We start from the raw sequence: 57,671 nt of genomic DNA, 5'->3' as shown, positions 1-57,671 counted from the left end.
GTCAAGGAGGTCCACGGATCGGGCGGCTACGGCATGCTGGTCGGGCCGAAATCCACCAAGGAGGAGATCGAGCTCTTCCGCCGCAAGATCGAGGCCAACCCCTCGAACTATATCGCGCAGCCGACCCTGTCGCTGTCCACCTGCCCCACCTTCGTCGAGGAAGGCATCGCGCCGCGCCATGTGGACCTGCGCCCCTATTGCCTGTGCGGCGACCGGATCGAGCTGGTGCCGGGCGGGCTGACCCGGGTGGCCCTGCGCGAGGGGAGCCTTGTCGTGAATTCGTCGCAGGGCGGTGGCGTCAAGGATACATGGGTGCTGTCGGAATGAGGGGAAGATCGACCATGCTCAGCCGCACCGCATCGAACCTGTTCTGGATGGGCCGCCATCTCGAACGCGCCGAAACCGCCGCCCGGCTCCTGGATGTGGGACAGCGCATCACGCTGCTTCCGAACACGGATGCGGGTTACCAGAACGAATGGAACTCGCTTCTGCAGGCATCGGGCACCGCGGGTGTCTTCGCGCGCAAATACGGCGAGGCCACGCAGGAGAAGATCGAGGAGTTCATCTTCTTCGACCGCGACAACCCGTCCTCCGTGGTCAGCTGCATCGAGAAGGCCCGCGAATCGGGTCGCATCGTGCGCACCGCGCTGACCAGCCAGGTCTGGGACGCGTTGAACGTCACCTACCAGGAACTGCGCCGGATCGAACGCACGCCGCGCGAACAGCTGGACACGGCATCGCTGACCGATTTCACCACCGGCCATACCTCGACCGTGCGCGGCGCGATCAATGCGACGCAGCTGCGCAACGACGGCTGGCATTTCATGAACCTGGGCTACAGCCTGGAACGCGCGGATGCGACGGCGCGGCTGCTGGACGTGAAGTATTTCGTGCTGCTGCCCCGGATCGAGTTCGTGGGCTCGGGGCTGGACAGCTATCAGTGGCAGGTGATCCTGCGGGCGCTGTCGGCGCATCGGGCCTATCACTGGGCCTATGGCGGCGACATCACTGCCGGGCGCGTGGCCGATTTCCTGATCCTGAACGGCGAAAGCCCGCGATCGCTCATCACCTCGCTCTACGAGGCGGTGTGGCACCTGGAAGGGCTGGCCCGCCGCTATGGGCCCGACGTGCCCGCATCGGCCCGCGACAAGGCGCGCGAGGTTCTGGACGCCTTGCAGGAACGCGACATCGAAATGATCTTCGACGAGGGTCTGCACGAATTTCTCAGTTGGTTCATCGGTGAACTGGCGTCGGTTTCGGCGCTGGTGCACCAGGACTTCCTGCTTGGGGGGGCCTGAAGGCCATGAAGCTGCGCATCTCTCACGAGACGACATATCGCTATGACAGGCCAATCAGGAACCTGATCCAGAGCCTGCGCCTGACCCCCTCCATCTACGAGGGGCAGAAGGTGCTGCAATGGCAGATCGACCTGCCGGGGGGGCTGCGCGGGCCCGGTTTCCGCGACGGGGCGGGCGACTGGATCGAGGGCTGGACCCTGCGCGGTCCCGCGGCCGAGATCACCGTGCGGATCGAGGGGCGCGTCGATACCCGCGACACAGCGGGCGTCCTGCGCGGCCACCGAGAGGTGATCCACCCGCTGGCCTACATGCGCGCGACCTCGGTGACGCGCGCTGATCCGGGGCTTCGCGATCTGGCGGCCTCCGTTCAGGCGGGGCCGGACCTTCTGGACCTGTCGCACGGGCTGTCGCGGGCGGTGAACGATGCCATCGCCTTCCGCCCCGGTGTCACGGAATCCCACACCACCGCCGCCGAGGCGCTGGCCTTGGGCGAAGGCGTCTGCCAGGACCATACCCACGCGCTGATCGCCGTGGCGCGCGAACGCGGCATCCCCGCGCGCTATGTCTCGGGCTATCTTCATTCGACGATCGACGGCGAACCGCATGACGCGGCCCATGCCTGGGCCGAGCTGCATGTCCAGGGCCTGGGCTGGGTCGGCTTCGATGCGGCGAACCGCTGCTGCCCCGACGAACGCTATGTCCGGCTGGGATCGGGCCTGAACGCATCCGATGCGGCCCCGATCCGGGGCGTGGCCACCGGCAGCGGCGGCGAGGAGCTGGACGTGCGCGTTCAGGTCGAGGAAATGTCCCAATAGGCGGATGACGGGCGGGGGCATTCCCCGCCCGCATGCCGTCACAGGACCAGGCGATACCGGGCGAAGCCGTCCGCGCCATCGCCCGCGGGCTCGATCGTGGCACCCACGATGTCGTCCACATATTCCGCGCCTGCTGGGCCGCTGTCGAACAGCGCGGTCGCACCATCCAGCGGGACGAAGCTCCAGTTGCCATCCGCCTCGGGGTCGATGGTCCCCTGATCCACGATATAGCGCACGATGATGTCGCGGTTCGTGTCCGGCCCCTCGAAGACCACGGTGCTGCCGTCGTTGCCGGGGAAATTCCCGCCGCCGCTGGCACGATAGTTGTTGGTGGCCACGATGAATTCGGCCTCCATGTCCAGCGGCCGGCCCTCGAAGGTCAGGTCGACGATGCGGTTCGCATCGGGATCGGCCAGGTTGCCCTCGCTGTCGAAGCGCGAGGGCCGGGACAGGTCGATGCGGTATTCCACCCCGTCGATCACATCGAAGTTGTAGCTGGGGAAGGACGTGTCCAGCAGCATCTGATCGGGCTTGCCCGGCTCGATCCGGTTGAAGGCGCCGGCGCTGCGTTCCAGCCAGTCCCTGACCTGCTGCCCGGTCACCCGCACCCCGCGGATCGTGTTGGGATAGAGATAGAGATCGGCCACATGCTTGATCGCGATGTCGCCCGCCGGCACGTCGGTGTAATATTCGGGACCGCCGCGCCCGCCCGCCTTGAAGGGGGCCGCGGCCGACAGGACCGGCAGGCCCTCGTGCTCGGTCCCGGCCATCATCTGGCGCAGGTACCATTGCTGCGCGTTCGACACGATCTGCACCGACGGATCATCCGCCACCAGCGCGAAATAGCTGTAGAGCGGCGCCGAGCTGCGCCCCACCGCGCGGCGGACGTAATCCAGCGTGGCCTGGTGTTCGGTAGCGATCGACTGTTCGACCTCGTCCACGCTCTCGACCAGGGGGGTGACGCTGCGATCCTCGGCGCGGTCATAGATCGGGCGCGCCTCGGCCGTGTGATCGACCACGCGCCAGCCGTCGCCGTCGCGTTCCAGCAGCAGATCCACCAGGCCCATATGCGACCCCCAGAACCCGGCCATCACGCCCGGCTTGCCGTTGATCGTGCCGCGTTCGTTGTCCACACCCTCGCGGTCCTCGAAATCGGGGCCGGGGAAGACAAGGTGCGAATGGCCGGTCAGCACCACGTCGATCCCCTCGACCCCGGCCAGCGGGATGGCTGCGTTCTCCATCCCTTCCGCGTGGGTGGCCGCACCGATCCCGGAATGACAAAGCGCGACGACCAGATCCACACCTTCGTCGCGCAGCCTGGGCACCCAGGTCTCGGCAGCGGCGACGATGTCGCGGGCCTCGACCCGCCCCTCCAGATGCTTGCGGTCCCATTGCATGACCTGCGGCGGCACGAAGCCGATGATGCCCAGCCGGATCGGATGGGTGTTCCCCGCCCCGTCCGTCAGCTGGCGTTCCAGGATGGCATAGGGCGGGCGCAGCGTGCCCTCGCCCGAGGTCTTGTCGATATTCGCGCAGACCACCGGGAATTCGGCCCCCGCCAGCGCATGGTCAAGGAACTCCAACCCATAGTTGAATTCGTGATTGCCAAGCGTGCTGCCCTCGATCCCCACGGTGTTCATCGCGGTGATGACGGGATGCTGCTGCCCCTCGGCCATGCCGCGTTCATAGGCGATGTAATCGCCCAAGGGGTTGCCCTGCAGGAAATCGCCATTGTCCAGCAGGATCGAGTTTCCGGCCTCGGACCGGACCTGGCGCACCAAAGCCGCGGTGCGGGCAAGGCCCACAGTATCGACCGCCTTGTCGGCATAGTAGTCGTAGGGCCAGACATGAACATGCAGGTCCGTCGTTTCCATGATCCGCAGATGGGCCTGTCCTTCGGATGCACGGGCGGCATAGGGATGCATGATCGCCAGCCCCAGCCCGGCGGCGCCGGTCCCGAGGAAGCCCCGGCGGGTGATGGCAGGACGTGGTCGGCTGGTCATCGGTCGTCTCCGTCGCTTTGAATGCCGACAGGATTGCAGCATGCGCAATTCGCGTGCCAGAATTATCCGACAGCCCCGTGACATTTGCCCAACTCGGCGGCATGGGAACTTTCCGGGGAACGACAGATTGAATAGTCCCACCCCGATGCCTAGCTTGGCAATCCTGATCAAACGGAAGAACTACCGATGACCTATTGCGTCGGACTGAAGCTCAACGAGGGGTTGGTCCTCCTGTCCGATACCCGCACGAATGCGGGGCTCGACAACATCTCGTGCTATCGCAAGATGTTCCTGTGGGAAGAACCCGGCGAACGCGTGATCGCGATCATGACCGCGGGGTCGCTGTCGGTCACCCAGACCACGATCGCGCGCCTGGACGAGGCGATCGACGACGAATATGCCGACGAGACGACCTCCATCATGCGCGCGCCGAACATGCTTCGGGTGGCGACGATCATCGGCGATACGCTGTGCCGCACCCGGCGAGAGATCTCGGACCAGTGCCGCGACCTGAAGCAGCAGGCCTCGGCCAGCATGATCGTGGCGGGTCAGCGCAAGGGCGGCGACATGCGGTTGTTCCTGATCTATCCCGAGGGCAACTTCATCGAGGCGACCGAGGACACGCCCTTCCTGCAGATCGGCGAGCACAAATACGGCAAGCCGATCCTCGACCGGGTCGTGACGCCCGAGACCAGCCTGGCCGATGCGCAGAAGGCGGTGCTGCTGTCGATGGATTCGACGCTGCGGTCGAACCTGTCGGTCGGGATGCCGCTGGATCTGGCGGTGATCCGAAACGACGATTGCCGCGTAAGCAGCCAGCGCCGCATCCAGGACGGCGACCCCGATTTCGCCGAGATGAGCGCGACCTGGTCGGCCGCGCTGCGCGACAGCTTCACCAAGGTCACTCTCTGACGGCCATGTTGACCCGTTGCAGGGGCCCGATCAATATCGGCCCATGCAACGGGGGGACAGCATGACCGAAAAGACCGGCCGCAAGACGCGCATCACGCCCGAAGAGGCGCTGGCCTATCACATGGAGCCGCGCCCCGGAAAATACGACGTGGTGGCATCCACGCCCATGACCACGCAGCGCGACCTGTCGCTGGCCTACAGCCCCGGCGTGGCCGTTCCCGTGCAGGCGATCGCGGAACGGCCCGAAACGGCCTACGACTATACCACCAAGGGCAACATGGTCGCGGTCATCAGCAACGGCACCGCGATCCTGGGGCTGGGGAACCTGGGCGCGCTGGCCTCGAAGCCGGTGATGGAGGGCAAGGCGGTGCTGTTCAAGCGCTTTGCCGACGTGAACGCCATCGACATCGAGCTGGACACCGAGGACCCCGACGAGATCGTCAACGCCGTCCGCCTGATGGGCCCGACCTTCGGGGGCATCAACCTGGAGGACATCAAGGCGCCCGAATGCTTCATCATCGAAAGCCGCTTGAAAGAGATGATGGACATCCCCGTCTTTCATGACGATCAGCACGGCACGGCGGTGATCTGCGCGGCGGGGCTTCTGAACGCGCTGGAACTGTCGGGCAAGCGGATCGAGGACGTGCGCATCGTGCTGAACGGCGCGGGCGCGGCGGGGATCGCCTGCCTCGAACTGCTCAAGGCGATGGGCGCGGGGCATGACAACTGCATCATGTGCGACACCAAGGGCGTCATTCATTCGGGCCGGACCGAGGGCATGAACCAGTGGAAATCGGCCCATGCCGCCCGGACCGAGGCCCGCACGCTGGAGGACGCGATGAAGGGTGCCGACGTGTTCCTAGGCGTCAGCGCCAAGGGGGCCGTGACCCAGGCGATGGTGCAGTCCATGGCCGAGAACCCGGTCATCTTCGCCATGGCCAATCCCGACCCCGAGATCACCCCCGAGGATGCCCATGCCGTCCGCCCCGACGCCATCGTGGCCACGGGGCGCAGCGATTATCCGAACCAGGTGAACAACGTCCTAGGCTTTCCCTACCTGTTCCGGGGGGCGCTGGACATCCATGCCCGCGCCATCAACGACGAGATGAAGATCGCCTGCGCCGAGGCCCTGGCCCGCCTTGCCCGCGAGGATGTCCCCGACGAGGTGGCCGTCGCCTATGGCCGCAAGCTGCAATTCGGGCGCGACTACATCATCCCGACGCCCTTCGATCCGCGCCTGATCCACGTGATCCCGCCCGCCGTCGCGCGTGCGGGCATGGATACCGGCGTCGCGCGGCGCCCGATCATCGACATGGACGGCTATGTCCAGTCGCTTCAGGCCCGCATGGACCCGACCGCCGCGATCCTGCAGGGCATCCATGCGCGCGCCCGGTCCAAGCAGGCCCGCATGATCTTTGCCGAAGGGGACGATCCCCGCGTGTTGCGCGCGGCGGTGTCATGGACACGCAACGGCATGGGCCAGGCCCTTGTCGTCGGCCGAGAGGCCGAGGTGAAGTCCGAGCTGCAATCCCTGGGGCTTGGCGATGCCATGCGGGAGCTGACGGTGGTCAATGCCGCCAATACCCGCCATCTCGAGGCCTATCACGAATTTCTCTATGCCCGGCTGCAGCGCAAGGGCGTGGACCGCGAGGATGCGACCAAGCTGGCCAATCGCGACCGCCACATCTTTGCCGCGCTGATGCTGGCGCATGGTCATGGCGACGGGCTGGTCACGGGGGCCACGCGCAAGAACGCCCCCGTGCTGGCCCAGATCGGTCATGTCTTCGACGTGCGCCCGCAGGACGGGGCCGTGGGCATCACCGCCGTGCTGAACCGGGGCCGCATCGTGCTGATGGGCGATACGCTGGTCCATGAATGGCCCGAGGCCGAGGACCTGGCCGATATCGCCGTCAGCGGCGCGAACGTGGCGCGGGGGCTGGGGCTGGATCCGCGGGTCGCGTTCCTGTCGTTTTCGAATTTCGGCTATCCGGTCAGCGAACGCGCCCGGAAGATGGCCGAGGCGACCGAGGTTCTGGACGGTCGCCATGTCGATTTCGAATACGAGGGCGAGATGACGGTGGACGTGGCGCTGAACCCCGAATCGGCCGCGCGCTATCCGTTCAGCAGGCTGACGGGACCCGCGAACGTGCTGGTGGTCCCCGCGCGGCACTCGGCCTCGATCTCGGTCAAGCTATTGCAGGAAATGGCGGGCGCCACCGTCATCGGCCCGATCCTGACCGGGGTGCCGAAACCCATCCAGATCTGTTCGACCACCTCGACGGTCAGCGACATCCTGAACATGGCCGCCATCGCGGCGGGCGGCCTGGGCGGGCGCTAGGCCCGCCCCTCGCGTTCGAACTGACGTTGCCGGTCGCGGAACCTCTCGCGGTCGGCATCGGAATATTCATCCGCGCAATGCGGGCAGCTGACGCCAGGCTCGAAGGCCGGATGCGCGCGGTCCGCGTCCGAGATCGGCCGCCGGCAGGCATGGCACATGCCGTGGCTGCCCTGTTCCAGCCCGTGCTTCAGGCTGACGCGCTGGTCGAAGACGAAGCATTCGCCCTGCCATTTGCTGTCGGCCTCGGGGATCTCCTCGAGGTATTTCAGGATGCCGCCCTGCAGGTGGTGGACCTGATCCACGCCCTGCGACATCAGGAAGTTCGTCGATTTCTCGCAGCGGATGCCGCCGGTGCAGAACATCGCGATGCGCTTGCCTTCGAAGCGGTGGGCGTTCTCGGCCCACCAGGCGGGAAAGTCGCGGAAGCTGGCCGTGCCCGGATCGACCGCGCCTTCGAACGTGCCGATGGCGACCTCGTAATCGTTGCGGGTGTCGATGACCGCGACATCGGGGGCGGAGATCAGGGCGTTCCAGTCGCGCGGCGCGACATAGCGGCCGACCGATGCCGTGGGGTCCACGTCGGGCTGCCCCATGGTCACGATCTCCTGCTTCAGGCGGACCTTCATGCGGGCGAAGGGCGGCTGGTCGGCGTGGCTGGCCTTCCATTCGAGGCCATCGAAGCCGGGCCAGGACCGCAGATGGGCGATCACCGCCTCGATCCCGTCCCGCGGACCGGCGATCGTGCCGTTCACCCCCTCGGGTGCCAGCAGCAGCGTACCGCACAGGCCCTGCGCCAGGCACAGGTCCAGAAGCGGGCCGCGCATCGCGGCCGGGTCGGAAAGACGGGCGAAATGATAGAGTGCGGCGACTGTCAGCATGGGCAGGGGCCATAGCGGCCCCCGCCCCTTCGTGCAAGCGTTCTCAGAACTGCAGGCCCAGTGCCAGCCCGCCCAGAAGCCAGGTCAGGCCGGTGATCAGCAGGATGCCCACGATGTTCAGCACGATGCCGCCGCGCGCCATCTGCCCGATGGTGACGGTGCCCGTGCCGAAGACGATGGCATTGGGCGGCGTGCCGACCGGCAGCATGAAGGCGCAGGTTGCGGCCAGCGCGGCCGGGATCAGCAGGGTCATCGCATCCGCACCGATGCCCAGGGCGACACCGCCCAGGATCGGGATGAAGGTCGCGGCGGTGGCCGTGTTCGACGTCACCTCGGTCAGGAACAGGATGATCGTGACCACCGCGCCGACCAGCAGCACCGTCGGCAACGCGCCCAGGCCCGTGACCTGTTCGCCGAACCACACGTCCAGCCCCGAGGCCGCGACCGCCGATGCCAGGCTGAGACCGCCGCCGAACAGCAGCAGCACGCCCCAGGGCAGCCCGGTTTCGGCGTCCTTCCATTCCAGCACCATGTTGCCCTGCCGGTCGCCCGGCAGCAGGAACATCACGAGGCCCGCACCGATGGCGATGGCCGTGTCGTCCAGCGCGTCCAGCCAGGGCGCGGCGGCCCCGATGGCCGGGAAGGATGCCAGAAGCCCCGGCACGACCCACAGGAAGGCCGCGCCCAGGAACACGCACAGGACCATCCGTTCGCCCTTGGACAGCCGCCCGAGCCCGTGGAGCTGTTCCTCGATCATCTGGCGCCCGCCCGGAATTTCCGGCAGATCGAAGCGATAGAGGACCTTGGTCATCAGCACCCAGGCGATCAGGATGAAGATCAGCGCGGCAGGCGTGCCCAGGATCATCCATTGCAGGAAGCCGATATCGCGGCCCAGCTGGTCGCTGGCATAGCCTGCGACGATGGCGTTTGGCGGGCTACCCAGCAGCGTGCCCAGACCGCCCATCGATGCGGCCCATGCGATCGACAGGACCAGGCAGACGCCGAAGGCGCGGATGTTCGGATCATCGACGGTCTGGCTGATCGTCTGGCCGTCACGCAGGGCGGCCTCGGCATCGGCGCCGGCCTGGTTCGACCCGCGTTCGATCACCAGTGACAGGACCGACATGCCGATGGGCAGCATCATCAGCGTGGTGGCGGTGTTGGACACCCACATCGACAGAAAGCCGGTCGCCAGCATCATGCCCAGCACGATCCGCGTGGGCGCGACCCCCACCTTGTTCAGCGTCATCAGCGCGATGCGGGTGTGCAGGTGCCATTTCTCCATCGCGATGGCGATCAGGAACCCGCCCAGGAACAGGAACACGATCGAGCTGGCATAGGGCGCGGTCGCCTGCCCCACGGTGGTTTCGGTCATCGCCGGGATCAGCACGATCGGCAGCAGCGCGGTGGCCGAAAGCGGGATCGCCTCGGTCATCCACCAGACGGCCATCAGCGTGCCGATGGCGGCGACGATGCGGGCGTCCGCGGACAGCCCCTCCTGACCGCCCAGAAGCAGCCAGACCAGCAGCGCCAGCCCCAGGCCCAGACCGCGCAGACCCCAGGTCATTGCGGCCGGACGGACCGGCACCTCGTTTTCGTCGTAACCGACGGGTTGGTGCAATTCATCCTTGATGCCCATGGGACACTCCTCCGTTAGCGCGTTGCAGATACTGCATCGGGTCGCATCCTGCACCCGGAATCTTGCGGACTTGACCCTTCCGGGGCGCGACGTCTTACTGGCCGGACCATTCCGCAAGAGGCCCGCCATGACCGAAGCCCTGATCGTGATCGACGTCCAGAAGGATTTCTGCCCCGGCGGTGCGCTGGCCGTCACCGATGGCGATGCCGTGGTCGGACCGATCAACGCGATGATGGGCGATTTCGAAACGGTGGTCCTGACGCAGGACTGGCATCCCGCGGATCACTCCAGCTTCGCGGGCAATCATCCCGGCGCGCAGCCCTTCGGAACCGTGGACATGCCCTATGGCCCGCAGGTTCTCTGGCCCGCGCATTGCGTCATCGGCACGGATGGCGCGGCCTTTCACCCCGACCTGCATGTGGATCGCGCCGATCTGGTGATCCGCAAGGGGTTCCGCAGCGGGATCGACAGCTATTCCGCCTTCTTCGAGAATGATCACGAGACGCCGACCGGCCTTGCGGGATATCTGCGCGAACGCGGCATCTCGAAGCTGGCCTTCGTGGGCCTTGCGCATGATTTCTGCGTCGCCTGGAGCGCGATGGACGCGGCCCGCCTGGGGTTCCATGCCCGCGTGATCGAGAACGCCTGCCGGGCCATCGATCTGGATGGCAGCCTGGCGGCCGCACGTGACGCGATGCGCAAGGCGGGCGTCGCGCTCGACTGACGCACTTGCAACCCTGCCCGGCGGCAGGCACCTAAGGGCAGTTTGCCAGAGGAAGACGACATGGTCGATATCGCCACACGGGTCCATAACCACAAATGGAAGATCGACCCGATCGTCCGGTCGCTGATCGATACCGATTTCTACAAGCTGCTGATGTGCCAGTCGGTCTTCCGCAACCGCGCCGACACGCAGGTGACCTTCAGCCTGATCAACCGGTCCACCGAGATCAAGCTGGCCGAGCTGGTGGACGAGGGCGAGCTGCGCGAACAGCTGGACCACGTCCGCAGCCTGTCGCTGACCCGCGGCGAGAGCACATGGCTGCGCGGCAACACCTTCTATGGCAAGCGGCAGATGTTCCGCCCCGACTTCATGGAGTTCCTGGAGGGGCTGCGCCTGCCGCCCTATCACCTGGAACGGCGCGACGGTCAGTACGAGCTGACCTTCGAGGGCAGCTGGCCCGAGGTCATGCTGTGGGAGATCCCCGCCCTGGCCGTCCTGATGGAGCTGCGGTCGCGGGCGGTCCTGAAGGACATGGGCCGGTTCGAGCTGCAGGTCCTCTATGCCCGCGCGATGACGCGCCTGTGGGAAAAGCTGGAACGCCTGCGCGACCTGCCCGACCTGCGCATCGCCGATTTCGGCACGCGGCGGCGCCACAGCTTCCTGTGGCAGGACTGGGCCGTGCAGGCCATGATCGAGGGATTGGGCGAACGTTTCGTCGGCACGTCGAACTGCCTCGTGGCCATGCGCCGCGACATCGAGGCGATCGGCACCAATGCGCATGAACTGCCCATGGTCTATGCCGCCCTGGCCGAGGATGACGCCGCCCTGCGCCGCGCACCCTATGACGTGCTGGCCGACTGGCACGAGGAGCACGAGGGCAATCTGCGCATGATCCTGCCCGACACCTATGGCACGCCCGCCTTCCTGGAAGGCGCGCCCGACTGGCTGGCGGGCTGGACCGGCATCCGCATCGACAGCGGCGACCCGGCCACCGGTGCGGAAAACGCGATCCGCTGGTGGAAGGAACGCGGAGAGGATCCGACGAAGAAGCTGATCATCTTCTCGGACGGGTTGGACGTGGACAAGATCGAGACGCTCTACCGGCAGTTCCACGGGCGGGTGAAGGTCAGCTTCGGCTGGGGCACGCTGCTGACCAACGATTTCCGCGGGCTGGTCCCGGGCGACGGGCTGGCGCCCTTCAGCCTGGTCTGCAAGGCGGTTGCCGCGAATGGCCGTCCCACGGTCAAGCTGTCGGACAACCCCGCCAAGGCCACCGGCCCCGCATCCGAGATCGCCCGCTATCGCCGGGTCTTCGGGACCGGCGAACAGGTGGCCGTCGCCCCCGTCGTCTAGGACCCGATGTGGTCTAGGACCCGATCCCGAACAGCAGCAGCGAACTGACCAGCGCCGAGATCGCGGCGGTGACCGGAACGGTCACCAGCCATGCCACGGTGATCGTCGCCACATGGCTGCGACGGATCAGGATGCGGCGGCGGATCTCCTCCTCGGGCAGAGCCTCGCGCTTGCGACTGCGGCGACGATCCACCCATTCGCGGGCAAAGCCCACACCGAAGATGCCCCCCACCGCGACATGGGTCGTCGAGACCGGCAAACCGAGGCTGGCAGCCGTCAGCACCGTCAGCGCCGTCGCCAGCGACACGCAGAAGGCCCGCCCCGCGTTCAGGCGCGTGATGCCGCTGCCGACCAGCGTCACCAGCCTGCGCCCGAACAGAAGCGTCCCGGTCGCGATGGCCAAACCCCCGCCCAGAAGCACCGCCATCGGCGTGGCACCGATGCCGAAGCCGCTGGAGGCGGTGATGACCGACAAGGGCCCTGCGATATTGCCCACATCGTTCGCCCCATGCGCGAAGGCCATGATCGCGACGGCCAGAACCAGCGCGGGACGCAGCAGACGCTTCACGCTGGGCTTGTCGGGATTGCGACGGATCTCGGCGCGGACGCTGCGACGGGTCAGGGCGAAGGCCACGGCGCCCGTGATCGTTGCCGCCGCGATTTCGACCGGGACCAGGGCGTCGCCCTGCCAGGCAAGCCGCGTGACGAAGGCCGCGAAAAGCGCGCTCATCAGTCCGACCATCGCGGGGACGACCCTGCGCGCCGCCCGCGCCCGGTCGGCCACGTCGACGACATGGCGGCGCATGGCAACCAGCAGCAGACCCGCCAGAAGCCCCGCAAGAACCGGGGTCAGCATCCAGACCAGCGTGATCGCGCCCAGCATCGGCCATGCGACCCCCGACAGGCCCGCCGCCGCCGCCGAACCGCCCGCAATGCCGCCCACGATGGAATGCGAGGTGCTGACCGGCAGGCCGATGCCGCTGGCCAGGGTGATCCAGCTGGCCGCTGCGATCAGGGCCGATACCATGACAAGCTGACCGCGCGCGCCCTCGACCAGCGCGGAGGGATCGTAGATCCCGGCAGCAAGCCGCTCGGTCACCGCACCGCCCGCAAGGACCGCCCCCGCGATCCCTGCACCTGCCGCCAGAAGCAGCCCGGGCAGCACGCGGATCGCGCCCGCGCCGACGGCAGGCCCCAGCGAATTGGCGACATCGTTCGACCCGATCGCGACACCCAGCCAGCCCGCGACGATCAGCCCCGCACCGATGGACACGGTCCCGCGCGACGCACCTGCCGCATGCATGATCACGATCACCCCGACCACCAAGATCAGCACCCCCAGTCCAAGCCGCCAGACGGGTTGAAAGGCATGCTGCTGGGCGACCTCGGCATTCGAGATGCTGCGAAGATCCTTGTCGAGGGTGTGGAAACTGCCGCGCGTGCTCATTCGGCCGCAAGAACGGACGCGGGGCCCTTGAGCGAGGTCAGGATGCGCGACAGCCCAGGCTCGGCCACGAGGCCCGCAGCCTCGGTCGGGGTGAACCAGTGACGTTCGCGCTGATCGACCTCGGGGAAGGTTTCGGCCACGGAGGCCACATGCATCATGAAGACACGGACCTGGACGGGAATGGCATAGCCCTGATCCTGGACCTTGTCATAGGTGAAGCGTCCGATCTCGACCTCGTCGACGCGGCCGCACAATCCGGCTTCTTCCCACGCCTCTTGCGCGGCCGCGCCCGCCAATGTCCGCCCCGCCATGGGCCAGCCCTTGGGAATGACCCAACGGCCGGTCCCGCGGCTGGTGATCAGCATCACGCGCCCGCTCGTGTCGTCGCGACAGATCGCGGCAACCTGCATGGCCGCGGGCCTGCGACCCATGATCAACGCCAATAAGCTTCTGAAAACCTTCATTCCCGACCGTCCACTCTGCCTCGGAGCGCCTTGACTTCGCCCCGGATCGTCTTGGCCTTGAGCCGACGTTTCTTGCTGCCGAGGGTGGGTCTTGTGGCGACCCTGCGCTTTGGCGCAACGCTTGCCTTGCGGATCAGTTCCGCCAGGCGTTCGCGCGCAAGCTCTCGGTTGCGGGCCTGGCTGCGCGTTTCCTGCGCAAGAATGATCACCGCACCGTCCTGGGTCCAGCGTCGTCCGGCCAGCCGTTCCAGACGCCGCTTGATCGGATCGGGCAGGTTCGGGGACCGTGCGGCCTCGAAGCGCAGCTCGACCGCGGTTTCGACCTTGTTCACGTTCTGACCGCCGGGCCCCTGGGCCCGGGTGAACTGTTCCGACAGTTCCCATTCCTCGATCGAGATGGTTTCGGTGACATATAGCATGACGAGTATTTATGGTGATCCCTACCGCGATCAAACGTCAATCCGCTTAATCTCCGGTTAATTATTGACGCCGTGGCAGAAAATCCTGCAACGATATGGGCGCGTCGCGCATTGAGCGACACCGGCGCGCTTGCGCATTCGGGGCTTGCGGGCTTGAAGGCATTCAGGAACCTGTTAGCGCAAAAACAAGATATCTATCGGAGGACAGGATGGACGGACGGGATCAGCTGGGCAGGCGCGAGATCACCTGCTTCAAGGCCTATGACGTACGCGGTGAACTGGGCAAGAATCTGGATCCCGACGTGGCCTACCGCATCGGCCGCGCCTTTGCGCAGGCCCGCGATGCCAAGCGGGTGGTCGTGGGTCGCGACAGCCGCGAAACCTCGCCCGAACTGGCGAAGGCCCTGATCGAGGGGCTGACCGATGGCGGCGCGGACGTGCTGGACCTGGGCCTTGCCGGCACCGAGGAGGTCTATTTCCACACCGGCTTCCACGACACCGATGGCGGGATCGAGGTGACGGCCTCGCACAACCCCATCAACTATAACGGCATGAAGATCGTGGGCCGCGGTTCGGCGCCCCTGGACCCCGCGACCGAGCTTCCGCCGATCGTGGAGTTGGCGACGGGCGGCGAATTCGCCCCGGCCACCAAGGGCAGCGTCACCGATTTCAGCGATGCCCGCGCCGAATATGCCAAGCGCATGGCCGATTTCGTCGACATCGCGGCACTCAAGCCGATGAAGATCGTTGTGAACGCGGGCAACGGCACCGCCGGCCCGACCTTCGACGCCATCGCCGAGGAACTGGAGCGTCGCGGCGCGCCCCTGACCTTCGTGCGCATGCACCACAATGTGGACAGCAGCTTCCCGAACGGCATCCCGAACCCGCTGCTGCCCGAGAACCAGCCCCCCACCGTCGAGATGGTGAAATCCGAGAATGCCGATCTGGGCGTCGCATGGGACGGCGATTTCGACCGCTGCTTCTTCTTCGACGAGAACGGTCGCTTCATCCCCGGCGAATATATCGTGGGCCTTCTGGGCGCGGCCTTCCTGGAAAAATCGCCGGGCGAAAAGATCGTCCACGACCCCCGCGTCATCATGAACACCCGTGCCATGATCGAGGAAGCCGGCGGCGAGGCCGTGGTCAGCAAGACCGGCCATGCCTTCATCAAGCGCAAGATGCGCGATGTCGGCGCCGTCTATGGCGGCGAGATGTCGGCCCACCATTATTTCCGCGACTTCTACTTCTGCGACAGCGGGATGATCCCGTGGCTGCTGATGATCGAGCTTCTGTCGCGCAAGGGTCAGACCCTGGCCGAGCTGCTCGAAGAACGGATGCGCCTCTACCCGTCCTCGGGCGAGACGAACTATCACATCGAGGACCCGGACGCGGCCATCGCGCGCCTGATCGAGACCTATGAACCCAAGGCCGAAAGCCGCGACGATCTGGACGGCGTTTCGCTGAATTTCGGCAATTGGCGGTTCAACCTGCGCAAGTCGAATACCGAACCGGTCGTGCGCCTGAACCTCGAGGCTGATGGCGATGCTGATCTGGTCCGCGAAAAGCAGGCGGAACTGGCGGCGTTGCTGAAGGCCTGATCCACAGGCCGAAAATTGGAAGGGGCCGCGCGGGAATGCGCGGCCCTTTTCCTGTTCAGCCGAATTTTTCGGCTTCACGTGAAACACTTATGACGATTCGGGGTCCTCGAACCCGAAGGCCACGTAATCGCGGATATAGGCGGCCTTCGCGGCCTTGATCAGCGCCCGGTCCCGCAGATGATCGGGCAAGGATGCCATCTGCAATGCCGATGTATCGATATCCGGCAGCCCCACCGCGCGCGCCAGCATCTCCATCTCCTCGGACAGGCGCTCCTCTCGGATCAGCATGTCGGGGGATGCGAAGCGCGCGAAGCCCGCGATCACCTCGGACTGGCTGGCCCAACCCGGATGGGTCGGCAGGGTCGTCTGGCCGTTCAGGTTGCGCTTCAGGAAGGCAAGGAACTGCCCGAAGATGCGGATCTGTTCATCGGGGTCCAGCGCATCGGGGGCGACCGGATCGGGCAGATCGACCCTGTGCAGGTCGCGCAATGTCGCGCGCAGATCCGTGGGCGCGTCCGTCAGCACCTGTCCGAAGGCGGCCCAGGCCCGGTCCAGCGGGTGACGCAGCACCGAGAAGCTGCGATGCCCCGGATGCCCGCGCTTCCACTGGCGCAGGCTTGTTTGCGTGAAATCCCCCGAGACCTGCCCCAGCCCGGCCATCCAGTCGCGCAGGGCCACCCCCGCCCCGCCGCGGACGGGCATGAACAGCAACCCCCGCCCCGCATCGACCGCGCTGAAGCTGGGGACCGACGGCCCCCGCCGTGGTTCGAAATTCGGAATGCGGCGCAGCATGAACGGATCGAGCGTCTGCAGATCGGCCTGCATCTCATGGAAATTGGTGACCTTCTCGGACAGCTCCCTTGGGTTCTGGGGCACCTGGTCGCTGGCGGGTTCGACGCGCGGGATGTCGGTCCGGCCCAGCCAGTGGACCAGCCCGGTCATCACATCCGCATCGCGCAGATCCTCGTATCCCAGCCAGAACCCCGTCTGGCCGGTGACCTGCAGCCAATGCATGACCTTCGACTGGAAACGCTCGATCGCGGTCAGGTTCTCGCGGAACTCGGCCCCGTCATAGGTGATGGCGGCGGGGATCGGGGTCTCGTTCTCGTTCAGCTTCCACTGGTTGGTTTCCCATGCCAGCCGGGTCGAGACATAGCTGTCCAGCGGGTTGCGCGTCAGCACGATTTTGGCGCAGCGGCGATCCTGCATGATCGCGTCGAAGACCCGCGGATCGTGGTCGTGGAAATACCGGAACCCCGGCAGATGCCCCGGCCGGTCGGTCAGGCGTTCCAGCAGGGGCAGCGGGTCGGCCTCGCGTTCGGCGCGGGTGATGCCTGCCAGTTCGTCCTTGTCGGGCCAGCCCATCATGTAGGGGTTGAACGCCTCGCCATGGCAGGTGACGCCCCGAATGCCGTTCAGCGTGGCCTCCAGCAGGTTGGAGCCCGTACGCATTTCGGCAAGGACGACGAAGCTGCGAAACGATGAGGTCATTCGGCGGCGGTCCTTTCGGATGATGGAATGTCGTGGACGGGCAGACCGTCGCCCGACATGCGGGGCTGCAGCCCGGAATTGCGCAACCGGCGCAGCAATTCGGACAGCCCGGTCATGTCGCGCATCGCGGGCAGATCGGTCGGTGCGGGCCCCTTCTGCGGCAGATGCTGAAGGGCCTGCATCATCACCGCCTGCGGACGCGCCAGGAAATCCGTCAGCTCGTGGATCTGGACCCGCGCCTTGACCCAGACCGAATTCAGCACGTTCAGGTTCTCCAGCTCGGCCCGCTGCAGGATGGCGGTCACGCGCCGGATGTCGTCGAAGGGCATGTCGCAATCCAGAAGCGGCAGCAACCATGCCCCGGTCACCACGTTGATCGTGGCATTGCTGTCGGTCGCCATGAACCAGTTCAGCGCCTGGTTGTCGCGCGGACTGAACTGGAATGCCTGCATCCGCGGTGTCACCCGGATCAACGAGGTCAGGAATCCCTGCGGGTCGCGGTCGCGGATCAGGGTGCTCGACGATATCGCGCCGGGGCCGATCTCGGGCCTGCCCGCGAATTCGGCCATTTCGGGACCCATGAGGTGGCCATGCACATCGGCGTCGATGGCCCTGGCCAGCCACGGCTCGAACCCCGGAAAGATGTCGCTGAACCCGTGGAACACCGCGTATTCGGCCGAAGTCTTGCCGTTCTCGGCATCCTTGCGCGGAAAGCGCGACTGCATGTAGAGTCCGGGCCGCCCCAGAAGACGCCTGCGAACGGTGCGGTTGATCACCCGCTCGAACCGCTCGGGACGCGGGGGGCTGGTATCGGGCATGCCTGCAGCCGGGCGCGGGAAATGCGCCAGCAGCCCCTTGGCCCCCGGCCAGACCTTGCGCGCGACGAAGCAGTGCGATTCCTCCAGCATCCGCGCATGATCGTCATACAGCTGATAGGGCCGCCCCTCGTGGTCGAACTTGGCAAGGGTCAGCGACCGGCTCTCGATCTGCAGGGAATGGCGGCGGGCCAGCGTCTGGAAATAGCTCTCGTCCGGGATCCAGCTGAGCCGGAAGTAGCGGTCGAAGACCGGACGCTTCGGGTCGGACAGGATGGCGCGCAGCGTGGAGGCCGTCAGGCACCACCATTGCGACCCCAGATGCGGGATCACCCCCTTCGGCAGGGTCCGCCGGACCTTCAGCCTGCGCTGCAGTTCGACCAGCCGGTCGAAGGCCCAGCGATGCCTGCGCCAGTCCAGCGGATAGAACAGCGTGAAGCGTTCCTCGTTCAGCCCGCCCACCGTCCATCCGACATCGAATGCGGTCACGCTCTCGATATGATCGCGGTCGTGATGCGCACCCAGATAGGCCGCAAGGTCGCGGACGGGCCGCAGCGGCAGGCAGGACCCCGAGGCCAGGAAGACATGCGTCCGGTCGGGGAAACGTTCCAGCAGCAGCTCGGCCGCGTCCTGCGTGGCCGCGACCAGGTTGAACCGCCCCCAGTCGCATTGCCGCCTGCGGGAAAAGACCACCTCGGGCAGGTCGGCCAGATCGGCCTTCATCCGGGCAAACGCCGATCGGGGCGCCTTGGCATCGACATGGACGGCGACCCTGGCCCCGCCCTCGACCCAGATCCGCGCCATCCGCGCCGCGATGTCCAGCTGCGCATGGCACAGCAGCACCACCCCCAGCCTTGCCGCCTGCGTCATGCCCAGTTCCCCCGAGAGATCAGGCCGATATCCTCGAGCTGCTGCCAATCGACATATTCGCGCGATTCGCTGCACCACAGATCGGTGCCGCGCGTCAGCCCCGCGTGATAGGCGCGGTATTCCTTGCTGTTGGCGTAATGCTGGCGCCGGTCCAGTTCCTCGGCGGATTTTTCCGCGAAGGTCGACAGGAACTTGGCATGCAGCAGGCTGCCCGAGGCCTGTTCGCCGCCATCCTCGTCATAGACATGGTTCAGATGGCGTGGCAGGGCCATGTGGGTCGAACTGACATAGGCATAGCGCCAGTGCCACTTGATCAGCGGGATCTTGTTCAGCGCGGGCCCCGACAGCGGATCGGCCCGAAAGAAGTTTCGCGTCCGCGGCCCCCCCTGGATCCACAGGTTGCCATAGAACCAGTTCTTGCTGATCGAGTAGTTGACTGGATCGAACCAGCGCGCGATCTCGAACGGGTCCTGCCCCTCGGCATAGGGCTGATCCTCGATCGCGCCCTTGGGATACATGTCCAGAAGCATCGCCGGAAAGGACCGCCTGTCGGACGCCTCCAGCCACCCCGTCAGCGCCGAGAGCGGCCGGGTATCGCAATGCGGGTAAACCAGGAATTCGTCCGGGTCGACCGTCAGGCACCAGTGGCCATGCCCGTATCTGGCCAGCAGGCGGTTCATCCAGTCCATCCCGAAGCGGGATTTCTTGTAGCCGGCATCGGTCCACCACAGCGACACGTCCGGCTGTTCCGCCAGGTAGTTCCCGCTGCCATCGGTGCTGTCGTTGTTCACGAACAGGAAATGGTTCACCCCCATCGCCCGGTAATATTCGAGGAAATAGGGCAGCCTGATACGTTCGTTGCGCAAGGTGACGAAGGCCAGGATGTCGCCCCTGCGGATCTGCGCGGTGCGGTCGACCATGGATTTCAGCGCCCGGCGGCGGTTGTAGGCGCGGGCGATCAGGTACTGCCGCTCTGCCCGGCGGCGGATGCGTTCGGGCAGGGGAAGCCGGGCCACGCGCGTCATGGCATCCGGCCCCGGTTTCCAAGGTTGCTCAAGGACGTCATGACCCTAGGAATGTGCGGCGGCACCGGAATTGGCAAGGGGAATCAGTGGTCGTCGGGCCGCAGCCAGTCACCCGTGCCCATGATGCCCAGATCCACCAGCTGCCTCCATCCCTCATGGCGGACGGATGCGGGGCCGCGCAGGACGGGTCGTTGCAGGATCGCCCGGTGATAGGCCGCATAGCGGTCGGGATCGGCGAAATGCTGTCGGCGGGTCAGTTCCTCTTGTGACCGATCGACGATGCCCGCGGCGAATTTCGCATGCAGCAACACCCCCGAGAGCCGCGCATCCCCCGGCCCGTCATAAAGCTGGTTGAGATGCGGCGGCAGCATGCTGTGGGTCGAGTTCACATAGACCTGCCGCCAGGTCCAGCGCATCAGCGGCAGCTTGTTCATCGTGGGCGCCCGGGCGGGGTCGTCCGCGAAGAAGACCCGGTCCCGCACCCCGCCCTGCAACCACAGGTTCCGGCGCGGCATCATGCGTCGGCGGCGCCATGGCCCCGGATCGAACCAGGGCAGGCGTTCGGTCAGGGGCGCATTGGGGGCCGCATCCTCGGTTCCCAGCCGTCCCCCCGGATAGAGATCCAGCATCACCGCACCCATGCCCCGGATCCCCCGGCGGTCCAGATGCGCCGTCAGCTCTCGCAGGCCCCGCCGGTCGTGATCGGGATAGATCAGCAGTTCATCCGCATCCAGCGTCAGGCACCAACGCCCTGCCCCGTGACGCATCAGCAGCGCATTCGCCCAGTCCAGCCCGAAACGCGCGTCGCGATAACCCGCCCTGCAATGCCAAAGCGACACGTCGGGCTGGGCTGCCAGAAAGGCGCGCGATCCGTCGGTGCTGCCATTGTCCACGACCAGAAAATGATCGACGCCCAACCCGCGGTGATGTGCAAGGAATTCGCGAAGATGCGCCATCTCGTTGCGCAATGTGGCGACGGCGATGATCGCGTCGGGCGCCAGCCCGCCGGTGCGGTCCGCGATGGGCCGCAGCGCGCGCCGCGCCCGGATCGCCCGCCAGATCAGCTCGCGCCGCTTCCAGCGCAAGCGATAGGCCAGCCAGGCCCCCCATAAAGGGCCCGGCCGAGGATTCACGCCTGATAGTTGCCCGACTGGTGCCAGCGCCACGCGTCGGTGATCATCTGCTTCATCGTCGACCGGTCGGGCGTCCAGCCCAGATCGGTCTTGGCGCGCTGGCTGCCGCAGACCAGCTTGACTGCATCGCCGCCACGACGCGGACCATCGACCATCGGCACCTCGCGATTGGTGACGTGGCGGGTCGCATCGACAACCTCTCGGACCGAGAAGCCGTCGCCGGTGCCAAGGCAGAACACCTGGCTGCCCTTGTCGGCGCGCAGCCATTCGAGACCCTTCACATGCGCATCGACCAGGTCCATCACATGGACATAGTCGCGGATGCAGGTGCCGTCCGCCGTCGGATAATCCGTGCCGTGGATGGTCAGCGCCGCGCGCTTGCCGTCCACCGCATCCAGGATCAGCGGGATCAGATGCGTCTCGGGGCGGTGGAATTCACCGACCTCGGCATCCGGGTCCGCGCCCGCGACGTTGAAGTAGCGGAAGATGACATGCTGCAGCCCGTGCGAGGCCTCGAAATCGACGAGCATGTCCTCGATCGCGCGCTTGCTTGCACCATAGGCGTTCAGGGGCGCCTGCGGGGTATCCTCGTCCAGAACCTCGCCGTCGCGGTCGCCATAGGTCGCGCAGGTGGAACTGAACACGAAATGCTTCACGCCCGCGGCGATGGTCGCCTCGATCAGGTTCAGCGATCCCGCGACATTGTTGCGCCAGTACTTGCCCGGCTCGGCCATCGCCTCGCCCACCTGGCTCAGCGCCGCGAAATGCAGGACGGCCACGGGCCGATGTTCGGCAAAGGCCGCATCCAGCGCGGCGCGGTCCATCAGGTCGGCTTCGACCACCGGACCGAATTTCACCGCATCGCGCCAGCCGGTCGAGAAATTGTCCAGCGTGACGGGGACGAAACCCGCCTTCGCCAGCGCCTTGCAGGCATGCGAGCCGATATAGCCCGCACCCCCGGTCACCAGTACCTTGTCCGCCATGGAATTACTCGGCCGCGCGGCGCATCGCCATGACGTCGCTGAGATATTCGGCGAATTCGTCCTTCAGGTCGTCGCGCTCCAGGCCGAAGGCCACGGTCGCCTGCAGGAAGCCCGCCTTCGAGCCGCAATCGAAGCGCTGGCCACGGAAGCGCAGGCCGAAGACGTCGCGACCTTCCGCGATCTCGTCGGCGATGGCATCGGTCAGCTGGATCTCGCCACCGGCGCCCTGCTTCAGCTTGTTGAGGTTCTGCATCACGGTCGGCGCAAGGATGTAGCGACCGATCACCGCCAGGTTCGAGGGCTGCGTGCCGGCGGCGGGCTTCTCGACCATGCCCTTGGCACGGACGATCGCGCCCATGTCCTCGGCCACGTCCAGCACCCCATAGGAGGACACCTTCTCGGTCGGGACCTCCATCGTGGCGACCATGCTGCCGCCGGTCTCCTCGTAGGCCTCGATCATCTGCTGCAGGCAGGGCGGCTCGCCCTGGATCACGTCATCGGTCAGGACGACGGCGAAGGGCTCGTCCTCCTGCAGCAGGCGACGCGCGCACCAGACGGCATGGCCCAGGCCCAGGGCCTTGTGCTGGCGGATATAGGCGATGGCGCCCGAATCCATGTTCGTGGCACGCAGGGTTTCCAGCAGCTTGTCCTTGCCGGACTTGCGCAGGCTCGATTCCAGCTCGTGGGCGTGGTCGAAATAGTCCTCGAGCGCACCCTTGCCGCGCGAGGTCACGAAAATGAACTCCTCGATGCCTGCCGCGCGGGCCTCGTCGATCGCGTATTGGATCAGCGGCTTGTCCACCAGCGACAGGATCTCTTTCGGGATGCTCTTGGTGGCCGGCAGGAACCGGGTTCCCAGACCTGCAACCGGAAAGATGGCTTTCGTAACCTTGCGACCCATATCGTCCCTACTTTCTTAACAAGTGGCGAATGTCATCCGCCGGAATTGGCCATCGCGAATAAGCACGCGCGGCCACAATTTTCAATGAGCAGATTATTTGATAGGCATGGTGCCGCCAAGGAAATCCGGCAGCGTTAATAAATTATTCATAAACTGCCCCAAACACGCGCGATTTTATTGGCAATCCCTTTCGGCATTCGCCTCAGGCAATATCCATTTCCCGCATCATCCGCTCGAGCCGCGAAACGTCTTCGGGGTTGTTTAGTTCCCAGAATTGTCGGCCGCGCGCCTCCACCTCGACGCAGAACAGGCTCCGCCCCCGCTCGAGGAAGCGCAGCTGCTCCAGCCCCTCCAGCCGTTCGAGGATGCCTTCGCCCCAGCCCGCATAGGCGTCCAGCGCCTCGGGGCGATAGGCATAGACCCCCACATGGTGAAAGACCGGGCTGGGCGCATCATCCGCGAATTCGCCCGCGGCGAAGGGAATGACCTCCTTCGAGAAGTAGAGCGCGTGCCCGTCATGGCCGAAGACCGCCGTGGTGCCGCCCACGCGCCCGGCATGGCGATCCGCGATCAGGTCGGCGCGCATCCGGCCGGTGCAACGCAGCACCGGGGTCGCGACCTCGGCCCCGGGGGCCGCGCGCAGGCCCGCCACCAGATCCTCGACGAACCAGGCGGGGGTCAGCGGCGCATCGCCCTGCAGGTTCACGACGATCTCGGGGCGGATGCCCATGTTCGCGACGGCCTCGGCGCAGCGTTCGGTTCCGTTGCGGCAGTCGGGGCTGGTCATCACGACCTCGGCCCCGAACCCTTCGGCATGGTCGCGGATGCGGTCGTCATCGGTCGCGACGACCACGCGGTCCACCCCGCCCGCCTGCCGGGCCGCATCCCAGCTGCGGCGGATCAGGCTGCGCGGCCGGCCATCGGCCCCGCGCAGTTCCACGAGGGGCTTGCCCGGATAGCGGGTCGAGGCGAAGCGGGCGGGGATGACGATGACGACCGACATGGCTTACGCCTTCACCAGCAGGACGCCCGGCGCATAGGCGATGAAGAACGGGTTCTCGAAACCGTCCTTGCCATAGCTCAGCGAGGTGTGGTCGTCGAAGCGCACGACCTCGCCGCCGGCACCGCGCAGCACCGCATCACCTGCCGCCGTGTCCCATTCCATCGTCCGGCCCAGCCGCGGATAGAGATCGGCCTCGCCGGTGGCCACCAGGCAGAACTTGAGCGAGCTGCCCGCGCTGGTCATGTCCTTGACGCCGTATTTCGCGATATAGGCGTCGGTCGCCTCGTCGCGATGCGATTTCGAGGCCACGACCATCAGCGCGCGATTGTCGGGCGTGGCATGGACGCCGATGGACCTGGTCGCACCGGGCTGATCGCCGAAGGGGCCCGTCTCCTCGACCGAGCGGCCATCCGCCGTGGTGTAGAACAGCCTTCCCTTGGCAGGGGCATAGACGACGCCCCGAACCGGCACGCCCTTCTCGACATAGGCGATGTTGACGGTGAAATCGCCGCGGCGCTTGATGAACTCCTTGGTGCCGTCCAGCGGATCGACGATCAGGAAGGTGTCCAGCGTCTGGGCATGCGTCTCGGCCTGCTCCTCGGTCACCAGCGGGATGTCGGGAAACGCCGCGCGCAACCCTTCCGAGATCAGCGCGTCGGCGGCCTCGTCCGCGGCGGTCACGGGCGAATCGTCGGATTTCGAACGGGTCTCGAAATCGTCGGCCTCGTAGATCTCCATGATCCTTTCGCCCGCCCGGAGGGCCAATCGGCGCATTTCGGACGTCAGTCGATCGAATTGCATGTATTATCCTTTCCCGTCATGCCTGCAGGCCGCATTGTGCGATGCGTTGCGGAAACTTATGATGCCCATAGGGGACGACGGCAAGCGTCGCGCTTGCGAAGCGGGCCCGGGTGTTGCAGTTGCCCGACGCCGAGCGGAGGAGAAGACCATGTTCCAGCAGCGCCGGACACGGAACATGTTCGAGGCCACCGCCGCGACCCTTGCGCTGATCTATCACCAGACGGTCTACAACATCCGCAGTGCGCATCGGAATCCGATCATCGGGCTGTTGATGGAGGTGGTCCAGGCATCGCTCTTCGTCGTGGTATTCCTGACGATCTTCACGCTGATCGGGATCAAGACTTCGCCCGTGCGCGGCGATTTCCTGCTTTACATCATGTCGGGCATCTTCGTGTATCTCGTCCACATCAAGGCGGTCGGGGCGATATCCGGCAGCCATTCGATATCCTCGGCCCTGACCAAGCACGAGCCGCTGAACGCCGCCGTCCTGATCGCGGGCGCGGCGCTTTCCTGCCTCTATCAGCAGGTGTTCAGCCTCGTGGTCATCCTCGTCTGCTACTACATCTTCTTTCAGCCCTATACGATCCATCAGCCCGTCCCTCTCTTCGCGATGTTCGGTCTTTCCTGGGCCTGCGGATGCGCCGTGGGCCTCGTGCTGCTGGGCATCCGCCCCTGGGCGCCCGGCGCGGCGACCACGGTCAGCGCGCTTTACATGCGGGTGAACATGATGGCTTCGGGCAAGATGTTCCTGGCGAACGCCATGCCGGGATTCCTGCTTCCGTGGTTCTCGTGGAACCCGCTGTTCCACCTGATCGACCAGACGCGGGGGTTCATGTTCATCAACTATACCCCGTTGCGCACCAGCCTGATCTATCCGGTCTATGTCTGCATCGCCGTCTTCATGGTCGGGCTGCTGATCAACTTCGCCACCCGCAAGTACGAATCGCTCAGCTGGGGCGCCGCACGCTGAGGATATCGGCGAAAAACGCCCCGATATCGGCGTTTTTTGCCCCATCGGAGTGCTTGCGGGGCCGAATTGCATCCCTATATACACCCCCGAAGCCGTCCGGAGGTTCCGGGCGAATTTTCGAGCATGGGATCGGGCTGCGGGGGCCAAAACGGACCCGGAGCCCCCGAAATCGCCGCAAGAAAGGTTAGACGAAACATGTCCAAAGTCATCGGCATCGACCTCGGCACCACCAACAGCTGTGTTGCGATCATGGATGGCAGCCAGCCGAAGGTCATCGAGAACAGCGAAGGCGCACGCACGACGCCCTCGATCGTGGGCTTCGCGGAAAACGAGCGTCTGGTCGGTCAGCCCGCCAAGCGCCAGGCTGTCACCAACCCCACCAATACCGTTTTCGCGGTCAAGCGCCTGATCGGCCGTCGCATCGGCGACGAGGCCGTCGAGAAGGACAAGAAGCTGGTTCCCTATTCCATTGTCGACGGCGGCAATGGCGACGCATGGGTCCAGGTCCGCGAAGAGAACTATTCCCCCGCTCAGGTCAGCGCGATGATCCTTCAGAAGATGAAGGAAACCGCCGAATCCTACCTGGGTGAGGAAGTGACGCAGGCCGTCATCACCGTCCCCGCCTATTTCAACGACGCACAGCGCCAGGCCACCAAGGATGCGGGCAAGATCGCGGGCCTCGAAGTCCTGCGCATCATCAACGAGCCGACCGCAGCCGCGCTGGCCTACGGTCTGGACAAGAAGGACACCAAGACGATCGCGGTCTACGACCTCGGCGGCGGGACCTTCGACATCACCATCCTCGAGATCGACGACGGTCTGTTCGAAGTGAAATCGACCAACGGGGACACGTTCCTCGGCGGCGAGGACTTCGACATGCGCATCGTCAACTACCTCGCGGAAGAGTTCAAGAAAGAGCATGGCGTCGATCTGACCTCGGACAAGATGGCCCTTCAGCGCCTGAAGGAAGCCGCCGAGAAGGCCAAGATCGAACTGTCCAGCAGCAGCCAGACCGAGATCAACCAGCCCTTTATCAGCATGGGCTCGAACGGTCAGCCGCTGCACATGGTCATGAAGCTGACCCGGGCGAAGCTGGAAAGCATCGTGGCCGACCTGATCAAGCGCACCATGAAGCCGGTTCAGGACGCCCTGAAGGATGCCGGCTGCGCCAAGGGCGACATCGACGAGGTCGTTCTGGTCGGCGGCATGACCCGCATGCCCAAGGTCGTGGCCGAAGTGACCGAGTTCTTCGGCAAGGAACCCCACAAGGGCGTGAACCCCGACGAGGTCGTGGCACTGGGCGCAGCCATCCAGGCAGGCGTCCTGCAGGGCGACGTCAAGGACGTGGTTCTTCTGGACGTGACCCCGCTGTCCCTGGGCATCGAGACCCTGGGTGGCGTGTTCACCCGCCTGATCGACCGCAACACGACGATCCCGACCAAGAAGTCGCAGATCTTCTCGACCGCCGAGGACAACCAGAACGCCGTCACCATCCGGGTCTTCCAGGGTGAGCGCGAGATGGCTGCCGACAACAAGATGCTGGGCCAGTTCAACCTGGAGAACATCCCGCCCGCACCGCGCGGCATGCCCCAGATCGAGGTGACCTTCGACATCGATGCCAACGGCATCGTGTCGGTTTCCGCCAAGGACAAGGGCACCGGCAAGGAGCAGAAGATCACGATCCAGGCTTCGGGCGGTCTGACCGACGAGGAGATCCAGCGCATGGTTTCCGACGCCGAGGCGAATGCCGAGGCCGACAAGAACCGTCGCGATCTGGTCGAGGCCACCAACCAGGCCGAGAGCCTCATCCACAGCACGCGCAAGTCGCTGGAAGAGCATGGCGACAAGGTCGACAGCTCGACCATCGAGGCGATCGAGCTGGCCGTCGGCGCGCTGGAGGAATCGCTGAAGTCGGAAGATGCGGGCAAGATCCGCGCCGGCATCCAGAACGTCATGGACGCGTCCATGAAGCTGGGCGAGGCGATCTACAAGTCGCAGCAGTCCGAAGGCGAGACCGCGGGCGGCGATGCCGAGGACGGGCCCCGTTCGGCCGATGACGACATCGTCGACGCCGATTTCGAGGATCTGGGCGAAGACGATCAGAAGCGCGGCTGATAGCGGCCGCCACCCGAAACGGGCCGGTCCGCGCAGCCAGCCGGGCCGGCCCACTTCTTTGGGTCAACCAGAACAGGACGACACATGAGCAAGCGTTGCTATTACGAGGTGCTCGGGGTCAGCCGCGGGGCCTCGGCCGACGAAATCAAGAAGGCCTATCGCGGCAAGGCTAAGGAACTGCACCCGGATCGCAACAAGGACGATGCGACGGCCGAATCGCGGTTCAAGGAAGTCAACGAGGCCTATGAATGCCTCAAGGACGACCAGAAGAAATCGGCCTATGACCGCTTCGGCCACGCGGCCTTCGAAGGCGGCGGCGGCGGTTTCGGCGGCGGACGTGCAGGCGGCCATCCGGGCGATTTCGGTGCGGCATTCTCGGACGTGTTCGAGGACCTCTTCGGGGACATGATGGGCCGTCGCGGCGGCGGTGGCGGGCGTTCGCGCGCGCAGCGCGGACAGGATCTGCGCTACAATCTCAGCGTGACGCTGGAGGAAGCCTACGAGGGCATCCAGAAGACCATCACGGTCCGCAGCTCGGTCGCCTGCGAGGAATGCGACGGCACCGGCGCCGAGGGCTCGACCGAGCCGACCGGCTGTCCGACCTGTGCAGGCATGGGCAAGGTCCGTGCGCAGCAGGGCTTCTTCACCATCGAGCGCACCTGCCCCACCTGCGGCGGACAGGGCCAGATCGTCAAGAATCCCTGCAAATCCTGCCATGGTGCAGGCCGGGTCGAACGCGACCGCACGCTGTCAGTCAACATCCCGGCAGGCGTCGAGACCGGCACCCGCATCCGCCTTGCAGGCGAGGGCGAGGCCGGGCTGCGCGGCGGTCCGACGGGCGATCTCTACATCTTCATCGAGGTGGCCGAACACGCGATCTTCATCCGTGACGGACGGATGCTGGCCTGCCAGGTTCCTGTCAGCATGGCGACCGCGGCGCTGGGCGGCGAGGTCGAGGTGCCGACGATCGACGGCGGTCGTGCGCGGGTCAAGGTTCCGGCCGGAAGCCAGACGGGCCGCCAGATGCGCCTGCGCGGCAAGGGCATGCCGCCCCTGCGGCACGGTCCCGGCGCCGGCGGCGATCTGGGCGACATGCTGATCGAGCTGTCGGTCGAGACGCCCGTGAACCTGACCACCCGTCAGCGCGAATTGCTGCGCGAGTTCGAGGCCGAGAAGGCCGACAACAGCCCGCAATCCGACAGCTTCTTCGACAAGGTGAAGACCTTCTGGGAGGGGATGACCCGCTAGCGGGTTAACCCTTCCTTAAGCACGACGGGTCCATGTTCGACGCATGGACCCGAATCGTGCCTTTGGCGAAATGCCCATGCCGCTTTTCAGCCCTGCCGCGGACGACGTGGCGGGGGTCAGACCCGCGAAGGGCACGCCCAGCTATCTTGCAGATCACCGCGCCCGGCTGCGCGACCGCTTCATGCAGGGCGGCGCACAGGCCATGCCCGATTACGAGCTGCTGGAGCTGGTCCTGTTCCGCGCCATTCCGCGCCAGGACGTCAAGCCGCTGGCCCGCCGCCTGATCGAGACCTTCGGCGATTTCAACCGCGTCCTCTCGGCCCCGCCCGCGCGGCTGACGGCGCTGAACGGGGTGGGCCCCGCCGTGGTCACCGAACTGAAGATCGTCGAGGCCGCGGCCCAACGCCTTGCCCGCGCCAAGGTGATCAACCGCCCCCTTCTGTCCAGCTGGGAGGCGCTTCTGGACTACTGCCACACCGCGATGGCCCATCGCGAGGTCGAGCAGTTCCGCGTCCTCTATCTCGACCGCAAGAACGTCCTCGTGGCCGACGAGGAGCAGGCGCGGGGCACGGTCGATCACGTCCCCGTCTACCCGCGCGAGATCATCCGCCGCGCGCTCGAGCTGAACGCCTCGGCGCTGATCCTGGTCCACAACCACCCCTCGGGCGATCCCACGCCCTCGGACCAGGACATCACGATGACCGCGAAGATCGCGCAGGCCGCCGACAGCATGGGCATCACGATCCACGACCACCTGATCATCGGCAAGTCGCGCGAACTCAGCTTCCGTTCGGAAGGTCTGCTCTGACGGCTATGGCCGTCCTGCCGCACCGACGGCGTGCACACGGGCTTATCATCTGGACTGACAAGGATTTGATCGGTAGAAAAGCCTGCGCGAAGGCTGCGCGATCCGCGGCCCGGAACCTCGTATGGCCGGCCCTTCGGCCCGAATTGGAGAATAACCCGTGTCCCACGCAGATGATCACGTAGGCACCCGGAGGGACTTCCTCTATTACGCCACCGCAGGTGCAGGCACCGTGGCGGCAGGTGCCGCCGCCTGGACCCTCGTGAACCAGATGAACCCCTCGGCCGACGTGCAGGCCCTGGCCTCGATCCAGGTCGATGTCAGCGGCGTCTCGGCGGGATCGCAGATCACGGTGCTGTTCCTTGGCAAGCCGGTCTTCATCCGCCGCCGCACCCCCGAGGAGATCGAGGCCGGCCGCGCGGTCGAACTGAACCAGCTGGTCGATCAGAATTCGCAGAACCCCAACATCGCCTCGGGCGAGGCCGCGACCGACGAGAACCGCACGCTGGACGAGGCCGGCGAATGGCTGGTCCAGATCGGCGTCTGCACCCATCTGGGCTGCGTGCCCATCGGTGACGGCGCGGGCGATTTCGGCGGCTGGTTCTGCCCCTGCCACGGCAGCCATTACGACACGGCGGGCCGCATCCGTCGCGGCCCCGCGCCGCAGAACATGCATATTCCCGTGGCGTCGTTCATCGACGACACCACCATCCAGCTGGGCTGAGGAGGGTTCTCATGGCCGGAATTCCGCACGACCATTACGAGCCCAAATCGGGCTTCGAGCGCTGGCTGCACCGCCGTCTTCCGGTGGCGGGCATCCTCTACGACACATTGATGATCCCCACGCCCAAGAACCTGAACTGGATGTGGATCTGGGGCATCGTGCTGACCTTCTGCCTGGGTCTGCAGATCATCACCGGCATCGTGCTGGTCATGCATTACACGCCGCATGTGGACCTGGCCTTCGCCAGCGTCGAACATATCATGCGCAACGTGAACGGCGGCTACATGCTGCGATACCTGCACGCGAACGGCGCCTCGCTGTTCTTCGTGGCGGTCTACATGCACATCTTCCGCAACCTCTATTACGGCAGCTACAAGGCCCCGCGAGAGGTGACCTGGATCATCGGCATGCTGATCTATCTGCTGATGATGGCCACGGCCTTCATGGGCTATGTGCTGCCTTGGGGTCAGATGTCCTTCTGGGGCGCAACCGTGATCACCGGCCTCTTCGGCGCGATCCCCGGCGTGGGCGAGACGATCCAGACCTGGCTTCTGGGCGGACCCGCCGTCGGCAACGCGACGCTGAACCGCTTCTTCTCGCTGCATTATCTGCTGCCCTTCATCATCGCGGGGCTGGTGATCGTCCATATCTGGGCCTTCCACACCACCGGCAACAACAACCCCACCGGGGTCGAGGTGCGCCGCGGCAGCAAGGCCGAGGCCGAGAAGGACACCCTGCCCTTCTGGCCCTATTTCGTGATCAAGGACCTGTTCGCGCTGGCCGTCGTGCTGCTGGTGTTCTTCGCGGTGGTCGGCTTCATGCCGAACTATCTCGGCCACCCCGACAACTATGTCGAGGCGAACGCCCTGCAGACGCCCGCCCACATCGTGCCCGAATGGTACTTCCTGCCCTTCTACGCCATCCTGCGCGCCTTCGACGGCGATGTCTGGCTGGTGCAGCTGGTCAGCTTCCTGTCCTTCGGCATCGTCGATGCGAAGTTCTTCGGCGTGCTGGCGATGTTCGGCGCGATCCTCGTGATGGCGCTGGCCCCCTGGCTCGACACCTCTCGCGTGCGCTCGGGTCGCTATCGCCCGCAGTTCAAGTGGTGGTTCTGGATGCTGGCCGCGGACTTCATGATCCTCATGTGGGCGGGCGCCATGCCGGCCGAGGGGATCTATCCCTATATCGCTCTGGCGGGTGCCGCCTACTGGTTCGCCTATTTCCTCGTGATCCTGCCGCTTCTGGGCGTGATCGAGAAGCCGGTCCCCATGCCGGACACGATCGAGGAAGACTTCAACGCGCATTACGGCGCCAAGGCGACACAGGCCGAGTGAGGAGAACCGGAATGACCTTGAGAACCAAGACCCTCACGGCCGCTCTGGCCCTGATGATCCATGCGGGCGGCATGGCCTGGGCGCAGGACGCCCAGCCCACCACCGACGCCCCGGCGAACGATGCCGTCGAGGCGACCGAAGCGACCACTTCGGACGCAGCCCCCGCCCCCGCCGAGGAGGCCCCCACGGCCCCCGAGGCCGAGGAGGAGCCGGAAGCCGAGGCGACCGCCGATGCCGAGCCCGAGGGCGAGGCCGAAGCAGTCGCGGAACCCGAAGCCGAACCAGAGGCTGAGGCTGAGGCTGAGGCTGAGGCTGAGGCTGAGGCTGAACCGGCTGCCCAGCCCGACGCAACCCCGGCCGAAGGCGGCGCATCCGCGAACGAGGAAGCCGCAGCCGAAGCCCCCGAAGATGCCGAGGCCCCCGCGGCCGAGGGTGAAGCCACCCCGGAGGATGCAGACGTCGCGGCCGACCCGGCCCAGACCGAGGCGACCGAGGACACTGCCGAAGCCGCCGCCCATGACGAGGTCGAGGGCGAAGAAGCGGCACATGCCGAGGAATCGCACGAAGCCCAGGGCGAAGGCCACGGGGCGGACGACAGCGGCGGCGATCACGGCGCGGGCCATATCGAGGATATCGATTACAGCTTCGAAGGCCCGTTCGGCAGCTTCGACCAGTTCCAGGTTCAGCGCGGCCTGCAGATCTATACCGAGGTCTGCTCGGCCTGCCACGGCCTGAAATTCGTGCCGATCCGCACGCTCTCGGACGATGGCGGCCCCGGCCTGCCCGAGGATCAGGTCCGCGCCTATGCGCAGAACCTGCTGCCGATCTTCGACGAGGACACGCAGGAAGAACGCGACCGCCTGCCGACCGACCACTTCCCGGCTGTCACCGGCCAGGGCATGGGTCCGGACCTGTCGCTGATGGCCAAGGCGCGCGCGGGTTTCCACGGCCCCTACGGCACCGGCCTGAACCAGTTCTTCCGCGGTATCGGCGGTCCGGAATACATCCACGCCGTGCTGACCGGCTATACCGGCGAACAGCAGGAACAGGCGGGCACGCTGCTCTATGGCAACGCGGCATTTGCCGGCGGCTGGATCAGCATGGCCCCGCCCCTGTCGGATGACCGCGTCACCTACGAGGACGGCACCCCGGCCACGGTCGACCAGATGGCCACCGATGTCGCGGCCTTCCTGATGTGGACGGCCGAGCCGAAGATGATGGACCGCAAGATGGTGGGCCTTGTGGCCGTGCTGTTCCTGATGGTGCTGTCGGGCCTTCTGTATCTGACCAACAAGCGCATCTGGGCACCGCACAAGGACAAGCTGAAAGGCTGATCCGGCCCCTTGCCTGACGGACAGGACGCGCCCCGGCATCCAGGGCGCGTTTTTTCATGGCTGGACAGCCCCGCCCGCGATCCGCAAAACCGATACCGACAAGCGGAGGATCTCATGGCCATCTGGAATCTGGGTTCGATCAATATCGACCATGTCTACAGGCTGGACAGCCTGCCCAAGCCGGGCGAGACGCTGGCCTCGCGCAGCTATGCCGAAGGCCTAGGCGGCAAGGGCGCGAACCAGTCGGTCGCCGCCGCGCGGGCGGGGTCCGCGACGCATCACCTGGGGGCGATGGGCACGGGCGGCGAATGGGCGCTGGACCGGCTGTGCGATGCCGGGGTCGATGTCGCGAGCGTGGCGCATCTGCCGGACGAGGCCACCGGCCACGCGATCATCCTGCTGGACGCCCAGGCCGAAAATGCCATCGTGATCCATCCCGGCGCGAACTGGGCCATCCCCGAAGACGACATCGCCTCTGCGCTGGATGCGATGGGTGACGGCGATACTCTGCTTCTGCAGAACGAGACGAACGCCCAGGTCGCAGCTGCCCGCAAGGCCCGCGAGAACGGCGCGCGCGTGATCTATTCCGCCGCCCCCTTCGACATCGGGGCCGTGCGTGCCATCCTGCCCCATGCAGACATCCTTGCGATGAACGAACACGAGGCCGCGCAGCTGTTCGCAGCCGAACCCGGCGATCTGCCGGTCGCGGGGCTGCTGATCACCAAGGGTGCGGCGGGTGCGGAATATCGCGACCTGAGGACCGGGCAGATCCATGCGCAGCCCTCGTTCCCGGTCACGCCGGTGGACACGACGGGGGCGGGCGACACCTTCGCGGGCTTCTTCGCGGCGGCGCTGGATCAGGGCGACGATATCCCGGCGGCCTTGCGGCTGGCGGCCGCCGCATCCGCGCTGCAGGTCACGCGGCCCGGCGCGGGCGATGCGATCCCCACCCGCGCCGAGGTCGATGCCTTTTTGAACCCCTAGCCGATGGTGCCGCGCCGACCGCCGGTCTGCGCGCGGTCCAGCAGCAGGTGGTCGAGGATGACGCAGGCGGCCATCGCCTCGGCCACCGGCACGGCGCGGATGCCCACGCAGGGATCGTGGCGGCCCTTGGTGATCAGGTCGATCTGTTCCCCGCGCGAATTGATCGAACGGCGCGGCGTCGTGATCGAGCTGGTCGGCTTGATCGAGAAACGCACCACGATGTCCTGTCCGGTCGAGATCCCGCCGAGGATGCCCCCCGCATGGTTCGACAGGAATTCGGGGCCGTCATCGGTCATGCGGATCTCGTCGGCATTGTCGGTGCCGCGCAGGGCGGCGGCGGCCATCCCCTCGCCGATCTCGACGCCCTTCACGGCGTTGATCGACATCATCGCAGCGGCCAGATCGGTGTCCAGCTTGGCATAGACCGGCGCGCCCAGCCCCGGCGGGCAGCCCTGCACCATCACCTCGATCGCGGCGCCGACGCTGTCCTGCGCCTTGCGGATCCCGTCCAGGTAATCCGACCAGGCCAGCGCACCTTCCGCGTCGGGCAGGAAGAACGGGTTGCCGTCGATCGCGCCCGCATCGAAACGCGCGGGGTCCAGGCGCATCTCGCCCATCTGGACCATGTAGCCGATGATCTTCAGATCCGGCAGCAGGTGGCGCAGCACGGCCTGCGCGACCGCCCCCGCCGCGACCCGCGCCGCGGTTTCCCGCGCGCTGGAGCGACCCCCGCCGCGATAATCGCGATGCCCGTATTTCAGGTGATAGGTGATGTCGGCATGACCGGGCCGGAAGCTGGTCGCGATATCGCCGTAATCCTTGGACCGCTGGTCGGTATTCTCGATCATCAGCTGGATGGGCGTGCCGGTGGTCAGCCCCTCGAAGACGCCCGACAGGATGCGCACCTGGTCGGCCTCGCGGCGCTGCGTGGTGTGCTTGCTGGTGCCGGGGCGGCGGCGATCCATGAAGGTCTGGATGAAGCCCTCGTCCAGGGGGACGCCCGGCGGCACGCCGTCCACGGTCGCGCCCAGTGCGGGCCCGTGGCTTTCGCCCCAGGTGGTGAAGCGGAATTCACGGCCGAAGGTATTGATGCTCACGGGGCGGTCTCCTCGGTCAGGGCCTTGAGTTCATAGATCAGGTCCAGCGCCTCGCGCGGGGACAGGCTGTCGGGATGCACCTTCTTCAGGCGTCCGTCCAGTGCCGAGACGCGCGGCGCGGGGGGTGGCGGGGGCGCGGCGCGGAACAGCGGCAGCTCGTCGATCAGGGCGGCGGGGCGGGCGCCGCCTTCGCGGGCGCCGGTCTCCAGCGTGTCCAGCACGTGGCGCGCGCGTTCGACGACGCTGGCAGGCAGCCCCGCCAGCCGCGCGACCTGCACGCCATAGCTGCGATCGGCGGCCCCCTTGCGCACCTCGTGCAGGAAGATCACCTCTCCCTCCCATTCGCGGACGGTGACGGTGGCGTTCTCGACCCCGTCCAGCTTGGCGCTGAGGGCCGTCATCTCGTGGTAATGGGTCGCGAACAGCGCGCGGCAGCGGTTGGCGGCGTGCAGATGCTCCATCACGGCCCAGGCGATGGACAGCCCGTCCCAGGTCGCGGTGCCGCGACCGATCTCGTCCAGGATCACCAGCGCGCGGTCATCGGCCTGGTTCAGGATGGCGGCGGTTTCCACCATCTCGACCATGAAGGTCGACCGGCCCCGCGCCAGGTCGTCGGCGGCGCCCACGCGGCTGAACAGCTGGCTGACCATGCCGATATGGGCGGACCGCGCGGGCACGAAGGCCCCGGCCTGCGCAAGGACCGCGATCAGGGCGTTCTGGCGCAGGAATGTCGATTTGCCCGCCATGTTCGGGCCGGTCAGCAGCCAGATCGCGGGCGTGCCGCCTGTGGTCAGGTCGCAATCATTGGCGACGAAGCTTTCGGATCTGCGCTTCAGCGCGCGTTCCACGACCGGGTGGCGGCCCCCTTCGATGACGAAGGCACGGCTTTCGTCCACGCGCGGGCGGACCCAGCCCTCGCCCGTGGCGATGTCGGCAAAGGCTGCGGCCAGGTCGATCTCGGCCAGGGCGCGGGCGGCCTGCCCGATCCGGGGGGCGGCATCCAGCACGGCCCTGCGCAGCATGTCGAAGATGCCGCGCTCGATCTCCAGCGCGCGGTCGCGGGCGTTCAGGATGCGGGTCTCCAGCTCCGACAGCTCGACCGTGGTGAAGCGGATCTGGTTCGCGGTCGTCTGGCGGTGGATGAAGGTTTCCGACAGGGGCGGCGTCCGCATCCGGTCGGCATGGGTGGTCGTCGTCTCGATGAAATATCCCAGCACGTTGTTGTGCTTGATCTTCAGGCTGCCGATGCCCGCCAGCGCGGCGTAATCGGCCTGCATCCCCGCGATGACGCCGCGCCCCTCGTCGCGCAGGCGGCGGGTTTCGTCCAGGTCGGCATCGTGGCCGGTCGCGACGAAGCCGCCATCGCGGGCCAGAAGCGGCGGCTCGGCCACCAGCGCCTGGTCCAGCAGGTCGATCAGATCGTCATGGCCGCGCAGGTCGGCCGCGGCATCCAGCAGCAGCGGCGGCGCATCGTCCGGCAGGCGGTCCGCGATGGCCGCGGCCTGCGTCAGGCCCGCGCGGATCGCGGCCAGGTCGCGCGGCCCGCCGCGTTCCAGCGCCAGCCGCGACAGGGCGCGGTCCATGTCGGGCGCGCGCGACAGGGCGCTGCGCAGATCCGCCGTCAGACGCGCGTCCTCCGCCAGCGATTCCACCGCATCGTGGCGCGCATGGATCACCGCCAGATCGCGCGAAGGGGCACTGACGCGGCGTTCCAGCAGCCGCGCGCCGCCCGCCGTCACGGTCCGGTCGATGGCCGCCAGCAGCGACCCTTCGCGCCCGCCGGACAGGGCCTGCGTCAGTTCCAGGTTGCGCCGCGTCGAGGCGTCGATCTGCACCGCGCCGCCCGCGCGTTCGCGCATGGGCGGGCGCATCAGCGGCAGGCGGCCCTTCTGCGTCAGGTCCAGGTATTCAACGATGGCGCCCATCGCCGCCAGCTCGGACCGCGAGAAGCTGCCGAACCCGTCCAGCGTCTCCACCCCATAGAGCGCGGCCAGCCGCCGCGACCCGGCTGCGCTGTCGAAACAGGATGCGGGCAGGTCGGTCAGCGCCGCGCCCGCATCCTCGATCAGGTCGTCCAGTCCCGCGCCTTCGGCGGCCAGCACCTCGCGCGGGGACAGGCGTGCCAGTTCGGGCGCAAGGCGCGGCAGCGGGCATTCCATGACCTGGAACGACCCGGTCGAGATGTCGACCCAGGCCAGCGCGCCTTCGTCCCGGACCTGCGCAAAGGCGGCAAGGAAGTTGTGGCGCCGGGCCTCCAGCAGCGTTTCCTCGGTCAGGGTGCCTGGCGTGACCAGCCGCACCACGTCGCGGGCCACGACCGACTTGCTGCCGCGCTTCTTGGCCTCGGCGGGGTCCTCCATCTGTTCGGCGATGGCCACGCGGAACCCCTTGCGGATCAGCGTCAGAAGATAGCTTTCGGCTGCATGGACCGGCACGCCGCACATCGGGATCGGTTCGCCCAGATGCGTGCCGCGTTTCGTCAGCGCGATGTCCAGCGCGGCGGCGGCGGCGACGGCGTCCTCGAAGAACATCTCGTAGAAGTCGCCCATGCGATAGAACAGCAGCGCACCCGGGTTCGCCTCGCGGATCGCCAGGTACTGCGCCATCATCGGGGTGGGCTGATCGCTCATGTCGGGTCCTTGCGCCTTGTCGCGCCCGTTTCTAGCCGCTTGCGCAGCCCTGCGAAACCACTACATTCGGTCCGACCTCGGGGTGCCCTGCAGATGGGCTGAGACGCGCGACGCGGACCCGCAGAACCTGATCCGGCTAAGACCGGCGGAGGGAAGGTGCCGCACCTCTTTCCTTTCGTGAACCCGTCCAAAGGAGGAGAGCCATGAGAACCCCCCTGATCCTGAGCGTGCTGCTGGCCGCCGGACCCGCCATCGCGCAGGACAAGCCCGTCCTGACCGTCTATGCCGGCGATTACATCGCCAGCGAATGGGGCCCCGGCCCCAGGATCGAGGAGGGCTTCGAGGCCTTCTGCGAATGCGACCTGCAATTCGTGACCGGCGACATCCTGCCCCGCATCTTGCTGGAGGGCGAGGGAACCGAGGCCGACATCGTCTTCGGCCTGAACACCGACGTGACCGCCCGCGCCCGCGCGTCGGGCCTGTTCGCGCCGCATGGTCAGGACACGTCCGACCTGTCGCTGCCGGTCGAATGGACCGACGAGGTGTTCCTGCCCTACAACTGGGGGGAAACCGCCTTCATCTATGACGAAACGCGGCTGGAAAACCCGCCCGCCAGCTTCGAGGAACTGCTGGACGCGCCCGACGATCTGAAGATCGCGATTCAGGACCCGCGCAGCTCGATCTCGGGGCTGGCGCTGCTTTTGTGGGTGAAATCGGTCTATGGCGACGGTGCCCCCGAGGCATGGGAGAAGCTGGCCCCCAAGGTGCTGACCGTGACGCGCGGCTGGTCCGAAAGCTATGGCCTGTTCACCGAGGGAGAGGTGGACATGGTCCTGTCCTACACTACCTCGCCCGCCTATCACATCGAGGCCGAGGACGACCTGACCAAGAAGGCCGCGATATTCCCCGAAGGTCATTACCTGATGGCCGAACTGGCGGCGCAGGTCGCATCGACCGATCAGCCCGAACTGGCGCAGGAATTCATGGACTGGATCCTGACGCCCGACTTCCAGAGGGCGATCCCGCTGGCCAACTGGTCGCTGCCCGCCAAGCTGCCGCAGGACGACTGGCCGCAGGTCATGCGCGACCTGCCGCGCCCCGACAAGACCTTCTTCCAGCCCGAGGACAAGGCCGAGGAGATGCGCGAACCCGCGCTGGACGAATGGCTGCGCGCATTCTCCGGGTAAGCGCGGGCCCCGCCATCGCGGCGGGGCTGGCCCTGCTGATCCTGGGGACCCTGGCCGCCGTCGCATGGCAGGCCGAGGGGCTGTCGGGCCTGTCGTCCTGGGATTGGCGGGCGGTGCGCTTCACCATCTGGCAGGCGGCGCTGTCGGCCACCATCTCGGCCCTGCTGGCGGTGCCGGTGGCGCGCGCGCTGGCGCGGCGGCGGTTCTGGGGTCGCGGGCTGCTGGTCACGCTGCTGGGCGCGCCCTTCATCCTGCCGGTGATCGTGGCGATCATGGGCCTTGTCGCCGTGTTCGGGCGGCAGGGTGCTATCAACGACGCCCTGCGCGCGCTGTCCCTGCCCGAGATCAGCGTCTATGGCTGGCAGGGCGTGATCCTGGCGCATGTGTTCTTCAACCTGCCACTGTCCGTGCGACTGGTCCTGCAGGGCTGGCAGGCCATCCCGTCCGAGCGTTTCCGCCTGGCCGAGAGCCTGGGCTTCGCGCCCCGCGACGTGGCGCGTCACCTTGAACGGCCCATGCTGCGGGCGGTGCTGCCGGGGGCGTGGCTGGCCGTGTTCCTGGTCTGCCTGACCAGCTTCACGGTCGCGCTGGCGCTTGGCGGGGGACCGCGCGCCACCACGGTCGAGCTGGCGATATACCAGGCGTTCCGCTTCGATTTCGACCTGTCCAAGGCCGCGCTTCTGGGGCTGATCCAGATCGCGATCTGCGTGGGCGCGCTGATCGCCACGCGCTGGATCGCGGTGCCCGCCAGCTTCGGCGCGGGGCGCGACGACCGCGTGACATGGCAGGGACCTGCGGGCTGGCGGCGCGGCACCGACGCGCTGGCCATCGCGCTGGCTTCGGCCTTTCTGCTGTGGCCCATCGGGGCGGTCACCCTGCGCGGCCTGCCCGCCATCCCCGACCTGCCCCCCGAGGTCTGGACCGCCGCGATCCGGTCGGTGGTGATGGCCGTCATCTCGGCGTTGCTGACGCTGACCGTCACGCTGATCCTGGCGCTGCACCTGTCGCGGCGCCCCTCGGGGTGGATCGAGGGGGCGGGGATGCTGCCGCTGGTCGCCTCGCCCCTGGTTCTGGGCACGGGGCTGTTCATCCTGCTGCGCGACGTAGCAGGCGCGCAGGCGCTGGCCCTGCCGGTGACGGTCGGGGTGAACGCGATGATGGCCCTGCCCTTCGGGCTGCGGGCGCTGATCCCCGCCGCGCGGACCATGCAGCAGGATTACGGGCGGCTGGCCGCGTCGCTGGACATGACCGGCATCGCGCGTCTGCGCCTGCTGGTGCTGCCGCGGCTGGCACGGCCCATCGGTTTCGCGGGCGGCCTTGCGGCGGCCTTGGCGATGGGCGATCTGGGGGTGATCGCGCTGTTTTCCACCGACCAGCCGACGCTGCCGCTGAAACTCTATCAGCTGATGACCAGCTACCGGATGGCGGATGCCAGCGCCGCCGCCGTCCTGCTGATGGCGATCAGCTTCGCGTTGTTCTGGATCTTCGACCGAGGAGGCCGCCTTGCTTGAATGCCGCGACATCGTCCTGCGCCGCGAGGGCTGGGAATTCACCGCCGACCTGGACCTGCAGCCCGGCGGGCGCATCGCCGTGATCGGACCCTCCGGCGCGGGCAAGACCACGCTTCTGTCGCTGATCGCGGGGTTCCTGGCGCCCGATGCGGGCCGCATCGCCTGGCAGGGGCGGGACCTGACCGGCATCGCGCCCGGCAAGCGCCCGGTTTCGGTGCTGTTCCAGGATCAGAACCTGTTCCCGCATCTGGACGTGACCCGCAATGTCGGGCTGGGCCTGCGCCCCGATCTGCGCCTGTCGCCCGATCAGCGCGACCGCGTGGCGCAGGCCATCGCGGATGTCGGGCTGGGCGGCTTCGGCGACAGGCTGCCCGCCAACCTGTCGGGCGGCCAGCAGAGCCGCGTCGCGCTGGCCCGCGTGCTGCTGCGCGCGCGGCCCATCCTGCTGCTGGACGAACCCTTCGCGGCCCTCGGTCCCGCGCTCAAATCCGAGATGATGGAGCTGCTGGACCGCATCGGGCGCGACACCGGGGCGCTGATGCTGATGGTCACGCACGACCCCCGCGATGCGTTGGAATTCGCCCGTCAGACCATCGTCGTGCAGGACGGCCATTGCCAGCCCCCGCAGGCGACCGGCGATCTGCTGCGCGACCCGCCCCCCGCACTGCGCGAGTATCTGGGCGGGTCCATCGGCGGTTGAGGCGGGTCAGATCAGGAAGATGTCGTCGGCCACATCCGCGACCGTCAGTCCCGCGCCATCCAGGGTAAGCACGTCCCCGCCCCCGAAGGCGATCCGCACGCCGTCGCCCGTATCGGTGATGTTGTCGGCCACGAAGGCCGCGATGTCGTCGCCCACCAGCGCCTCGTCAACATAGAGCCGGTCATAGCCATTGCCGAAATCGGTGATCCGGTCCCGCCCGTCACCTTGTTCGAAGACGAAGATGTCGGCCCCCGCACCCCCCGTCATCACGTCGGCCTCGGTCCCGCCCGACAGGGTATCCGCCCCGTTGCCGCCATAGAGCCGGTCATAGCCCTGCCCGCCCTTCAGAAGGTCGTTCCCGGCCTGCCCGTGCAGCGTGTCTGCATTGGCATCGCCATCCAGCCGGTCGTTCCAGTTCCCGCCATAGAGCAGGTCGTGCCCGTTCCCGCCATGCAGCGCATCGGCCCCCGCGCCGCCCGCGATGGTGTCGGCATTGTCGCCCCCGGCCAGCCGGTCGTGGCCCTGCCCGCCGAAGATGCTGTCGAAGCCCCCGCCCCCGGCGATCCAGTCGTTGCCCGCATTGCCCGCAAGCCAGTCGTCGCCCGCATATCCGGCGATCCAGTCGTTCCCGCCCTGCCCGCTGATGCTGTTGTCGTTCGCGTTCAGCCGCAGATCGTCTGCCGCCCCCGAAACCCCGGCCGAGGCCGCGGGCTGCGCGTCTTCCCAGTCGTCGCGGTTCATCCAGGCCACATACATTCCCGGCGCATCGGCATCCGCGATGTTGATGTCCGAGGTCACGTCGCGCACGACCTCTCCTTCGGTCGTCGCGAAGTCCTGCGTGGCCATCAAAACGGTATGGCCGTTGAATTCGCCCGTCTGCAGGCCGATGCCGATCATGGTCGCATCCGGGTCCAGGATGTTTGCGCGGTGGCTGTCGCTGTTCATCAGGTTCTCGTGCAGGGCCTCGATCTCGTCCTGCAGGCTTCCATCGCCGTCGATCCCGACATAGGCCAGATTCTCGGCCGTGCTCCACGACCCTGACAGATCGAACCCCGCATCGACCATCCGTTCGGTCGCGCTGCTGCCGTTCTGCCCCGTATGCGTGAACGCGTCCTGCGCCAGCATCCACGAGCTATGCGCATCGGCGGATGAATTCAGGTGGATCTCCAGCGTGACGGGGTCCAGCCCCGCATCGGCACGCGCCTGGTTCACCAGGTCCAGCAGCAGGCGTTCGGCAGAGGTCGCAACGGTCATGAGTTCCCTTCCAAGGTTGAACCCACGAGATATGAATCCCCGCCTGCGTGTTTTCCACCATCATCGCGGATCAGGCTTTTCGGCTGGCGAAATTCCGCTAACCTCGGGTCAGTATCATGGGAGGATACCGACATGTTCAAACGCATCGCCGCCGCCGTCCCGGCGGCCGCCTTCGGGTTGCTTGCCACCGCGCCGCTGGCGCAATCGCAGGAATTCATCAACGTCCTGACCGGGGGGACCTCGGGGGTCTACTACCCCATGGGCGTCGCCCTGTCCGAGATCTATGCCGACACGATCGACGGCGCGCGCACGCAGGTGCAATCGACCAAGGCCTCGGTCGAGAACCTGAACCTTCTGGCGCAGGGCCGGGGCGAGCTGGGCTTTGCCCTGGGCGATTCCGTGCAGATGGCATGGGAGGGCAACGAGGAAGCGGGCTTCCCCCGCCCGCTGGAGGAGCTGCGCGCCATCGCCGCCATCTATCCCAACTATATCCAGATCGTGGCCGATGCCTCGACCGGCGCCGTGACGCTCGAGGATCTGAAGGGCAAGACCCTGTCGGTCGGCGCGCCCGCATCGGGAACCGAGCTGAACGCCCGTGCGATCTTCGCGGCGGGCGGCATGAGCTATGACGATCTGGGCAAGGTCGAATACCTGCCCTTCGCGGAATCGGCCGAGCTGATCAAGAACCGCCAGCTGGAGGCGACGCTGCAATCCTCGGGGCTGGGCGTGGCCTTCATCAAGGACCTGTCGGCCACCCATGACATCAACCTCGTGGCCATCCCCGAGGATGTCGTGGCCAGCATCGGCGCGCCCTACGCGCCCGCGGTGATCCCCGCCGGCACATATAATGGCCAGGACGAGGACGTGCCGACCGCCGCCGTGGGCAACATGCTGATCAGCCATGCCGGCGTCAGCGAGGAGACCGCCTATCAGATGACCAAGCAGCTGTTCGAGAACCTGGACCGGATGCGTTCGGCCCATGCCGCGGCGCAGGGCATCACCCCCGAAGGCGCGATCGAGGGCATCTCGATCCCGCTGCATCCGGGCGCCGAGCGCTACTACCGCGAGATCGGCCTGATCGAGTGATGCCATCGGACCCCTGCCCTGCGGCGGGGGTCCATCCGTCCCCTTGGAGACCCTCATGTCCGCATCAAATCCGGGCGGTTCAGCCCATCTCGATCCCCATGCCGAGACCGAAGTCTCGGAAGGTCTGCCCGCAGGCTTCGGCGAAGGCGTCATGGGCCGCGTGGCCTTCTGGCTGGCCGTCGTCTTCTCGTTGTTCCAGCTGTGGGCGGCGGGCTATGGCACCTTGCCCAGCCAGGTCGTCCGCGCCATGCATGTGGGCTTCCTGCTGCTTCTGGGCTTCGGCCTGATCGGCAACCTTCTGGCCCGCAACCGCGCCACGCAGGCGATGTTCTGGGGCCTCGGGCTTCTGGGCTTCTCGACCGGGGTCTACAACTGGATCGAATACAACGACCTGATCCGCCGCACCGGGTTCCTGACGCAGATGGACATGGTGATGGGCACGATCCTGGTCGTGCTGGTCTTCGAAGGCGCGCGTCGCCTGATGGGCTGGCCGCTGGCGGTGATCGCGGGGATCTTCTTGGCCTATTGCTTCTTCGGACAGCACCTGCCGCCGCCCTTCATCCATCGCGGATACGGCTATGACCAGATCGTGGAACATTTCGCCTTCGGGACCGAAGGCATCTATGGCAGCCCGATCTATGTCAGCAGCGCCTACATCTTCATCTTCGTGGTCTTCGCGGCCTTCCTCGAACGGGCGGGGATGCTGAACCTGTTCAACGATTTCGCGCTTGGCCTGGTGGGCGGCGTGCGGGGCGGACCCGCGCAGGTCGCCACGCTGTCATCGGCGCTGATGGGCACCATCTCGGGGTCGGGGGTCGCCAATGTCGTGGCCTCGGGGCAGTTCACCATCCCGATGATGAAGAAATCGGGCTTCAAGGCGGCCTTCGCCGGCGGGGTCGAGGCGACGGCATCCATGGGCGGGCAGATCATGCCCCCCGTCATGGGCGCCGTGGCCTTCATCATGGCCGAGACGCTGAACGTGCCCTATGCCGAGGTGGTCAAGGCGGCCATCATCCCGGCGGTCCTGTATTTCGGGGTGGTCTTCTGGATGGTCTGGCTGCAGGCCGGGCGCGACAACCTGCGCGGCCTGCCCAAGGACAGCCTGCCGAACCCGTGGCACGCGGTGCGGTCGCAATGGCCGCTGGTGCTGCCGCTGGCGGCGCTGGTCTATCTGCTGTTCGCGGGCTACACGCCGATCTTCGCGGGCACGATGGGCCTGGCGCTGGTGACGGTGCTGATCCTGGGGACCCCCCTGGCCGCGCTGATCGGGCCCACCGCGTTCCGCATGGCCTTCTGGGTGACGCTCGGGGTGGCCTGCGCGGCCTTCCTGAAATTCGGGATCGACCTGCTGGTCATCGTCATCGCGGCGCTGATCCTGGCCTGCGCGATGTTCAAGGGCACCCGCCCCACCATCGGCATCGTGCGCGACGCGCTGGCGCAGGGCGCGCGCAACGCCCTGCCCGTCGGCATGGCCTGCGCCATCGTCGGCGTCGTGATCGGCACGCTGACCCTGACGGGCATCGCATCGACCTTCATCGGCGCGATCATTTCGATCGGCGAGAACAACCTGTTCCTGTCGCTGATCCTGACGATGCTGGTCTGCCTGGTGCTGGGAATGGGAATTCCCACGATCCCCAACTACATCATCACCTCGTCGCTGGCGGGGCCCGCGCTGCTGGAACTGGGCGTGCCGCTGCTGGTCAGCCACATGTTCGTCTTCTATTTCGGGATCATGGCCGATCTGACGCCGCCTGTGGCGCTGGCCTGCTTCGCGGCGGGGCCGATCGCCAAGGCACCGGGGCTGAAGATCTCGATGCAGGCGATCCGTCTTGCGGCGGCCGGGTTCATCATCCCGTTCATGGCCGTCTATACCCCGTCGCTGATGCTGCAGGACGGCGGTGCGATCGCGGATGCCTGGGGCTATCCGGTCGAGGTGGGATACATCTTGCTGAAGACCGTGCTGGGGATCGGGCTGTGGGGGATCGCGGTCGTGGGCTTCTTCCTCGACCGGACCAACATCCTGGAACGCGCGCTGGCGATGGCGGGGGGCGTGGCGCTGATCCTGGCGATGCCCATGACCGACGAGATCGGCTTCGCCCTGGCGGCGGCATTCCTTGCGGCGCATGTGCTGCGCCTGCGCGCGCGCGCATGATCTGCGTGGCCGCGGGGGCGATGGTCCTGTCGCTTGCCGCCCCCGGCTTCACGCTGGAATGGACCCATTCGGTCGAACATGTCCGCTGGTGGGAACGTTGGACCGCGTCCAAGGCAGGGCTTGCCCCGGTCGAGGCGCGGATCATCGGGTCGGGCGCGGGGATGGAGCCCCCGCCCGATGCCGTGCTGCGCGACGGCGCGTGGTGGTGGGAACCATCCACCCCGCCCGTGGCGCAGGTGCTGCTGGGGGCATCGGGGGCCACCGGCGGCGGCTGGCGGCTGTGTTCGGACGGGCAATGCCACGAGCTGCCCGAGGGGGGTCAGCCGATCCGCCTGTGGCAGGCCGAGGGCTGCGGCGTCACGCGATCCACAGGCGGATGATCCAGGCGACCATGCCCACGGTCGCCACGCTTGCCGCCCACAGCCCAACGAACCATGCCAGCCTGCGCATCAGTGATACCCCGCATCGGGATCGACCTTGCCGCGGAACACCCAGTAGGACAGCGCGGTATAGATCAGGATGATCGGCACCAGCACCGCCGCGCCGACCAGCATGAACATCTGGCTGTTGCGCGGGGCTGCTGCCTCCCAGATGGTGACTTCGGTCGGGACGATATAGGGGAACATGCTGAAGCCCAGCCCCGCAAAGCCCAGAACGAACATCCCCAGGGCGAAGACGAAGGGCCAGTAATCGTGGTGCCTGACGCGCAGCGTGCGGAACATCCCGAGGGCCAGGACCAGGACCGCCACCGCGACGCCCAGTGCCAGACCGCGCGCCCAGCCGGTGAACCAGCGCGAATAATACCCGTCCTGCAGGAAGGGCGTCCACAGGCTGACCGCCCCGATGAACAGCACCGTGGCCAGCCCCAGCACCCAGGCCCGCGCCCGCATCCGGTCGCGCAGGCGGCCCTCGGTCTTCATCACCAGCCAGGTCGCGCCCAGCAGCATGTAGCCCGCCATGACGGCCAGCCCCACCATGACCGAGAAGGGCGTCAGCCAGTCCCACCAGCCCCCGGCATAGGACCGCGCGGCCTTGTCGATGGTGATGCCCTGCAGCAGCCCGCCCAGGGTGACGCCCTGCGCGAAGGCGGCCATGCCCGACCCGCCGATGAAGGCCAGGTCCCAGACCCCGCGCCAGCGCTTCGTCCGCCAGCGGAACTCGAACGCGACACCGCGAAAGATCAGCGCCAGAAGCATCGCGATGATCGGCGCATAGAGCGCGGGCAGGATCAGCGAATAGGCCAGCGGGAACGCCGCGAAAAGACCGCCGCCGCCCAGCACCAGCCAGGTCTCGTTTCCGTCCCAGACCGGCGCGACCGAATTCATCATGACGTCGCGATCCTCGGATTCGGGCTCGGCGGCGAACAGCATGCCAAGCCCCAGGTCGAAGCCGTCCAGCACCACATAGACCAGCACGGCAAAGGCGATCACGAAGGCCCAAATGACCGTCAGATCGAACGAGAAACCCTCGACTATCGGCATCGGATCATTCCCCCGGCTGGTTGTTCGACCCGTCGCGACGGGCCAGGTGCTGCGGTGCGGGCGTGACGCCCGCGGTGCGGATCGGGCTGTGGGTCACGTCCTTCAGGCGGGCCTCGGACAGGGCGGGTGCGCGGCTCATCAGGCGCAGGATGTAATAGGTCCCGGCCCCGAAGACCGCGAAATAGATCACGATGAATGCCATCAGCGATGCCCCCACCGCCTGCGCATCCAAGGGCGCGGCGCTGTCGCCGGTCCGCAGCAGGCCATAGACGGTGAAGGGTTGGCGGCCCACCTCGGTCGTGATCCATCCCGCCAGCACCGCGATCAGCCCCGAAGGCGCCATGACCACGGCGGCGCGGTGCAGCCAGGGGCTGTCATGCAACCGTCCCCGCAGCCGCGCCCAGAGCGACCATGCCCCAAGGCCCAGCATCGCGAAACCGATGGCGACCATCACGCGGAACGACCAGAAGACCACGGCGACGGGGGGCTGGTCCTCTCGGGGGATGCTGGACAGGCCCTGCATCGGGGCGTTCAGATCGTGCTTGAGGATCAACGAGGACAGCTTGGGGATGCCGATGGCGTAATCCAGCCGCTGTTCGTCCTGGTTCGGCAGCCCGAACAGATAGAGCGGCGCACCCTCGGGGTGATCCTCGAAATGGCCCTCCATCGCCATGACCTTGGCGGGCTGGTGTTCCAGCGTGTTCAGCCCGTGCATGTCGCCCAGGAAGATCTGCACCGGGGCGAAGATCACGGCCATCCACATCGCCATCGAGAACATCGTCCGCGTGGCCGGGCTGACCTTGTCGCGGCGGTGACGGTGGCGCAGCAGGTGCAGCGCGCCGACCCCGCCCACGATGAAGGCCGTCGTCAGATAGGCCGCCGTGACCGTGTGCATCAGCCGGTAGGGGAAGGACGGGTTGAAGATCACCTGCCAGAAATCGGTCGGCAGGAACTGCCCGGTATCGGGGTCGATGGTGAAGCCTGCGGGCGTGTGCATCCAGCTGTTCACCGACAGGATCCAGAAGGCCGATATGGCCGTGCCGACCGCCACCGCAAGGCAGGCCACCATGTGCAGCGCAGGCCCGACCCGGTCCCGCCCGAACAGCATGATCCCCAGGAACCCGGCCTCCAGGAAGAAGGCCGACAGCACCTCGTAGGCCATGGGCGCGCCGATCACCGGCCCCGCCTTGTCCGAGAAGACCGACCAGTTGGTCCCGAACTGATACGACATGACGATGCCCGACACGACGCCCATCGCGAAGGCCAGGGCGAAGATCTTCACCCAGTATCGGAACAGGTCCAGGTATCGCGTGTCACGCGTCCACAGCCACATGCCGTTCAGCACGGCCAGGAAGCTGGCCAGGCCGATGGTGAAGGCCGGGAACAGAAAGTGGAAACTGACGGTAAAGGCGAATTGTATCCGCGCAAGCATGACCGGATCGAAGCTTTCGAACATCGCTGACCTTTCCGACGCATAACGCCTTGCGGCGCAGGGTTTCGGCACGGGATGCCAGTTCGCATGCCGATTTCCGCATGAAACTATGTCCCGGATCTTCCGACGACAATCGCGCGAAACGCCGCAGCGGTTCCCGAAACCGAAAGGGGCGCGCCATCATGGCGCGCCCCCCGATCATAGCACCGATCGATGATCAGCCGACAAGTTCGTTGTCGTCGCGCTTGACCGCGATGATGGACGACCGCGGCAGGCTGCCCTCTCCGTCGGGGAAGGGCGCGTCGGGGTGCTGGATGCCCACGAACATGGTGCGCCTGTCCGCCGACCAGGTCAGGCCGGTGACCTCGGACCCCTTCGGGCCGGTCAGGAAGCGGCGGATCTCGCCGGTTTCCGGATCGCCCGCCAGCATCTGGTTGTTGCCCATGCCCGCGAACTCGCCCTCGTTCGAATCGTCGCCATCGGTCTGGATCCAGATGAGGCCGGTCGAATCGATCTGCATCCCGTCGGGCGAATTGAACAGGTTGCCCGCATTGATGTTGGCCGTGCCCGCATAGGGGCCGTCCTTGTGCACGGTCGGGTTGCCCGCCATCACGTACAGATCCCATTCGAACCCGTCGGCCGCGTGGTCCTGATCCACCGGGCGCCAGCGCAGGATCTGGCCGTATTCGTTGGTGTCGCGCGGGTTGGGGGCGTTGGTGCTCATGTCGTCGCCGCCCGCATTGGTCGCATCCGCGCCGCGCTTGCTGTTGTTCGTCAGGCAGCAATAGGCCTCGGGGGCGGTCGGGTTCACCGCGATCCATTCGGGGCGGTCCATCGTGGTCGCGCCCGCCGCCGATGCGGCCATGCGGGTGAAGATCGCGATATGCGCCGCGTCCATGCCGGTCGTCTCGGGGGTCAGGGCCAGCCATTCGCCGGTCATGTCGTCGTTGAACTTCGCGGCGAACAGCGTGCCCTCGGACAACAGGGTCGAGGTGTCGCCGCCGTCCTCGTAGGTGTCGCGGCTGACCCATTTGTACATGAACTCGCCACGTTCATCGTCGCCCATATAGACGACGACCTTGCCGTTCCCGGCAACGACCGCAGCCGCGTTCTCGTGCTTGAAGCGGCCCAGGGCCGTGTGCTTGACCGGGGTCGATTCCGGGTCCGCGGGGTCGATCTCGACGATGTAGCCCGCGCGATGGGGTTCGTTCGGGTTGGTCGTCACGTCGAAGCGGGCGTCGAACTTGTGGTATTCGTAACCCGAGCCTTCGGCGCTGATGCCATAGCGGGCATAGCCCGCGGCGGTCTGTTCGTCGGTCGGCATCTCGCCCGTGGCGCCGAAATAGCCGTTGAAGTTCTCTTCGCAGGTCAGATACGTGCCCCAGGGCGTCTTGCCCGAACCGCAATTGTTGTAGGTGCCCATCGGCGCCATGCCGGTCGGATCGGCCTCGGTGCGCAGCAGATCGTGGCCCGCGCCCGGACCGTCCATCGTCATCTGCGTCAGATGCGTGATGCGGCGGTTGTAGGGGCTGTCCACGACGACGGCCCAGCCTTCCGCACCCTCGGCCACTTCCATCACCGTGACGCCCTGCAGGTTCTGCAGGCGCAGCACGTCACCGGCCGAGGTTGCCAGACCGTCGGCATTCTGGGGCAGGTTGATGTCGGTGTTCACATATTCGCTGTTCACGGCCAGCAGCTGGCGGCCCTCGACCTCGAAGGCCTCCATGCCGTCGGTATTCTCACCGAAGACGCGGTCGGAACCTTCGGTGGGCACGCCCGTCGCGGCGTCGAATTCAGGGGCGTCGCCGAACAGCGGGTCGCCCCACCGCACCAGGGTCTTCCAGCTGTAGCCTTCGGGGACATGCACGGTCCCGTCGGTCTGCGCGGCGATCTGCTCGAAGGGGAAGCGGGCCGCCTGCTGCGCCAGCGCGGGGCTGGACTTCAGGAAGGCGCTGCCCATGACGGCCGCGCCCGACCCGAATGCCAATGCGCCGCCCAGGAACCCGCGCCGCGAGATCGCGCGTTCGACCACGCGGTCGAATTCCTGGACATGGGGCCGGGGGAAGTTGATCTCGTCCCAGTCATCTGCCGAGAGGCGTTCGTGCTGGCGGTCTTTCATCGCTTGCTCCATTCTCCGATGCGCCCTTGGGTCCGGGCTTGGCCACAGCTCTTACCGCCAGCCTGTGACGCTTCGGTGAAACCGGCATCGTTGCACAAATGTCGCAGGCCTCCCGCCAGCTTGGCGACCCCCTTCATGAATTCGGGCGTCATCGCCGATACAACCGAAGGTGGCATGACACGCGGCCCGATCCTGCCCCATGATCGGGCATGCACATGCCCGCGTTCCCGGCGCCCGCCATGCGAAGCGCCAGGCCCCGACAGGAGAGAAGTTGATGACCTTTAAGTTCAGACCGGGCGGCAGCGCCCTTGCAATCGCCATCGCAATCGGCGGTGCGGCACAGGCGGGTGGCATCGCGGCCCCGAGCATCGAGGCCACGCCCGTGATCCGGGCGCCCGCGCCCGTCGCATCCGCATGGGCGGGCGGATATGTCGGCGGCTCGCTCGGCTATGTCTTCGACACCGACGACCAGATCGGCCTGCGTGCCTTCGAAGGCGACACGCTGCTGCGCGAGGAAAGCGGACGGGGCGATGTCGGCATCGGCGGCCTGTCCGGCGGCGTCCATGCCGGTTATCGCTGGCAGCGCGGCAACTGGGTGTTCGGCCCCGAACTGAGTGCCCAGTTCGGCTCGGTCGATGAAAGCCGCGACATCCTGCTGTTCGACACCGAGGTCGATGCCGAGAACGAGATGAAGGGCCTTGTCGCCCTGGTTGCAAAGACCGGCTATCTCGTCGATCCCCGGACGCTGGTCTACGGCACCTTCGGCATCGCGCGTGGCGATTTCGAATACAGCTTCTCGTCTGATGACGGCGCGATCTCCAAGGATTACAGCTCGACCGGGGTTGCGGCCGGACTGGGCGTCGAACGCCTTGTGAACGACCGCCTGTCGGTCTTCGCGGAATACCAGTATCGCGATTTCGGCAACGAGACCGTCGATTTCGCATTCGACGAATTCACCTTCGACACCCGCGCCAGCGTCACGCAAAGCACGGTCAAGATCGGCGCGAACTGGCGCTTCTGACCCCGTTGCGGATGTGACGAACAGGGGCCGGTGCGCATGATGCGTCCGGCCCCTGCCCTATGCGCGTCTGCGGCGCGAATGACCCACCGGCACCGGCAGGGCACGGGGACCGCAGGCGATGGCGATGCCCTTGGGCACCAGCGCCCGCAGGGCCGGATCATCGACGGGCAGACCGCCCGTATAGGCCCCGAAGGCGGGCAGGATCAGGTGCCCGTCCCCCAGCAGGAAGCAGCGCCTGCGGGTTCCGCCCAGCCTGACGCAGGGGTGGTAATGCCCGCTGATGTCCGGGCCTTGGGCGGCCTCGTGGCGCAGGGCCGGGATGCCGTCGATCTGTGCCACCGCGGCACCCGGCAGGCGCGGGCAGATGGGGCCCGGATCGTGATTGCCCTGCACCCAGATCCAGTCGCGTCCCTGCGCCATTGCCTGCAGCCGTGCGCAGATGTCGTCGGGCAGCGCCCGCCCCGCCGCGTCGTCGTCGAACCCGTCGCCAAGGCTGACGATGGCCGCGGGATCGGTCGCCTCGATTTCCGATGCGACGCGGTCCAGCGTTTCCTGCGTCTCGTAGGGGGGCAGCAGCGCGCCGCCGCGCCGGGCCATGCGTTCGGACTTGCCCAGATGCAGGTCCGACAGGATCAGCCAGCCCCGTTCCGGCCAGAACAGCGCCCCCGATGCCCGCGCTTGAAAGCGCATGCCCGCGAATTCGAAATCGTGATGGATCACGCCAGCCCCGCCTCGGCCATGAGGGCTGCGGCCTCTTCCTCGGCCAGGCGCTCGCGGCCCTTGCCCGCGATGGGCACCCGGCCCTTTTCCAGCATCAAGGGCGCGGCCAGTGGCGATACGCGGTCCAGCATGTGGTGGTCGAATTGTCGGTTGCGGTTCAGCATGTCCTCGATCCGGTCGAAATCGACCAGCCCGTGACGGGCCTCCTGCGCGGTGATGCGCAGAAGCAGATGATCCGGGTCGTAGCGCCGCAACGTATCATAGAGGATGTCGCTGGAAAACGTGGCCTGACGCCCCGTCTTGCGCGTTCCGGGCAGGTTGCGCTGGATCAGCCCCGCGATGACGGCCACGTTGCGAAAGGTCCGCTTCATCACCGCGTTGCCGGCCAGCCAGTCGCCCAGACCCTGTTGCAGGCCATCGCGGTCCAGCAGGGGCGCGGGATCGCGCACCGGGTCGATGGACCAGATCAGCAGCGCGTAATCGGTCGTCAGGAATCCCAGGGGGCCCAGGCCCGCATCCTCCATCACGCGCGTCATCAGCAGGCCCAGGGTCTGCAGCGCGTTCCGCCCCGCAAAGCCATAGAGCGCGAAGTGCCAGCGGCCCTTGTGCGGGAAGCTCTCGCTCATCAGGACGCCGTCGCGGGGCAGGCCGCTGACCTGCGATTGCAGCGCCAGCCAGCCCTGCGTGTCCGGGGGCAGGCCCGCATGATGGGCCGGATCCCCGATCAGCGCCTGAACCCGGTGCGACAGCTGGGTCGAGGTCGCAAGCTTGACCCCCGAGAATATCGCGATGCGCGGTTCCTTCGTCGGCTGCTTGACGACCTCGACCACCATGTCGCGCAGCCCTTCGTAGCGGACGGTCTGGCCCCCGATCAGGAAGGTGTCGCCCGGCAGCAGGGTCGCGGCAAAGGATTCCTCGACCTCGCCCAAGGGCGCGCCGCCCCTGCCCCGCATGCGGACGCGCAGCATCTCGGATTCGACGATGGTGCCGATATTCATGCGGATGTCGCGCGCGGCGCGCGGATCGCGCAGCCGCCACGACCCGTCGCGCTGCATCAGCCGCTGCCAGCGGTCATAGGCCCGCAAGGCATAGCCGCCCGTCGCCGCGAAGTTCAGGCAATCGTCGAAATCGGCGCGGCCCAGATCACGATAGGGGCCCGCCCGGCGCACCTCGGAATACAGCGCATCGGCATCGAACGGGCCCGCGCAGGCGGTCAGCAGCATGTGCTGGCACAGCACGTCCAGCGGCCCCGGCCCGCGCGGGTCGCCATCCAGATCGCGTTCGCGGACGGCCTGCAACGCGGCGACGCATTCGATCACCTCGAAGCGATTGGCCGGCACGATCCGCGCCCGCGACGGCGCGTTGTAGCGGTGGTTCGCCCGCCCGATCCGCTGGACCAGCCGCTTGACGTTCTTGGGTGCGCCCACCTGCAGCACCAGGTCCACCGCGCCCCAATCGATGCCCAAATCCAAGCTGCCGGTCGCCACGACCGCGCGCAATTCGCCCGCGGCCATCGCGGCCTCGACCTTCTGGCGTGATTCGCGCGACAGGCTGCCGTGATGCAACCCGATGGGCAGGTTGTCGTCGTTGACGGCCCACAGCGCCTGGAAGAACAGCTCGGCCTGGGCGCGGGTGTTGATGAAGATGATCGTGGTCTGGGCCTGCCGGACCTGTTCCAGCACGTCGCGGACGGCGTAATGTCCCCCGCCGCCGGCCCAGGGCGGGGGCTTGGCCGTGGGCAGCATCGCGATATCGGGTTCGGGGCCGGGATCGGCATGGATCACCTGCCCGCCACCCATGAAGGCCAGAAGGCCCTGCGGATCCTCGACCGTGGCGGACAGGCCCGTCACCTGCAGATCGGGCGCAAGGCTGCGCAGCCGCGCCAAGGCCAGCATCAGCTGATCGCCGCGCTTGTTTTCGGCCAGGGCGTGCAATTCGTCCAGCACCACGCGACGAAGCCCGCCGAAGATGCGCGGCGCCTGTTCATAGGACAGCATCAGCGCCAGCGATTCCGGCGTGGTCAGCAGCACATGGGGCGGATCGACCCGCTGGCGGGCGCGCTGGCCGGCGCGGGTGTCGCCGGTGCGATCCTCGATCCGGATGTCCAGCCCCAGATCGGCCACGGGCCGCGACAGGTTGCGCGCGATATCCGCCGTCAGCGCCTTGAGCGGAGAGACATAGAGCGTGTGCATCCCCTGATGCGGGTCCGTCAGGTCGACCAGCGTCGGCAGAAAACCCGCCAGTGTCTTGCCCCCGCCCGTGGGCGCGATCAGCAGGCTGTCCTGCGTCGCCTCCAGCAGTTGCAGCTGATGGGGATGGGGTTCCCAGCCCTGCGCGGCGAACCAGTCGCGGAAACGGTCGGGCAGCGTCATGGCAGCATGGCCCGCAGCGTGTCCAGCAGGTCGGCCTCGGATGCGGGCTTGTCCCAGCGGATGCGGCTGATGCGCGGAAACCGCATGGCAACGCCCGACTTGTGGCGCGCAGATTCGTTCAGCCCCTCGAAGGCGACCTCCAGCACCAGCTTGGGGGCGACGGAACGCACGGGGCCGAAACGTTCGGTCGTGTTGGTGCGCACGAAGCGGTCCAGATCGCGCAGTTCCTCGTCGGTAAAGCCGAAATAGGCCTTGCCCACCGGCACCAGCTGATCGCCGTCCCACAGCCCGAAGGTGAAATCGCTGTAGAAGCCCGACCGCTTGCCATGCCCCCGCTGGGCATAGAGCATGACCGCATCGACAATCATCGGATCGCGCTTCCACTTGAACCAGGGTCCGCGCGGACGACCGCCGACATAGGCGCTGTCGCTGCGCTTCAGCATCACGCCCTCGATCACGGGGCTGGGCGGGTCGGCGCGCAGGGCGGCCAGGTCGTCCCATGTCGCATAGGGCAGCAGCGGCGAGACGTCGATCCGGTCGCTGCCGAAATCCACCGCCTGCAGCGCAGCGCGGCGTTCGGAATGGGGCAGCAGGCGCATGTCGCGGCCCTGCCAGATCAGCAGATCATAGACCCGCAACCCCGCCGGGTGGCTGTCCAGCATCGCCTTGGTCACCGTCTTGCGGTTCAGGCGCTGCTGCAGATCGCCGAAGGGCGCGATGTCGTCGCCCCGGCGCACCAGCAGTTCGCCATCGACCGCACCGTCGAAATTCAGCGCCTCGATCACGTCGGGAAAGGCGCCCGACACATCCTCGCCCGTGCGGGAATAGAGCTTGCGGACACCGCCATCGTTCACCGCCTGCACGCGGATGCCGTCCCATTTCCATTCGGCCACGTAATCGCCGGGATCGAAGCCCTGCAGCTGGTCCAGATCGACGGGCGTGGACAGCATGACGGGCCGGAAGGGCGCAAGCGCCGCATGGGCCGGACGCGGCCCCCCCTCGACCCAGTCGAACAGGGGCTGATAGGGGGCGGTCAGCCCGTGCCAGATCTCCTCGATATCGGCGACATCGGGTTCGCCCATCTCGGCCAGGGCGATCCGAGCCATGCGTGCGGACAGACCGACGCGCATATTGCCCGTCGCAAGCTTCAGGAAAGCCAGACGTTCGGACGGCCCCAGACGGTCCAGCATCGCCGCGATGGCGGCGGGCAGCCCCGCGCGTCCCGTGTCCTGCAGCAGCGCCACGGCCTCGGACAGGGGCACATCGTCGCCGCCATCCCCCTGCCACAGCAGGGCGATCGTTTCGGCCATGTCGCCCACGAAATCATAGGACAGCGCGAAAAGCTGTTCGTCCACGCGTTCCGCGATCAGCCCGCGCAACAGGCGCGGCGTCACCGCGCGCAGCTTCAGATCGCCCGTCAGCGCGGCCAGCGCCCAGCCGCGATCGGGATCGGGCGTCGATTGCAGGTAATGGCGCAGCAGCCGCAGCTTGGCGTTGCGTGCGGCGGTGAAGGCCAGTCGTTCCAGAAGATGCGCGAATGCCTTCATTCGGGTTCATCCTCGTATCCCACCAGGCGCAGCGGGCGGGCGGGAATGCCCTCCAGCTCGCACCAGCGCATCAGGCCATCCTCGTTGCCATGGGTGATCCACAGCTCGGACGGGGCAAGTTCGCGGACGGTCTGCGTGACCTGCGGCCAGTCGACATGGTCGCTGATGATCAGCGGCAGCTCGACCCCCCGCTGGCGGGCGCGGGCGCGCACCGTCATCCAGCCGGATGCGAAACCGATGACCGGGTCGCGAAACCGCTGGACCCAGGCGCTGGCAAAGGCCGAGGGCGGCGCGATCACCAGCTGCGCGGGCACGTCGGCGGCGGTGGCGGGGATCAGCGGGCCCAGCTCGATCCCCTGTTCGATGTGATAATCGCACAACCGCTGCAACGCGCCGTGGATCGCGATGGGACCGTCGATCCCTGCCTGCCGTGCCAACGAGATGACCCGCTGCGCCTTGCCCAGGGCATAGGCCCCGATCAGATGCGGGCGTTCGGGAAATTCGGCCATGCTGGCGGTCAGGCGCGTCATTTCCGACAGGGGGTCGGGGTGGCGAAAGACCGGCAGGCCGAAGGTCGCCTCGGTCACGAAGACGTCGCAGGGGACGGGTTCGTAGGGCGCGCAGACGGGGTTCGGCGCGCGGCAGTAATCCCCCGACACGACGATGGTCGGCCCCTTGTCGGGCCGCACCCGGATCTGGGCCGATCCCAGGATATGCCCTGCCGGATGGAAGCTGACGGTGACATCGCCCACGCGGATCTCGCCTTCCGCCACCTGCCGGGTGCCGGTGAAATCCTCGCCATAGCGGATGGCCATGATCTCCAGCGTCTGGCGCGTCGCAAGAACGGATCCATGCCCGGACCGCGCGTGGTCGCCATGGCCATGCGTGATCAGCGCACGCGGAACGGGGCGAACCGGGTCGATGAAGAAATCGCCGGG

Annotated in this window: 47 protein-coding genes, 1 pseudogene and 1 riboswitch (2 of these 49 only partly in view); of the genes and pseudogenes, 23 read left to right on the top strand and 25 right to left on the bottom strand. The window is 66.9% G+C overall.

Features of this window, described 5'->3' with window-relative positions:
- The 3 genes in view from KO490_RS06630 to KO490_RS06620 are tightly spaced (at most 14 nt apart) and all read left to right on the top strand, a layout consistent with a single transcriptional unit that may run on beyond the window.
- Window positions 1–327, top strand: the 3' end of a protein-coding gene (locus KO490_RS06630; protein ID WP_252727051.1) for a circularly permuted type 2 ATP-grasp protein. Its footprint begins 1,098 nt before the window's first position; the window shows 327 of its 1,425 coding nt (coding positions 1,099–1,425); the start codon falls outside the window, past its left edge; the stop codon is at window positions 325–327.
- 14 nt (window positions 328–341) lie between these two features.
- Entirely contained in the window at window positions 342–1,298 is a 957-nt protein-coding gene (locus KO490_RS06625) for an alpha-E domain-containing protein (protein WP_216018622.1), read from the top strand.
- 5 nt (window positions 1,299–1,303) lie between these two features.
- Window positions 1,304–2,113: a transglutaminase family protein gene (locus KO490_RS06620; RefSeq protein ID WP_216018621.1), complete on the top strand. Its 810-nt coding sequence runs from the start codon at window positions 1,304–1,306 to the stop codon at window positions 2,111–2,113.
- Between the two features lie 38 nt (window positions 2,114–2,151).
- On the opposite strand, the gene KO490_RS06615 is transcribed toward KO490_RS06620, so the two are convergent.
- The gene (locus KO490_RS06615) at window positions 2,152–4,116 is read right to left on the bottom strand and encodes a bifunctional 2',3'-cyclic-nucleotide 2'-phosphodiesterase/3'-nucleotidase (protein WP_216018620.1); all 1,965 of its coding nucleotides are present in this window, start codon (window positions 4,114–4,116) and stop codon (window positions 2,152–2,154) included.
- A gap of 186 nt (window positions 4,117–4,302) precedes the next feature.
- On the opposite strand from KO490_RS06615, the gene KO490_RS06610 reads away from it, so the two are divergent.
- Both KO490_RS06610 and KO490_RS06605 read left to right on the top strand, forming a co-directional pair.
- A complete protein-coding gene (locus KO490_RS06610) occupies window positions 4,303–5,028 on the top strand; it encodes a proteasome-type protease (RefSeq protein WP_216018619.1) in 726 nt (241 codons plus the stop codon).
- 61 nt (window positions 5,029–5,089) lie between these two features.
- Complete coding sequence (locus KO490_RS06605; RefSeq protein ID WP_252727050.1) at window positions 5,090–7,366, top strand: NADP-dependent malic enzyme; 2,277 nt, start codon at window positions 5,090–5,092, stop codon at window positions 7,364–7,366.
- On the opposite strand, the gene KO490_RS06600 is transcribed toward KO490_RS06605, so the two are convergent.
- Complete coding sequence (locus tag KO490_RS06600) at window positions 7,363–8,244, bottom strand: rhodanese-related sulfurtransferase (RefSeq protein ID WP_216018618.1); 882 nt, start codon at window positions 8,242–8,244, stop codon at window positions 7,363–7,365. The genes KO490_RS06605 and KO490_RS06600 overlap by 4 nt on opposite strands.
- A gap of 43 nt (window positions 8,245–8,287) precedes the next feature.
- On the bottom strand, window positions 8,288–9,883 hold the full coding sequence (locus tag KO490_RS06595; protein ID WP_216018617.1) for an SLC13 family permease: 1,596 nt from the start codon (window positions 9,881–9,883) through the stop codon (window positions 8,288–8,290).
- Window positions 9,884–10,010: 127 nt separating this feature from the next.
- On the opposite strand from KO490_RS06595, the gene pncA reads away from it, so the two are divergent.
- Window positions 10,011–10,607, top strand: coding sequence for a bifunctional nicotinamidase/pyrazinamidase (gene pncA / locus KO490_RS06590; RefSeq protein WP_216018616.1), 597 nt, complete (start codon window positions 10,011–10,013; stop codon window positions 10,605–10,607).
- A gap of 60 nt (window positions 10,608–10,667) precedes the next feature.
- Window positions 10,668–11,960, top strand: coding sequence for a nicotinate phosphoribosyltransferase (pncB, locus tag KO490_RS06585; protein ID WP_216018615.1), 1,293 nt, complete (start codon window positions 10,668–10,670; stop codon window positions 11,958–11,960).
- A 13-nt stretch (window positions 11,961–11,973) separates the two neighbouring features.
- Here the strand turns inward: pncB and KO490_RS06580 are convergent, their stop codons facing one another.
- The 3 genes from KO490_RS06580 to arfB are packed head-to-tail and all read right to left on the bottom strand — an operon-like array spanning window position 11,974 to window position 14,290.
- The gene (locus KO490_RS06580) at window positions 11,974–13,407 is read right to left on the bottom strand and encodes an inorganic phosphate transporter (protein ID WP_216018614.1); all 1,434 of its coding nucleotides are present in this window, start codon (window positions 13,405–13,407) and stop codon (window positions 11,974–11,976) included.
- Window positions 13,404–13,838: an NUDIX hydrolase gene (locus tag KO490_RS06575; protein ID WP_252727049.1), complete on the bottom strand. Its 435-nt coding sequence runs from the start codon at window positions 13,836–13,838 to the stop codon at window positions 13,404–13,406. Before KO490_RS06575 ends, KO490_RS06580 begins: the two co-directional genes overlap by 4 nt.
- Window positions 13,839–13,867: 29 nt before the next feature.
- The gene (gene arfB / locus KO490_RS06570) at window positions 13,868–14,290 is read right to left on the bottom strand and encodes an alternative ribosome rescue aminoacyl-tRNA hydrolase ArfB (protein WP_216018612.1); all 423 of its coding nucleotides are present in this window, start codon (window positions 14,288–14,290) and stop codon (window positions 13,868–13,870) included.
- Window positions 14,291–14,499: 209 nt separating this feature from the next.
- On the opposite strand from arfB, the gene KO490_RS06565 reads away from it, so the two are divergent.
- Window positions 14,500–15,888, top strand: a complete 1,389-nt coding sequence (locus KO490_RS06565) for a phosphomannomutase (protein WP_216018611.1) — start codon at window positions 14,500–14,502, stop codon at window positions 15,886–15,888.
- 87 nt (window positions 15,889–15,975) lie between these two features.
- Here KO490_RS06565 and KO490_RS06560 read toward each other — a convergent pair whose 3' ends face one another.
- The 8 genes from KO490_RS06560 to cysQ form a co-directional block, all read right to left on the bottom strand.
- Window positions 15,976–17,379, bottom strand: coding sequence for a hypothetical protein (locus KO490_RS06560; protein ID WP_216018610.1), 1,404 nt, complete (start codon window positions 17,377–17,379; stop codon window positions 15,976–15,978).
- Window positions 17,376–19,064 (bottom strand): beta-1,6-N-acetylglucosaminyltransferase, encoded by a 1,689-nt coding sequence (locus KO490_RS06555; RefSeq protein WP_216018609.1) that lies wholly within the window; start codon window positions 19,062–19,064, stop codon window positions 17,376–17,378. Before KO490_RS06555 ends, KO490_RS06560 begins: the two co-directional genes overlap by 4 nt.
- Window positions 19,061–20,089 (bottom strand): glycosyltransferase family 2 protein, encoded by a 1,029-nt coding sequence (locus tag KO490_RS06550; RefSeq protein WP_216018608.1) that lies wholly within the window; start codon window positions 20,087–20,089, stop codon window positions 19,061–19,063. The genes KO490_RS06555 and KO490_RS06550 overlap by 4 nt, the downstream gene beginning before the upstream one ends.
- An 83-nt stretch (window positions 20,090–20,172) precedes the next feature.
- Window positions 20,173–21,174, bottom strand: coding sequence for a glycosyltransferase family 2 protein (locus KO490_RS06545; protein WP_252727048.1), 1,002 nt, complete (start codon window positions 21,172–21,174; stop codon window positions 20,173–20,175).
- A gap of 44 nt (window positions 21,175–21,218) precedes the next feature.
- Window positions 21,219–22,205 (bottom strand): UDP-glucose 4-epimerase GalE, encoded by a 987-nt coding sequence (galE, locus tag KO490_RS06540; protein WP_216018606.1) that lies wholly within the window; start codon window positions 22,203–22,205, stop codon window positions 21,219–21,221.
- A gap of 4 nt (window positions 22,206–22,209) precedes the next feature.
- Window positions 22,210–23,106: a UTP--glucose-1-phosphate uridylyltransferase gene (locus KO490_RS06535; protein WP_216018605.1), complete on the bottom strand. Its 897-nt coding sequence runs from the start codon at window positions 23,104–23,106 to the stop codon at window positions 22,210–22,212.
- Between the two features lie 202 nt (window positions 23,107–23,308).
- Entirely contained in the window at window positions 23,309–24,109 is an 801-nt protein-coding gene (locus KO490_RS06530; protein ID WP_216018604.1) for a 3-deoxy-manno-octulosonate cytidylyltransferase, read from the bottom strand.
- Between the two features lie 3 nt (window positions 24,110–24,112).
- The gene (gene cysQ, locus KO490_RS06525) at window positions 24,113–24,910 is read right to left on the bottom strand and encodes a 3'(2'),5'-bisphosphate nucleotidase CysQ (protein WP_216018603.1); all 798 of its coding nucleotides are present in this window, start codon (window positions 24,908–24,910) and stop codon (window positions 24,113–24,115) included.
- 148 nt (window positions 24,911–25,058) lie between these two features.
- Here cysQ and KO490_RS06520 point away from each other — a divergent pair, with 148 nt between their 5' ends.
- The 8 genes and pseudogenes from KO490_RS06520 (at window position 25,059) to KO490_RS06480 (ending at window position 34,424) form a co-directional block, all read left to right on the top strand.
- Entirely contained in the window at window positions 25,059–25,880 is an 822-nt protein-coding gene (locus KO490_RS06520; protein ID WP_216018602.1) for an ABC transporter permease, read from the top strand.
- 195 nt (window positions 25,881–26,075) lie between these two features.
- Window positions 26,076–27,995, top strand: coding sequence for a molecular chaperone DnaK (gene dnaK / locus KO490_RS06515; RefSeq protein ID WP_216018601.1), 1,920 nt, complete (start codon window positions 26,076–26,078; stop codon window positions 27,993–27,995).
- A gap of 84 nt (window positions 27,996–28,079) precedes the next feature.
- Window positions 28,080–29,243, top strand: coding sequence for a molecular chaperone DnaJ (gene dnaJ, locus KO490_RS06510; protein WP_216018600.1), 1,164 nt, complete (start codon window positions 28,080–28,082; stop codon window positions 29,241–29,243).
- A 43-nt stretch (window positions 29,244–29,286) separates the two neighbouring features.
- A complete protein-coding gene (gene radC / locus KO490_RS06505; protein WP_216018599.1) occupies window positions 29,287–30,051 on the top strand; it encodes a DNA repair protein RadC in 765 nt (254 codons plus the stop codon).
- Window positions 30,052–30,208: 157 nt separating this feature from the next.
- The gene (gene petA, locus KO490_RS06500) at window positions 30,209–30,772 is read left to right on the top strand and encodes a ubiquinol-cytochrome c reductase iron-sulfur subunit (RefSeq protein ID WP_216018598.1); all 564 of its coding nucleotides are present in this window, start codon (window positions 30,209–30,211) and stop codon (window positions 30,770–30,772) included.
- 11 nt (window positions 30,773–30,783) lie between these two features.
- Entirely contained in the window at window positions 30,784–32,106 is a 1,323-nt protein-coding gene (petB, locus tag KO490_RS06495) for a cytochrome b (protein ID WP_216018597.1), read from the top strand.
- Between the two features lie 611 nt (window positions 32,107–32,717).
- Window positions 32,718–33,440 (top strand): annotated as a pseudogene (locus tag KO490_RS16640) (cytochrome c1); the annotation flags it as partial.
- Between the two features lie 114 nt (window positions 33,441–33,554).
- On the top strand, window positions 33,555–34,424 hold the full coding sequence (locus KO490_RS06480) for a ribokinase (protein ID WP_216018595.1): 870 nt from the start codon (window positions 33,555–33,557) through the stop codon (window positions 34,422–34,424).
- On the opposite strand, the gene aroC is transcribed toward KO490_RS06480, so the two are convergent.
- A complete protein-coding gene (gene aroC / locus KO490_RS06475; RefSeq protein WP_216018594.1) occupies window positions 34,421–35,521 on the bottom strand; it encodes a chorismate synthase in 1,101 nt (366 codons plus the stop codon). The genes KO490_RS06480 and aroC overlap by 4 nt on opposite strands.
- Entirely contained in the window at window positions 35,518–38,151 is a 2,634-nt protein-coding gene (gene mutS, locus KO490_RS06470) for a DNA mismatch repair protein MutS (RefSeq protein WP_216018593.1), read from the bottom strand. Before mutS ends, aroC begins: the two co-directional genes overlap by 4 nt.
- A gap of 68 nt (window positions 38,152–38,219) precedes the next feature.
- A riboswitch (TPP riboswitch) is annotated at window positions 38,220–38,322 on the top strand.
- A gap of 32 nt (window positions 38,323–38,354) precedes the next feature.
- On the opposite strand from mutS, the gene KO490_RS06465 reads away from it, so the two are divergent.
- The 3 genes from KO490_RS06465 to KO490_RS06455 are packed head-to-tail and all read left to right on the top strand — an operon-like array spanning window position 38,355 to window position 41,549.
- Entirely contained in the window at window positions 38,355–39,338 is a 984-nt protein-coding gene (locus KO490_RS06465) for a thiamine ABC transporter substrate binding subunit (RefSeq protein WP_216018592.1), read from the top strand.
- Window positions 39,314–40,849 (top strand): thiamine/thiamine pyrophosphate ABC transporter permease ThiP, encoded by a 1,536-nt coding sequence (locus KO490_RS06460; protein WP_216018591.1) that lies wholly within the window; start codon window positions 39,314–39,316, stop codon window positions 40,847–40,849. Before KO490_RS06465 ends, KO490_RS06460 begins: the two co-directional genes overlap by 25 nt.
- On the top strand, window positions 40,842–41,549 hold the full coding sequence (locus tag KO490_RS06455; protein ID WP_216018590.1) for an ATP-binding cassette domain-containing protein: 708 nt from the start codon (window positions 40,842–40,844) through the stop codon (window positions 41,547–41,549). Before KO490_RS06460 ends, KO490_RS06455 begins: the two co-directional genes overlap by 8 nt.
- A 6-nt stretch (window positions 41,550–41,555) precedes the next feature.
- On the opposite strand, the gene KO490_RS06450 is transcribed toward KO490_RS06455, so the two are convergent.
- The gene (locus tag KO490_RS06450; protein WP_216018589.1) at window positions 41,556–42,803 is read right to left on the bottom strand and encodes a CAP domain-containing protein; all 1,248 of its coding nucleotides are present in this window, start codon (window positions 42,801–42,803) and stop codon (window positions 41,556–41,558) included.
- A 132-nt stretch (window positions 42,804–42,935) separates the two neighbouring features.
- Here KO490_RS06450 and KO490_RS06445 point away from each other — a divergent pair, with 132 nt between their 5' ends.
- From KO490_RS06445 to KO490_RS06435, 3 genes are read left to right on the top strand one after another with little or no spacing between them, the layout of a single operon-like run.
- Window positions 42,936–43,889: a TAXI family TRAP transporter solute-binding subunit gene (locus KO490_RS06445; RefSeq protein ID WP_216018588.1), complete on the top strand. Its 954-nt coding sequence runs from the start codon at window positions 42,936–42,938 to the stop codon at window positions 43,887–43,889.
- Between the two features lie 55 nt (window positions 43,890–43,944).
- A complete protein-coding gene (locus KO490_RS06440; RefSeq protein ID WP_216018587.1) occupies window positions 43,945–46,041 on the top strand; it encodes a TRAP transporter permease in 2,097 nt (698 codons plus the stop codon).
- Entirely contained in the window at window positions 46,038–46,421 is a 384-nt protein-coding gene (locus tag KO490_RS06435) for a DUF1850 domain-containing protein (protein ID WP_216018586.1), read from the top strand. The genes KO490_RS06440 and KO490_RS06435 overlap by 4 nt, the downstream gene beginning before the upstream one ends.
- Here KO490_RS06435 and KO490_RS06430 read toward each other — a convergent pair.
- The 4 genes from KO490_RS06430 to KO490_RS06415 all read right to left on the bottom strand — a co-directional run bounded on the left by KO490_RS06430 (window position 46,399) and on the right by KO490_RS06415 (window position 51,073).
- Window positions 46,399–46,491: a DUF2474 family protein gene (locus KO490_RS06430; RefSeq protein WP_252727047.1), complete on the bottom strand. Its 93-nt coding sequence runs from the start codon at window positions 46,489–46,491 to the stop codon at window positions 46,399–46,401. The two genes, KO490_RS06435 and KO490_RS06430, sit on opposite strands and share 23 nt — an antisense overlap.
- Window positions 46,491–47,522 (bottom strand): cytochrome d ubiquinol oxidase subunit II, encoded by a 1,032-nt coding sequence (gene cydB, locus KO490_RS06425; RefSeq protein ID WP_216018585.1) that lies wholly within the window; start codon window positions 47,520–47,522, stop codon window positions 46,491–46,493. The genes KO490_RS06430 and cydB overlap by 1 nt, the downstream gene beginning before the upstream one ends.
- A 4-nt stretch (window positions 47,523–47,526) precedes the next feature.
- The gene (locus KO490_RS06420; RefSeq protein ID WP_216018584.1) at window positions 47,527–48,978 is read right to left on the bottom strand and encodes a cytochrome ubiquinol oxidase subunit I; all 1,452 of its coding nucleotides are present in this window, start codon (window positions 48,976–48,978) and stop codon (window positions 47,527–47,529) included.
- Window positions 48,979–49,171: 193 nt separating this feature from the next.
- Window positions 49,172–51,073, bottom strand: a complete 1,902-nt coding sequence (locus tag KO490_RS06415; protein WP_216018583.1) for a PhoX family phosphatase — start codon at window positions 51,071–51,073, stop codon at window positions 49,172–49,174.
- A 274-nt stretch (window positions 51,074–51,347) separates the two neighbouring features.
- Between KO490_RS06415 and KO490_RS06410 the strand changes: the two genes are divergently transcribed.
- The gene (locus KO490_RS06410) at window positions 51,348–52,094 is read left to right on the top strand and encodes an outer membrane protein (RefSeq protein ID WP_216018582.1); all 747 of its coding nucleotides are present in this window, start codon (window positions 51,348–51,350) and stop codon (window positions 52,092–52,094) included.
- Window positions 52,095–52,151: 57 nt separating this feature from the next.
- Here KO490_RS06410 and pdeM read toward each other — a convergent pair whose 3' ends face one another.
- The 4 genes in view from pdeM to KO490_RS06390 are tightly spaced (each overlapping or abutting the next) and all read right to left on the bottom strand, a layout consistent with a single transcriptional unit that may run on beyond the window.
- A complete protein-coding gene (gene pdeM / locus KO490_RS06405) occupies window positions 52,152–52,814 on the bottom strand; it encodes a ligase-associated DNA damage response endonuclease PdeM (RefSeq protein WP_216018581.1) in 663 nt (220 codons plus the stop codon).
- On the bottom strand, window positions 52,811–55,186 hold the full coding sequence (locus KO490_RS06400) for a ligase-associated DNA damage response DEXH box helicase (protein WP_216018580.1): 2,376 nt from the start codon (window positions 55,184–55,186) through the stop codon (window positions 52,811–52,813). The genes pdeM and KO490_RS06400 overlap by 4 nt, the downstream gene beginning before the upstream one ends.
- Window positions 55,183–56,733, bottom strand: coding sequence for a cisplatin damage response ATP-dependent DNA ligase (locus tag KO490_RS06395; protein ID WP_216018579.1), 1,551 nt, complete (start codon window positions 56,731–56,733; stop codon window positions 55,183–55,185). Before KO490_RS06395 ends, KO490_RS06400 begins: the two co-directional genes overlap by 4 nt.
- Window positions 56,730–57,671, bottom strand: the 3' portion of a protein-coding gene (locus tag KO490_RS06390; RefSeq protein ID WP_216018578.1) for a ligase-associated DNA damage response exonuclease. 51 nt of this gene lie beyond the right edge of the window; only the last 942 of its 993 coding nucleotides appear in the window; the start codon falls outside the window, past its right edge; its stop codon occupies window positions 56,730–56,732. The genes KO490_RS06395 and KO490_RS06390 overlap by 4 nt, the downstream gene beginning before the upstream one ends.

This window comes from Paracoccus sp. C2R09 (assembly GCF_018860625.1).
Classification (GTDB): Bacteria; Pseudomonadota; Alphaproteobacteria; order Rhodobacterales; family Rhodobacteraceae; genus Paracoccus.
The sequence above is the reverse complement of the archived record's forward strand: the minus strand, read 5'-3'. Positions and strand labels throughout refer to the sequence as shown.

Bases quoted from the DNA above. Each gene is read 5' to 3' on its own strand.
- KO490_RS06625 (WP_216018622.1), top strand. From the start codon at position 342: ATGCTCAGCCGCACCGCATCGAACCTGTTCTGGATGGGCCGCCATCTC.
- KO490_RS06620 (WP_216018621.1), top strand. From the start codon at position 1,304: ATGAAGCTGCGCATCTCTCACGAGACGACATATCGCTATGACAGGCCA.
- KO490_RS06615 (WP_216018620.1), bottom strand. From the start codon at position 4,116: ATGACCAGCCGACCACGTCCTGCCATCACCCGCCGGGGCTTCCTCGGG.
- KO490_RS06610 (WP_216018619.1), top strand. From the start codon at position 4,303: ATGACCTATTGCGTCGGACTGAAGCTCAACGAGGGGTTGGTCCTCCTG.
- KO490_RS06605 (WP_252727050.1), top strand. From the start codon at position 5,090: ATGACCGAAAAGACCGGCCGCAAGACGCGCATCACGCCCGAAGAGGCG.
- KO490_RS06600 (WP_216018618.1), bottom strand. From the start codon at position 8,244: ATGCTGACAGTCGCCGCACTCTATCATTTCGCCCGTCTTTCCGACCCG.
- KO490_RS06595 (WP_216018617.1), bottom strand. From the start codon at position 9,883: ATGGGCATCAAGGATGAATTGCACCAACCCGTCGGTTACGACGAAAAC.
- pncA (WP_216018616.1), top strand. From the start codon at position 10,011: ATGACCGAAGCCCTGATCGTGATCGACGTCCAGAAGGATTTCTGCCCC.
- pncB (WP_216018615.1), top strand. From the start codon at position 10,668: ATGGTCGATATCGCCACACGGGTCCATAACCACAAATGGAAGATCGAC.
- KO490_RS06580 (WP_216018614.1), bottom strand. From the start codon at position 13,407: ATGAGCACGCGCGGCAGTTTCCACACCCTCGACAAGGATCTTCGCAGC.
- KO490_RS06575 (WP_252727049.1), bottom strand. From the start codon at position 13,838: ATGGGTCGCAGGCCCGCGGCCATGCAGGTTGCCGCGATCTGTCGCGAC.
- arfB (WP_216018612.1), bottom strand. From the start codon at position 14,290: ATGCTATATGTCACCGAAACCATCTCGATCGAGGAATGGGAACTGTCG.
- KO490_RS06565 (WP_216018611.1), top strand. From the start codon at position 14,500: ATGGACGGACGGGATCAGCTGGGCAGGCGCGAGATCACCTGCTTCAAG.
- KO490_RS06560 (WP_216018610.1), bottom strand. From the start codon at position 17,379: ATGACCTCATCGTTTCGCAGCTTCGTCGTCCTTGCCGAAATGCGTACG.
- KO490_RS06555 (WP_216018609.1), bottom strand. From the start codon at position 19,064: ATGACGCAGGCGGCAAGGCTGGGGGTGGTGCTGCTGTGCCATGCGCAG.
- KO490_RS06550 (WP_216018608.1), bottom strand. From the start codon at position 20,089: ATGACGCGCGTGGCCCGGCTTCCCCTGCCCGAACGCATCCGCCGCCGG.
- galE (WP_216018606.1), bottom strand. From the start codon at position 22,205: ATGGCGGACAAGGTACTGGTGACCGGGGGTGCGGGCTATATCGGCTCG.
- KO490_RS06535 (WP_216018605.1), bottom strand. From the start codon at position 23,106: ATGGGTCGCAAGGTTACGAAAGCCATCTTTCCGGTTGCAGGTCTGGGA.
- KO490_RS06530 (WP_216018604.1), bottom strand. From the start codon at position 24,109: ATGTCGGTCGTCATCGTCATCCCCGCCCGCTTCGCCTCGACCCGCTAT.
- cysQ (WP_216018603.1), bottom strand. From the start codon at position 24,910: ATGCAATTCGATCGACTGACGTCCGAAATGCGCCGATTGGCCCTCCGG.
- KO490_RS06520 (WP_216018602.1), top strand. From the start codon at position 25,059: ATGTTCCAGCAGCGCCGGACACGGAACATGTTCGAGGCCACCGCCGCG.
- dnaK (WP_216018601.1), top strand. From the start codon at position 26,076: ATGTCCAAAGTCATCGGCATCGACCTCGGCACCACCAACAGCTGTGTT.
- dnaJ (WP_216018600.1), top strand. From the start codon at position 28,080: ATGAGCAAGCGTTGCTATTACGAGGTGCTCGGGGTCAGCCGCGGGGCC.
- radC (WP_216018599.1), top strand. From the start codon at position 29,287: ATGGACCCGAATCGTGCCTTTGGCGAAATGCCCATGCCGCTTTTCAGC.
- petB (WP_216018597.1), top strand. From the start codon at position 30,784: ATGGCCGGAATTCCGCACGACCATTACGAGCCCAAATCGGGCTTCGAG.
- KO490_RS06480 (WP_216018595.1), top strand. From the start codon at position 33,555: ATGGCCATCTGGAATCTGGGTTCGATCAATATCGACCATGTCTACAGG.
- mutS (WP_216018593.1), bottom strand. From the start codon at position 38,151: ATGAGCGATCAGCCCACCCCGATGATGGCGCAGTACCTGGCGATCCGC.
- KO490_RS06465 (WP_216018592.1), top strand. From the start codon at position 38,355: ATGAGAACCCCCCTGATCCTGAGCGTGCTGCTGGCCGCCGGACCCGCC.
- KO490_RS06460 (WP_216018591.1), top strand. From the start codon at position 39,314: ATGGCTGCGCGCATTCTCCGGGTAAGCGCGGGCCCCGCCATCGCGGCG.
- KO490_RS06450 (WP_216018589.1), bottom strand. From the start codon at position 42,803: ATGACCGTTGCGACCTCTGCCGAACGCCTGCTGCTGGACCTGGTGAAC.
- KO490_RS06445 (WP_216018588.1), top strand. From the start codon at position 42,936: ATGTTCAAACGCATCGCCGCCGCCGTCCCGGCGGCCGCCTTCGGGTTG.
- KO490_RS06440 (WP_216018587.1), top strand. From the start codon at position 43,945: ATGTCCGCATCAAATCCGGGCGGTTCAGCCCATCTCGATCCCCATGCC.
- KO490_RS06435 (WP_216018586.1), top strand. From the start codon at position 46,038: ATGATCTGCGTGGCCGCGGGGGCGATGGTCCTGTCGCTTGCCGCCCCC.
- KO490_RS06430 (WP_252727047.1), bottom strand. From the start codon at position 46,491: ATGCGCAGGCTGGCATGGTTCGTTGGGCTGTGGGCGGCAAGCGTGGCG.
- cydB (WP_216018585.1), bottom strand. From the start codon at position 47,522: ATGCCGATAGTCGAGGGTTTCTCGTTCGATCTGACGGTCATTTGGGCC.
- KO490_RS06420 (WP_216018584.1), bottom strand. From the start codon at position 48,978: ATGTTCGAAAGCTTCGATCCGGTCATGCTTGCGCGGATACAATTCGCC.
- KO490_RS06415 (WP_216018583.1), bottom strand. From the start codon at position 51,073: ATGAAAGACCGCCAGCACGAACGCCTCTCGGCAGATGACTGGGACGAG.
- KO490_RS06410 (WP_216018582.1), top strand. From the start codon at position 51,348: ATGACCTTTAAGTTCAGACCGGGCGGCAGCGCCCTTGCAATCGCCATC.
- KO490_RS06400 (WP_216018580.1), bottom strand. From the start codon at position 55,186: ATGACGCTGCCCGACCGTTTCCGCGACTGGTTCGCCGCGCAGGGCTGG.
- KO490_RS06395 (WP_216018579.1), bottom strand. From the start codon at position 56,733: ATGAAGGCATTCGCGCATCTTCTGGAACGACTGGCCTTCACCGCCGCA.